Annotated in this window: 58 protein-coding genes and 1 tRNA gene (2 of these 59 only partly in view); 30 read left to right on the top strand and 29 right to left on the bottom strand. The window is 65.7% G+C overall.

Annotation, left to right across the window (positions count from 1 at the left end; genetic code table 11):
* The 7 genes from J7396_RS10670 to J7396_RS10700 all read left to right on the top strand — a co-directional run.
* A protein-coding gene (locus J7396_RS10670) for a hypothetical protein (protein ID WP_008574808.1) crosses the window boundary here: on the top strand, window positions 1-98 show its final stretch. The gene continues 178 nt to the left of window position 1, outside the view; 98 of the gene's 276 nt are visible here — the last part of the coding sequence; its start codon lies beyond the left edge, outside the window; it ends in the stop codon at window positions 96-98.
* Between the two features lie 74 nt (window positions 99-172).
* Complete coding sequence (locus J7396_RS10675) at window positions 173-766, top strand: DUF4142 domain-containing protein (protein WP_011348885.1); 594 nt, start codon at window positions 173-175, stop codon at window positions 764-766.
* A gap of 206 nt (window positions 767-972) precedes the next feature.
* Complete coding sequence (locus tag J7396_RS10680; RefSeq protein WP_029820618.1) at window positions 973-1,860, top strand: TIGR01777 family oxidoreductase; 888 nt, start codon at window positions 973-975, stop codon at window positions 1,858-1,860.
* Between the two features lie 146 nt (window positions 1,861-2,006).
* Window positions 2,007-2,672: a response regulator transcription factor gene (locus J7396_RS10685; RefSeq protein ID WP_209261434.1), complete on the top strand. Its 666-nt coding sequence runs from the start codon at window positions 2,007-2,009 to the stop codon at window positions 2,670-2,672.
* Window positions 2,669-3,853, top strand: a complete 1,185-nt coding sequence (locus J7396_RS10690) for an ATP-binding protein (protein WP_209261435.1) — start codon at window positions 2,669-2,671, stop codon at window positions 3,851-3,853. The genes J7396_RS10685 and J7396_RS10690 overlap by 4 nt, the downstream gene beginning before the upstream one ends.
* A gap of 362 nt (window positions 3,854-4,215) precedes the next feature.
* Window positions 4,216-4,506: a hypothetical protein gene (locus J7396_RS10695; protein WP_209261436.1), complete on the top strand. Its 291-nt coding sequence runs from the start codon at window positions 4,216-4,218 to the stop codon at window positions 4,504-4,506.
* Window positions 4,507-4,570: 64 nt separating this feature from the next.
* Window positions 4,571-5,233: a DUF3313 domain-containing protein gene (locus J7396_RS10700; protein ID WP_209261437.1), complete on the top strand. Its 663-nt coding sequence runs from the start codon at window positions 4,571-4,573 to the stop codon at window positions 5,231-5,233.
* A gap of 278 nt (window positions 5,234-5,511) precedes the next feature.
* On the opposite strand, the gene J7396_RS10705 is transcribed toward J7396_RS10700, so the two are convergent.
* On the bottom strand, window positions 5,512-6,363 hold the full coding sequence (locus J7396_RS10705; protein WP_209261438.1) for a histidine biosynthesis protein HisIE: 852 nt from the start codon (window positions 6,361-6,363) through the stop codon (window positions 5,512-5,514).
* Window positions 6,364-6,606: 243 nt separating this feature from the next.
* Here J7396_RS10705 and J7396_RS10710 point away from each other — a divergent pair, with 243 nt between their 5' ends.
* The 7 genes from J7396_RS10710 to J7396_RS10740 all read left to right on the top strand — a co-directional run bounded on the left by J7396_RS10710 (window position 6,607) and on the right by J7396_RS10740 (window position 13,353).
* Window positions 6,607-8,043 (top strand): Do family serine endopeptidase, encoded by a 1,437-nt coding sequence (locus J7396_RS10710; protein WP_005914355.1) that lies wholly within the window; start codon window positions 6,607-6,609, stop codon window positions 8,041-8,043.
* A 136-nt stretch (window positions 8,044-8,179) separates the two neighbouring features.
* Window positions 8,180-8,542 carry a hypothetical protein gene (locus J7396_RS10715; RefSeq protein ID WP_008574792.1) on the top strand — a complete coding sequence of 121 codons (363 nt, stop codon included), beginning with the start codon at window positions 8,180-8,182 and terminating at the stop codon, window positions 8,540-8,542.
* Window positions 8,543-8,545: 3 nt separating this feature from the next.
* On the top strand, window positions 8,546-9,031 hold the full coding sequence (locus tag J7396_RS10720) for a phage holin family protein (protein ID WP_014091315.1): 486 nt from the start codon (window positions 8,546-8,548) through the stop codon (window positions 9,029-9,031).
* On the top strand, window positions 9,028-9,411 hold the full coding sequence (locus J7396_RS10725; RefSeq protein ID WP_011348892.1) for a hypothetical protein: 384 nt from the start codon (window positions 9,028-9,030) through the stop codon (window positions 9,409-9,411). The genes J7396_RS10720 and J7396_RS10725 overlap by 4 nt, the downstream gene beginning before the upstream one ends.
* A gap of 585 nt (window positions 9,412-9,996) precedes the next feature.
* Complete coding sequence (locus J7396_RS10730; RefSeq protein ID WP_029820624.1) at window positions 9,997-11,103, top strand: AI-2E family transporter; 1,107 nt, start codon at window positions 9,997-9,999, stop codon at window positions 11,101-11,103.
* A 100-nt stretch (window positions 11,104-11,203) separates the two neighbouring features.
* Entirely contained in the window at window positions 11,204-11,941 is a 738-nt protein-coding gene (locus J7396_RS10735; protein ID WP_008574788.1) for an HAD family hydrolase, read from the top strand.
* Between the two features lie 41 nt (window positions 11,942-11,982).
* A complete protein-coding gene (locus J7396_RS10740) occupies window positions 11,983-13,353 on the top strand; it encodes a leucyl aminopeptidase family protein (RefSeq protein ID WP_209261439.1) in 1,371 nt (456 codons plus the stop codon).
* 55 nt (window positions 13,354-13,408) lie between these two features.
* Here J7396_RS10740 and J7396_RS10745 read toward each other — a convergent pair whose 3' ends face one another.
* Together J7396_RS10745 and J7396_RS10750 are read right to left on the bottom strand one after the other, a co-directional pair.
* Window positions 13,409-14,161 carry an anti-sigma factor gene (locus J7396_RS10745; protein WP_209261440.1) on the bottom strand — a complete coding sequence of 251 codons (753 nt, stop codon included), beginning with the start codon at window positions 14,159-14,161 and terminating at the stop codon, window positions 13,409-13,411.
* Window positions 14,158-14,673 (bottom strand): RNA polymerase sigma factor, encoded by a 516-nt coding sequence (locus tag J7396_RS10750; RefSeq protein ID WP_008574784.1) that lies wholly within the window; start codon window positions 14,671-14,673, stop codon window positions 14,158-14,160. Before J7396_RS10750 ends, J7396_RS10745 begins: the two co-directional genes overlap by 4 nt.
* 160 nt (window positions 14,674-14,833) lie before the next feature.
* Here J7396_RS10750 and J7396_RS10755 point away from each other — a divergent pair, with 160 nt between their 5' ends.
* Together J7396_RS10755 and J7396_RS10760 are read left to right on the top strand one after the other, a co-directional pair.
* Entirely contained in the window at window positions 14,834-15,925 is a 1,092-nt protein-coding gene (locus J7396_RS10755; protein WP_011348897.1) for a catalase family peroxidase, read from the top strand.
* Window positions 15,922-16,464 carry a cytochrome b gene (locus J7396_RS10760; protein WP_209261441.1) on the top strand — a complete coding sequence of 181 codons (543 nt, stop codon included), beginning with the start codon at window positions 15,922-15,924 and terminating at the stop codon, window positions 16,462-16,464. Before J7396_RS10755 ends, J7396_RS10760 begins: the two co-directional genes overlap by 4 nt.
* Window positions 16,465-16,688: 224 nt before the next feature.
* Here the strand turns inward: J7396_RS10760 and J7396_RS10765 are convergent, their stop codons facing one another.
* The 3 genes from J7396_RS10765 to J7396_RS10775 form a co-directional block, all read right to left on the bottom strand.
* Window positions 16,689-17,477 (bottom strand): ThuA domain-containing protein, encoded by a 789-nt coding sequence (locus tag J7396_RS10765; RefSeq protein WP_209261442.1) that lies wholly within the window; start codon window positions 17,475-17,477, stop codon window positions 16,689-16,691.
* 227 nt (window positions 17,478-17,704) lie between these two features.
* Complete coding sequence (locus J7396_RS10770; protein ID WP_008574779.1) at window positions 17,705-18,307, bottom strand: response regulator transcription factor; 603 nt, start codon at window positions 18,305-18,307, stop codon at window positions 17,705-17,707.
* Window positions 18,308-18,391: 84 nt separating this feature from the next.
* The gene (locus tag J7396_RS10775) at window positions 18,392-19,567 is read right to left on the bottom strand and encodes a sensor histidine kinase (RefSeq protein WP_014091321.1); all 1,176 of its coding nucleotides are present in this window, start codon (window positions 19,565-19,567) and stop codon (window positions 18,392-18,394) included.
* 470 nt (window positions 19,568-20,037) lie between these two features.
* Between J7396_RS10775 and J7396_RS10780 the strand changes: the two genes are divergently transcribed.
* The 5 genes from J7396_RS10780 to J7396_RS10800 all read left to right on the top strand — a co-directional run bounded on the left by J7396_RS10780 (window position 20,038) and on the right by J7396_RS10800 (window position 26,137).
* Window positions 20,038-21,282 (top strand): efflux RND transporter periplasmic adaptor subunit, encoded by a 1,245-nt coding sequence (locus J7396_RS10780; RefSeq protein ID WP_209261443.1) that lies wholly within the window; start codon window positions 20,038-20,040, stop codon window positions 21,280-21,282.
* 376 nt (window positions 21,283-21,658) lie between these two features.
* Complete coding sequence (locus J7396_RS10785; protein ID WP_014091323.1) at window positions 21,659-22,348, top strand: ABC transporter ATP-binding protein; 690 nt, start codon at window positions 21,659-21,661, stop codon at window positions 22,346-22,348.
* Between the two features lie 12 nt (window positions 22,349-22,360).
* Complete coding sequence (locus tag J7396_RS10790) at window positions 22,361-23,521, top strand: ABC transporter permease (protein ID WP_014091324.1); 1,161 nt, start codon at window positions 22,361-22,363, stop codon at window positions 23,519-23,521.
* 7 nt (window positions 23,522-23,528) lie between these two features.
* A complete protein-coding gene (locus J7396_RS10795) occupies window positions 23,529-24,854 on the top strand; it encodes an ABC transporter permease (RefSeq protein WP_008574770.1) in 1,326 nt (441 codons plus the stop codon).
* A 167-nt stretch (window positions 24,855-25,021) separates the two neighbouring features.
* Window positions 25,022-26,137, top strand: a complete 1,116-nt coding sequence (locus J7396_RS10800) for an alpha/beta fold hydrolase (protein ID WP_209261444.1) — start codon at window positions 25,022-25,024, stop codon at window positions 26,135-26,137.
* A gap of 76 nt (window positions 26,138-26,213) precedes the next feature.
* Here the strand turns inward: J7396_RS10800 and rarD are convergent, their stop codons facing one another.
* Together rarD and yedA are read right to left on the bottom strand one after the other, a co-directional pair.
* Window positions 26,214-27,122, bottom strand: a complete 909-nt coding sequence (rarD, locus tag J7396_RS10805) for an EamA family transporter RarD (RefSeq protein WP_109290482.1) — start codon at window positions 27,120-27,122, stop codon at window positions 26,214-26,216.
* Window positions 27,119-28,063 carry a drug/metabolite exporter YedA gene (gene yedA, locus J7396_RS10810; RefSeq protein WP_209261445.1) on the bottom strand — a complete coding sequence of 315 codons (945 nt, stop codon included), beginning with the start codon at window positions 28,061-28,063 and terminating at the stop codon, window positions 27,119-27,121. The genes rarD and yedA overlap by 4 nt, the downstream gene beginning before the upstream one ends.
* 31 nt (window positions 28,064-28,094) lie before the next feature.
* Between yedA and J7396_RS10815 the strand changes: the two genes are divergently transcribed.
* On the top strand, window positions 28,095-28,568 hold the full coding sequence (locus J7396_RS10815; protein ID WP_046932093.1) for a Rap1a/Tai family immunity protein: 474 nt from the start codon (window positions 28,095-28,097) through the stop codon (window positions 28,566-28,568).
* 336 nt (window positions 28,569-28,904) lie between these two features.
* Here J7396_RS10815 and J7396_RS10820 read toward each other — a convergent pair whose 3' ends face one another.
* The 7 genes from J7396_RS10820 to rocF all read right to left on the bottom strand — a co-directional run bounded on the left by J7396_RS10820 (window position 28,905) and on the right by rocF (window position 35,315).
* Window positions 28,905-30,596 carry a M28 family metallopeptidase gene (locus J7396_RS10820; protein ID WP_209261446.1) on the bottom strand — a complete coding sequence of 564 codons (1,692 nt, stop codon included), beginning with the start codon at window positions 30,594-30,596 and terminating at the stop codon, window positions 28,905-28,907.
* Window positions 30,597-30,957: 361 nt separating this feature from the next.
* Window positions 30,958-31,902 carry an MBL fold metallo-hydrolase gene (locus J7396_RS10825; RefSeq protein ID WP_008576427.1) on the bottom strand — a complete coding sequence of 315 codons (945 nt, stop codon included), beginning with the start codon at window positions 31,900-31,902 and terminating at the stop codon, window positions 30,958-30,960.
* 128 nt (window positions 31,903-32,030) lie between these two features.
* Window positions 32,031-33,320 carry a tryptophan--tRNA ligase gene (locus tag J7396_RS10830; protein ID WP_071117705.1) on the bottom strand — a complete coding sequence of 430 codons (1,290 nt, stop codon included), beginning with the start codon at window positions 33,318-33,320 and terminating at the stop codon, window positions 32,031-32,033.
* Window positions 33,321-33,486: 166 nt separating this feature from the next.
* Complete coding sequence (locus J7396_RS10835; protein WP_003486601.1) at window positions 33,487-33,696, bottom strand: CsbD family protein; 210 nt, start codon at window positions 33,694-33,696, stop codon at window positions 33,487-33,489.
* Between the two features lie 227 nt (window positions 33,697-33,923).
* On the bottom strand, window positions 33,924-34,058 hold the full coding sequence (locus J7396_RS10840) for an entericidin A/B family lipoprotein (protein ID WP_005914328.1): 135 nt from the start codon (window positions 34,056-34,058) through the stop codon (window positions 33,924-33,926).
* Between the two features lie 74 nt (window positions 34,059-34,132).
* On the bottom strand, window positions 34,133-34,285 hold the full coding sequence (locus tag J7396_RS10845) for an entericidin A/B family lipoprotein (RefSeq protein ID WP_011348912.1): 153 nt from the start codon (window positions 34,283-34,285) through the stop codon (window positions 34,133-34,135).
* 106 nt (window positions 34,286-34,391) lie between these two features.
* Entirely contained in the window at window positions 34,392-35,315 is a 924-nt protein-coding gene (gene rocF / locus J7396_RS10850) for an arginase (RefSeq protein WP_008576436.1), read from the bottom strand.
* Window positions 35,316-35,635: 320 nt separating this feature from the next.
* Between rocF and J7396_RS10855 the strand changes: the two genes are divergently transcribed.
* The 5 genes from J7396_RS10855 (at window position 35,636) to tmk (ending at window position 39,215) form a co-directional block, all read left to right on the top strand.
* The gene (locus tag J7396_RS10855) at window positions 35,636-36,088 is read left to right on the top strand and encodes a roadblock/LC7 domain-containing protein (RefSeq protein WP_008576438.1); all 453 of its coding nucleotides are present in this window, start codon (window positions 35,636-35,638) and stop codon (window positions 36,086-36,088) included.
* 63 nt (window positions 36,089-36,151) lie between these two features.
* The gene (locus J7396_RS10860; RefSeq protein WP_003486613.1) at window positions 36,152-36,511 is read left to right on the top strand and encodes a hypothetical protein; all 360 of its coding nucleotides are present in this window, start codon (window positions 36,152-36,154) and stop codon (window positions 36,509-36,511) included.
* Between the two features lie 96 nt (window positions 36,512-36,607).
* Window positions 36,608-37,525: a hypothetical protein gene (locus J7396_RS10865; protein ID WP_008576439.1), complete on the top strand. Its 918-nt coding sequence runs from the start codon at window positions 36,608-36,610 to the stop codon at window positions 37,523-37,525.
* Window positions 37,522-38,064, top strand: a complete 543-nt coding sequence (locus J7396_RS10870) for a GTPase (protein ID WP_003486615.1) — start codon at window positions 37,522-37,524, stop codon at window positions 38,062-38,064. Before J7396_RS10865 ends, J7396_RS10870 begins: the two co-directional genes overlap by 4 nt.
* Before the next feature lie 470 nt (window positions 38,065-38,534).
* On the top strand, window positions 38,535-39,215 hold the full coding sequence (gene tmk / locus J7396_RS10875) for a dTMP kinase (protein ID WP_209261447.1): 681 nt from the start codon (window positions 38,535-38,537) through the stop codon (window positions 39,213-39,215).
* Between the two features lie 302 nt (window positions 39,216-39,517).
* On the opposite strand, the gene J7396_RS10880 is transcribed toward tmk, so the two are convergent.
* The 4 genes from J7396_RS10880 to birA form a co-directional block, all read right to left on the bottom strand.
* Window positions 39,518-39,593, bottom strand: a tRNA-Thr gene (locus J7396_RS10880).
* Window positions 39,594-39,625: 32 nt separating this feature from the next.
* Window positions 39,626-40,537, bottom strand: coding sequence for an SPOR domain-containing protein (locus tag J7396_RS10885; RefSeq protein WP_083347927.1), 912 nt, complete (start codon window positions 40,535-40,537; stop codon window positions 39,626-39,628).
* A 9-nt stretch (window positions 40,538-40,546) separates the two neighbouring features.
* Window positions 40,547-41,275, bottom strand: coding sequence for a type III pantothenate kinase (locus tag J7396_RS10890; RefSeq protein ID WP_014091334.1), 729 nt, complete (start codon window positions 41,273-41,275; stop codon window positions 40,547-40,549).
* A complete protein-coding gene (gene birA, locus J7396_RS10895) occupies window positions 41,272-42,288 on the bottom strand; it encodes a bifunctional biotin--[acetyl-CoA-carboxylase] ligase/biotin operon repressor BirA (RefSeq protein ID WP_031424681.1) in 1,017 nt (338 codons plus the stop codon). The genes J7396_RS10890 and birA overlap by 4 nt, the downstream gene beginning before the upstream one ends.
* Before the next feature lie 304 nt (window positions 42,289-42,592).
* Here birA and J7396_RS10900 point away from each other — a divergent pair, with 304 nt between their 5' ends.
* Both J7396_RS10900 and J7396_RS10905 read left to right on the top strand, forming a co-directional pair.
* On the top strand, window positions 42,593-42,907 hold the full coding sequence (locus tag J7396_RS10900) for a hypothetical protein (RefSeq protein ID WP_008576447.1): 315 nt from the start codon (window positions 42,593-42,595) through the stop codon (window positions 42,905-42,907).
* A gap of 8 nt (window positions 42,908-42,915) precedes the next feature.
* The gene (locus tag J7396_RS10905; RefSeq protein ID WP_029820641.1) at window positions 42,916-43,671 is read left to right on the top strand and encodes a M90 family metallopeptidase; all 756 of its coding nucleotides are present in this window, start codon (window positions 42,916-42,918) and stop codon (window positions 43,669-43,671) included.
* 137 nt (window positions 43,672-43,808) lie between these two features.
* On the opposite strand, the gene J7396_RS10910 is transcribed toward J7396_RS10905, so the two are convergent.
* From J7396_RS10910 to J7396_RS10940, 7 genes are all read right to left on the bottom strand, one after another.
* Window positions 43,809-44,993: a DUF1501 domain-containing protein gene (locus J7396_RS10910; protein ID WP_209261448.1), complete on the bottom strand. Its 1,185-nt coding sequence runs from the start codon at window positions 44,991-44,993 to the stop codon at window positions 43,809-43,811.
* 119 nt (window positions 44,994-45,112) lie between these two features.
* Complete coding sequence (locus J7396_RS10915; RefSeq protein ID WP_209261449.1) at window positions 45,113-46,702, bottom strand: DUF1800 domain-containing protein; 1,590 nt, start codon at window positions 46,700-46,702, stop codon at window positions 45,113-45,115.
* 118 nt (window positions 46,703-46,820) lie between these two features.
* Window positions 46,821-48,191: an ATP-binding protein gene (locus J7396_RS10920; protein WP_031424689.1), complete on the bottom strand. Its 1,371-nt coding sequence runs from the start codon at window positions 48,189-48,191 to the stop codon at window positions 46,821-46,823.
* Window positions 48,192-48,265: 74 nt separating this feature from the next.
* Window positions 48,266-48,949, bottom strand: a complete 684-nt coding sequence (locus J7396_RS10925) for a response regulator transcription factor (RefSeq protein WP_002808458.1) — start codon at window positions 48,947-48,949, stop codon at window positions 48,266-48,268.
* 71 nt (window positions 48,950-49,020) lie between these two features.
* Window positions 49,021-49,386 (bottom strand): hypothetical protein, encoded by a 366-nt coding sequence (locus J7396_RS10930; protein ID WP_029820643.1) that lies wholly within the window; start codon window positions 49,384-49,386, stop codon window positions 49,021-49,023.
* Between the two features lie 275 nt (window positions 49,387-49,661).
* The gene (dusA, locus tag J7396_RS10935; RefSeq protein WP_209261450.1) at window positions 49,662-50,666 is read right to left on the bottom strand and encodes a tRNA dihydrouridine(20/20a) synthase DusA; all 1,005 of its coding nucleotides are present in this window, start codon (window positions 50,664-50,666) and stop codon (window positions 49,662-49,664) included.
* Window positions 50,667-51,126: 460 nt separating this feature from the next.
* The gene (locus tag J7396_RS10940) at window positions 51,127-51,351 is read right to left on the bottom strand and encodes a hypothetical protein (protein ID WP_008576462.1); all 225 of its coding nucleotides are present in this window, start codon (window positions 51,349-51,351) and stop codon (window positions 51,127-51,129) included.
* A 59-nt stretch (window positions 51,352-51,410) separates the two neighbouring features.
* On the opposite strand from J7396_RS10940, the gene J7396_RS22545 reads away from it, so the two are divergent.
* On the top strand, window positions 51,411-51,686 hold the full coding sequence (locus J7396_RS22545) for a hypothetical protein (RefSeq protein ID WP_244669625.1): 276 nt from the start codon (window positions 51,411-51,413) through the stop codon (window positions 51,684-51,686).
* A 234-nt stretch (window positions 51,687-51,920) separates the two neighbouring features.
* On the opposite strand, the gene J7396_RS10950 is transcribed toward J7396_RS22545, so the two are convergent.
* The 3 genes from J7396_RS10950 to dinG form a co-directional block, all read right to left on the bottom strand.
* A complete protein-coding gene (locus tag J7396_RS10950; RefSeq protein ID WP_071118145.1) occupies window positions 51,921-52,520 on the bottom strand; it encodes an ankyrin repeat domain-containing protein in 600 nt (199 codons plus the stop codon).
* Between the two features lie 58 nt (window positions 52,521-52,578).
* A complete protein-coding gene (katB, locus tag J7396_RS10955) occupies window positions 52,579-54,084 on the bottom strand; it encodes a catalase KatB (RefSeq protein WP_029820646.1) in 1,506 nt (501 codons plus the stop codon).
* 557 nt (window positions 54,085-54,641) lie between these two features.
* Window positions 54,642-55,957: the 3' portion of an ATP-dependent DNA helicase DinG gene (gene dinG / locus J7396_RS10960; RefSeq protein WP_209261451.1), read on the bottom strand. Its footprint extends 820 nt past the window's final position; the window shows 1,316 of its 2,136 coding nt (coding positions 821-2,136); its start codon lies beyond the right edge, outside the window; the stop codon is at window positions 54,642-54,644.

Genomic DNA, 55,957 nt, shown 5'->3' on the forward strand with positions numbered 1-55,957 from the left:
CACGTACCTGCCGCAGTGCGCAGGACGCCGTGCGCGCACCCAAGGCGCCCGCCAGACCATTGGGCATGGCGCCCGTTGCCCAGCCGCAGTGGGCCTGACCGACCTCCCCGGAGCCGCCTAGCGGCTCCTTTGCATTCCACCCCCGGCAATTGCCGATCATTCCAGGATCTTCATGAAAGTCACGCTTCTCACCGCTTCGCTGTTGGCCATGCTCTCTCTGACTGCCTGCGACCGCCCCGGCGGCGATGCTTCGCGCACCGCGCCAGCGGTGTCGCCCGAGCCGACGGCTGCGCCCGTCAGCGGAAGCGGCGCGACCGAGCTGGCCAAGGGCGATGGCGCGGTGCTGGGCGTGCTGGCTGCGATCGACGACAACGAGATCGCACTCGCCAAGCAGGCCATCGAACAGGATCTGGGCGGTGCCACCGGCGAGTTCGCGCAGCAGATGCTGCACGACCACGAGGCCAACCTTGAAAAGACCAAGTCGCTTGGCGCAACCGAGAGCCCGCGCGCGCAGGCCATACGTGCCAAGGGCAAGGCGGCAGTGGAAGCGCTGTCCAAGACGCTGACCCTGCCGGACGGCAAGGATGCCTACCGCAATGCATTCATGCGCAACATGGTCATCGACCATGGCGACACCATCAAGATCATCGATTCGGAACTGCTGCCCGCCGCCGAAAGCGCGCCGGTCAAGCAACATCTGGAAGAGACGCGTCGCGTAGTCTCGGCGCATTTCGAACGCGCCCACGCGGTGTCTTCGTCCAAGTAAGCAGCCGATCAGGCGCTTGCCCTGCAAACGCGCCGGCCAGTCCGGCGCGTTTGCGTTAGGTGGACAGCACATGCGGCTGTCCTCGAGGTCGTTGGGCCACGCCGCAGGCTGACCCTGCAGCGCACGACCGCATGCGCGCGCTAGCTTCACCTCGCTTGGCGTGATCCTGGCCTATCGTGCCGCATCGATTCGGCCAGGAGCCCTCCATGCATCTGCTCATCACCGGCGGCACCGGCTTCATTGGCCAGGCCCTGTGCCCGGCATTGCTGCAGGCCGGCCATCAGGTCAGCGTGCTGACCCGCGACCCGCACCGCGCCAAGCGCATCCTGCCCGGCATGACCGCCGTGCATACGCTGGATGGAGTGCAGGCCGATGCGGTCATCAACCTGGCTGGCGAGCCGCTGGCCGCCGGCCGCTGGACCGATGCCCGCAAGCAGCGCTTCCGCCAATCGCGCCTGGGCATCACGCGCCAATTGCATGACTGGATTGCGCAGCAGCCGGCCGCACAACGTCCCTCGGTGCTGATTTCCGGCTCGGCCGTGGGCTACTACGGCGAACGTGGCGATACGGCGTTGACCGAGGCCGAGCCCGCCGGCGATGACTTCTCTGCCGTGCTGTGCCGCGACTGGGAGGCCGAAGCCAACACCATCGCCGCACTCGGCCCGCGGGTGAGCTGGGTGCGCACCGGGATCGTGCTGGATCGCGATGGCGGCGCGCTGGCCCGCATGCTGCCGGCATTTCGATTCGGCGGCGGTGGGCCGTTCGGCGATGGCCGGCACTGGATGAGCTGGATCCATCGCGCCGATATGGTTGCGCTCCTGCTGTGGCTGCTGCAGCACGGCCAACCCGGCGCCTACAACGCCACCGCGCCCAATCCGGTGACCAATGCCGACTTCGCGCGCACGCTGGCGAAGGTGCTGCACCGCCCTGCCCTGCTGGCGCTGCCGGCCGGCGTGCTGCGGCTGGGCTTCGGCGAGATGGCCGACCTGCTGCTGATCAGCCAGCGCGTGCTGCCGCAACGCGCGCTCGATGCCGGCTTCCGCTTCCAGTACCTGCACCTGGACGCTGCGCTGCGCGCCATTCTGCAGCGCTGAGCGGCGGCCAGGGCCTGACCAGACGGGATCGAACGGCATGCATGGCCTGGCCTGCATGCGGTTCGGCCATGCCCTAATATTTGCCCAAACTTCATCACCGACAGTGCTGCGGATCTCGGACTGGCCCTGCGCACGGCAGAACACCTATGCATCTGCTCCTCGTCGAAGACGACACCATGCTGGCCAGCGCCATCTGCGACGGTGTGCGTCAGCAGTCATGGACCATCGATCATGTCGGTCATGCCAATGCCGCCAAGACAGCGCTAGTGGACCACCGCTACAGTGCGGTATTGCTGGATATCGGCCTGCCGGGCGAGTCCGGGCTGAGCGTGATCCGCTTCATGCGCAGCCATTACGATGCCACCCCGGTGATCGCGCTGACCGCGCGTGGCCAGCTCACCGACCGCATCCGCGGCCTGGATGCCGGCGCCGACGATTATCTGGTCAAGCCGTTTCAGTTCGACGAGCTGATGGCACGGCTGCGCGCGGTCACCCGGCGCAGCCAGGGCCGCGTGGTGCCCCTGCTCAGCCACGGCGACGTCTGCATGGATCCTGGCAGCCGCAAGGTCACCAAGGACGGTAAATGGGTGGCGCTGAGCGCACACGAATATCGCCTGCTGCTGGCGTTGATGGAACGTGCCGGACGCGTGGTCACCAAGGATCAGCTGGAAGAAGGCGTCTATGGCGGCCCGTCCGAAGGCGGCAGCAACATGATCGCGGTGTATGTGCACCAGTTGCGGCGCAAGCTGGGCGATGCGCTGATCTCCACCGTCTACGGCCAGGGCTACATGGTCGGAAAGTCCCCGGAATGAAGTCGCTGCAGGCACGCATGCTGGCGGCGCTGGCCGCGATCGTTCTGCTGAGCTGGTCCACCTCTCTATGGATCCTGGTCGCACTGGTCACCCAGGGTCAGCACAGCGTGTTCGAGCAGGAACTCAACCTGCTCGGCGATCGACTGATGGCCACCTTGCCCGACGCGCTCCAGCACCGCTTCGATACGCAGACAGAGCCGCCCGGCGCGGCAGCCACGTCGACCCCGATCGGCAACCCATCCTCGCGCATGAGCGTCAAGCAGACCCTGATCGCCGTGGTGCTCAACACCGTGCAATTGGGCATCCTGGGGCTATTGATGTGGTGGGCCGTGCGGACCTCGCTGGGGCCGCTACGCGCCCTGTCCGGCGCCATCGCGCAACGTACCGGCCTGGATACCGAGCCGGTGCCGCTGGCACAGGCGCCCGACGAAGTCCGCCCGTTGATCGCCTCGTTCAACACCTTGCTGGCGCGGGTGGAACAGGCCGTCCAGGCCGAGCGCGATTTCGTCGCCGATGCCGCGCACGAACTGCGCACCCCGCTCTCGGCACTGCATGCCTACGCCGAGGTCGCATTGCGCGCGTCCACCCTGGAGGCCAAGGACGCCGCGCTGGGCCAACTGCTGGAAACCGCGCGTCGCAGCAACCGGCTGGCCGAACAATTGCTGGATCTGGCGCGACTGGATGCCGGCATCAGTTCAGCCGCCTATCATCAAGTCGAAATGGGCGAGCTGATCTCGCATGTGCTGGACGAATTCAGCGTGCAGGCCGACGCACGCCAGCTGCAGTTGCAGGTTGAGGCATCGCCCTGCCTGCTGCGTTGCGATGTGGATGCAGTGGGAATTCTGATCCGCAACCTGGTCGACAACGCCATCCGCTATGGCCGCCTGCATGGCAAGGTGGAAGTGAGCTGCGGCTATTGTGGGCGCGCTGACGTACTGCACCCGTTCCTGCAGGTCAGCGATGACGGTCCCGGTGTGCCCGAAAGCGCGCAGGCTTCTATTTTCGAGCGGTTCTATCGCGTGCCCGGCAGCGCAGTACAGGGCAGTGGCATCGGATTGTCGCTGGTCGCCGGCATTGCGCGCCTGCACGGAGCAACGATCGAAGCCGGCGACGGCAACGATGGACGCGGCCTCTGCGTGCGCGTGGTGTTTGCCGGCAACCGCCCTGCCGGCGCGGACTGAAGCTGCCTGCACTGCAGCGCGAGAGCACTACGATATGCGGCCAACCAAACGACTGCGCAACCACGGGCTGGCGCGGCGAGTGCGCGGTGCGCGATAGACCAGCAGGGGTACGTGAAATGCGCGACTGCGCACGCACACGCGCAGCGCGATACGGCCCATCTGACGCGTACATCGCGGCTCCCGAGCGCCGTCCACGCCACCTGCTCGCTACATTTTGGTGAACGCTCTGATGCGGACACCATTGCGTGCTGCAAAGAAATGTCGTGCCTTCGCCAAGCGGTGCAGTCGTCGCGTTGACCCAATAAGTTCCCAAAATCGCTTGCCTACAGTGCACTCACCGCACGCATCAAGGATGCCTGGTGATGCCTCATTCGATCCGTTTCACGCAACACTTCCCCACCGCGCCGTCGCTGCCGGTCGGGCAGTGCGCTGCCAACGACCCCGTCGCTGCGCATCCGCTGCCACTGCCTCTCGCGCCGGAATTTCGCTGCGGCTCTACCGGCACGCGCAACCGCGACATCTGGTGCGCGTTGCCGGATATCCGCAGCGCGCGCGCTGCCCACCGCCTGCAGCACCTGGCCAGGCGCGGCGTGTTGTTCACTGCCGCAACGGCCGTTTTGGCCTTGGCCGCTGCCAGCGTTCTACTGCACTGAACATCAGGTCACGCCAGCGCGCTGGAACTGCGCCCACTCGCCTTCTTCCACCAGGTAGTTCTCCATGTCGACTTCTTGCTTCGTTCGATACTGTGCACTCGCCGTCGTCAGCGTCAGCCTGATCGGCTGCGCCAGCACCCGCCCCACGCCCTATCGCCAACTGCCATCTTCGAGCTACCTGCGCCCGCACGATGGCAGCCGCGGCGGCCGCATGCCGTACGCGTATCACGGCCAGGTCGATTGGTCGCGGTATCGCACCGCATTGGTCGAGCCGGTGCGCATTTACCGCGGCGCGGACGCGCAATTCGAAGGGGTACCCGAGCAGGACAAACGCATGCTCGCCGATCTCATGCAGCGCGAGTTCGGCGACGCGATTGGCCAGCGCTGGCAGCCCACCACCGCCATCGGGCCCGACACCTTGCGTGTGCGGCTCACCTTGACCGGCGCCAAACCCAGCAAACGGGTGCTCGGCACCTTCATGAAGGTCGATATCGGTGGCGGCGCCTACAATGCCGTGCAGGCCTTGCGTGGCAAGGAGGGCGCATTCTCCGGCTCGGTCAGCTATGCGGTGGAAATCTTCGACGCGTCAAGCGATCGCTTGCTGGCGGCCTATGTCGAAAAGCAGTACCCCAATGCAATGAACATCAAGGCCAGCCTTGGTGCTTATGACGCGGCCAAGGCAGGGATCGGCCTGGGTGCGCAACAGTTGGTCGATGGCATGCGCTAGGCCCTGCTCCTTTTATTGCATGCGCGATGCCTGTGCGTATCGGAGTGCGCGCACGCGATACGTTCGGGCAATCCTCTCGCGCAGTGCAGGGTTATCAGGGTGTTGGCTGCAGACGGGGAGCGCTGGCCAAAGCCGCTGCAACAAAAACGCCGACGCTGTGGAACAGCGCCGGCGTCTTCACCATTGCCCAGGGTCGGTGACACCTATCGCGTGCGTTGCACGCCTTCCAGGCTACCTGGCGACCCGCACATCGCACCCTGCGCCGCAGCGTGACAACCTCAGCGCGTGACGCGCTTTGCCGCTTTCTTGCCCACTGCCTTGCGCGCGGCGGTGGTCTTTGCCACGGCACGCGTGGCCGGGGTCTTGGTCACCTTGGCGGCTTTCTTCAGCGCGGTCTTGGTCACGGCCTTCTTGAGCGGGGCCTTCTTCACCGCGGCCTGCCTGGTCGCGGTTTGCTTGGCGACCGGCGCCTTCTTTGTTGCAGGCTTGAGCAACGTCTTCGTCGCTGCCGCCGGCTTGGCCCCTACCTTCTTCGCTGCCTTCTTCGCCGCCGTGCGTGCGTTCACCGTTGCGACGGCGGTCTTGCGTGCGGCGCTCTTGGCAGCCGTCTTGGCACTCAATGCGGCCGCTTCGGCCTTGGCATTGGCCTTGGCGGTTTCCAGCTTGCGCCTGGTAGTGGCCTTGGTGTCGGTAATCTTCTTCCTGGCCGCGGCACTGGTGCTGCTCAACTTCTGCTTGGCGGCCTGCGTGGTCGAGGTCAACGTTTGCTTGGCCGCGTCCTTGGTGGCGGTGAGCTTCTGCTTGGCGGCTTCCCTGGTGGCGACCAGCTTGTCCTTGGCAGCGTCCTTGGTGGCCGCCAGCGAGCGCTTGGTCTTGGCCACGCTGCGTTTCACTGCGGTGGCCGCAGTGCCGGCGTTCTTGGCCACGTTCTTTTCGACCTTGACCACCGCCTTGCGCGCTTTGGCCACCTGCGTCTTGACCTCTTCCACCGCCGTGCCTGCGGCCTCCTGCACGCTGGCGACCGCCTCGCTGGCGGTGCTGGCGATGGTCTCGGTCAATTCGGTGGCGGTGCTTTTTACGCTATCGACGGCGTCGGACAGGGTTGCCGTTACGCCATTGCCGTTGCTCATAGACCCTCCTTAAGGGCGTCAGTGCGGGAAACTCAGGCGATGCGCGACCGCACGCAACATGCTGAACAGGCATCGGATCAAGCGGACGCTACGCCCGGCCCGTCGGGCTGTCAACGCAATCAGGGCAAGGGATGTGCGGCACTTTCACCGGCAGTTAAATTGCGCGCAGGCACTCTCGTTCAGCTTGATTTACGCAGTCAGACGCCCTATTCCTCATCCACCGCGTAACCCGGAATCCGTTCCATGCGACCGCTGCCTACCCTGCTGACTCTTTCGCTGGCCGCTGCCTTCGGCGGATTTGCCGCCACCGGCATCAACGCCTGGCTGGACAATCGCGCCGAAGCCACGCCCCCCAGCAATGCCGCCTTTACCCTGCCGACGGCCGCCGCGTTGCCGGCTGCGGTGGCCGGCCAGCCAGTGCCATCGCTGGCGCCGATGCTGCAGCAGGCCATGCCCGCGGTGGTGAGCGTGAACACCAAACAAGTGGTGCGCGTCCGCAACCCGTTCTTCAATGACCCGATCCTGCGCCGGCTGTTTCCGCAGGTGCCGCAGGACCGCATCAACGAATCGCTGGGTTCGGGCGTGATCATCGATGCGCAAAAAGGGTACGTACTGACCAATCACCACGTCATCGAAAACGCCGACGACGTGCAGGTGACGCTCGGCGACGGACGCACGGTCAAGGCCGAGTTCATCGGCTCCGATGCCGATACCGATATTGCGCTGATCCGCATCAAGGCCGACAACCTCACCGATATCAAACTGGCCGACAGCAACGCGCTACGCGTGGGCGATTTCGTGGTGGCCATCGGCAACCCGTTCGGCTTCACCCAGACCGTCACCTCCGGCATCGTCTCGGCGGTGGGACGCAGCGGAATTCGCGGCTTGGGCTATCAGAACTTCATCCAGACCGACGCCTCGATCAACCCCGGCAACTCGGGCGGCGCGCTGGTCAACCTGCAAGGCCAGTTGGTGGGCATCAATACCGCCAGCTTCAATCCACAGGGCAGCATGGCCGGCAATATCGGCCTTGGGCTGGCGATTCCGTCCAACCTGGCGCGCAATGTCGTCGAGCAATTGGTGACCAAGGGCGTGGTGGTGCGCGGCACGCTCGGCCTGGAAACCCAGAACCTCACCCAGCAGATGTTGCAGGGCCTTGGCGTGGATTCGTTGCGCGGTGCCTTGGTGACACGGGTGTTGCCGGGCTCCGCAGCGGCGGCGGCAGGCGTGCAACCGGGCGATGTCGTGGTAGCGGCCAACGACCAGCGCGTGGACAGCGCCGAGGCGCTCCACAATTACGAAGGCCTGCAGGCGGTTGGCAGTGCGGTCACCCTGGACATCCGTCGCGATGGCAAGCCGCTCAAGCTCAAGGCCACGCTGAAAGAGCAGGACCGCGCCGTCACCGGCGACATGCTGGACCCGCGCCTGACCGGCGCGACCTTCGTCGATCTCCCCGAATCGCTGCGTCAGTCAGGCATCACCGGGGTGATGGTGAGCGAGGTCAAACGCGGCGGTCGCGCTGCCGCCAACGGCCTGGTCGCCGGCGATGTGATCGTGGCCAGCAGCGTGGGCGAGTTCGCCGACCTTGCCAGCTGGCGGGCCAATTTCCAGCGTAAACCGCAACAGCTTGTCGTGCGCATCCTGCGTGGCAACGCGCAGTACGACGCGCTGATGCGTTGACGCGATGTGTACCGGGCGTTGCTTCCACTTACCGGGCGTTGCTTCCACTAACGCCTCCTACACCCCCCCGATGCTATTGCTACTGCTCGACCGCACGTGAGTGGCGGCTGCCATCAATGACCGAAGGAGATATCGCATGAGCCCCACCAATACCGATCAGCTGAAGGAAAACCTGAGCGAAGCCGGCACCCACCTGAAGTCGGCAGCGAGCGCCGCTGGCGAAGCGGTCAGGGGCGCCACCAGCGCCGCTGGCGATGAGCTCAAGCTCGGTCGCGCCAACGTCAAGGCCGAGCTGTCTGACACCGCGCTGGCCGGCATGGCCGCTGCCGAGTTCGGCGGTGCCGCTGCCAAGGAGCAGATGGACGTCCTGGTTGCCAAGGGCAACGATCTGCTGGAAAGCGCCACCGATCTGATCCGCGAGCGTCCGCTGGCTGCCTTCGGCGTTGCCTTCGCCGCTGGCTGGGTCATCGCCAAGCTGGCACGCAGCAACGACAACTAAGTCGTGAGCGATCAGGCCTCTCCCGCTGCCGGAACCGACGCGCCAGACGCGCGCGCGCAGACGCCAGGACTGGACGAAAGCGTACGTGCGGTCGGCGCAGCCGGCCGTGCAACGCTGGGCTCGGCCAAGGACACCAGCCGCGCCTTGCGCCGGCTGGTGTCGGCCGATCTGCAACTGGCACGCAGCGCATTCGGGCGTGGCCTGGCCTGGGCCTGCGTGGCCGTGGTGTTCGGCGCCTCGTCGTGGTTGCTGCTGGCCGGTGCCATCATCGCCCTGCTGCAACGTGCCGGGTTGTCGTGGTTCCAGGCGATGTTTTTCACTGCGTTGGCGAGTCTGTTGGTGACCGGCATCGCGGCATGGCGCGTGTTTTTCTACTTCGACCACACCGGCATGAATGCAACGCGCCGTCAGCTCATCAAGCTGGGAATTTTCGATGACCCGAGCAAGGACGATGACGCGGCAACCTCTGCCAGTGGAGCACGCCCATGAAGTTTGGAACCTTGCGTCAACGCGTCGAACGCGCCGAGTTTCTGGTCGAAGGACGCGCGCAAGAAACGCGTCTGCACTGGAGCGAACTCCGCCAGACCTGGCGTGCCGGGTGGTCGCCACTGCGGATCGTAACGGTGGGCTTCGGGCTCGGCTTCGTTACCGGCCGCAACGAACCGCAGGCGGCATTGGGCAGCATCGCCAGCAAGCTTGGCGGTATTCCCAAGCTTCTGCAGATGATCAGTACCATCTCTGCGTTGTTCACTGCACACCGTGCGCAGGAGGCTTCCGAGCAGGCCGAACGTGCGGCAGACAATGCCGAGGAAGTTGCAGCCGACCCGCCGGTGACCGTGGTGCAGGTCCCGGCCGACCGCGCCGCCTGAGCGCGGACGGTATTCACGGCGGCTAGCGCTTTGCCAGGCCGCCGTCGAGAGTAGCGGATTGCCTGTGCAAGGCATCGACATACCAGTGCCGCTTTGAAGAGGTGCGACCGCCGCGTGGTCCTGGTGCTGCATTCTGATCCCGGCGCTGCATGCAGTCCGCGCGTGCTGTGCTGGGTGACTGCTTGAAAGACCTCTGCACGACGGGCCCGCAATGCTGGCATCCGCGTTGTCTATTTCCGCTGGATAACTGCTCGCTGCGAAGGCTGACGGATGAGCGCTGAAATGCGGGAATCGTGCGACGAATGGTCCTTTCCTCGCCAAGAGCTCTGACGCCTGACGGCCAATTCCGCACGGCATGTGTGCTGCCGCAGTCAGCAGCATGCGGCAGGATCCTGCGGTCAATGGCAATCCCACATCGACAACCAACTCGGCGCCCCGCGACCTGCACAAGGGCGCTGCTGCCGAGTTCGCCAGACTAGCGTTGGTTCGCTGACATCCTGCCCACAGGCTCTGTGCGCGCCGTTGACGCATTGCGCCGATAATGGCGCACCGCTGGCAGCACGCCAGTCTGCTGCCAGGGCGCGCATGTCTCTTCCCGTCGACTCACCGGATGCCGTTACCGCGGCAGATTCGCTTCCGCCCGCACCGGCGCCCCGCCCGCGCGCGCCGGCCTCGCTGGTGGTGCTGGCCACGCTCGCCGTTGGTTACACCCTCTGGGCAGCGCAGACGATCATCCTGCCGATCATGCTGGCCGCGTTTTTCGCGCTGATCGGCAACCCCATCCTGCGGGGTCTGCGCAAGCTGTACATCCCGCGGTTTCTCGGCGCCTTGCTCATCCTGTGCCTAGGCCTGGCCGGCACCGTCACGTTGGCCACGCAATTGGCCGGCCCTGCCGCCGAATGGGTGCAACAGGCACCACGGCAGATGCGCCAGATTGCGCGCGATGTGCGCGATCTCACCAAGCCGGTGATGCAAGCCAACCAGGCAGCGGAAAACTTTGCACGCGCGGCCGGTGGCGAAGGCCAGCGCGGCGTGCAGATCGTTCGCACGCAGATGGACGACCCTTACAAGGCGCTGGTCCGCACGCCCAAGCTGGCGGCTTCGGTGCTGGCGGTGGTGCTTCTGACGTTCTTCTTCATGGTGTATGGCGAAAGCCTGCAGCGGCATGCGATCGCCTTGCTACCGAACCGGCAGCAGCAACGGTTCACCACCGAGATCATGCTGGACATCGAGCGCGAGGTCTCGCGCTACGTGCTCACCATCAGCGTGATCAACACCCTGGTCGGGCTGGTATTTGCCGGCATTTTGTCTGTGCTGCAGATTCCGCTGCCCGAAGCGATCCTGTGGGGAACGGTGGTCGCATTGCTGAATTTCGCACCGTATGTCGGCCCGTTGATCGGCGTGATGCTGATGCTGCTGATGGGTTTTGTGGAATTTCGCACCACCTTGTCCTCGCTGCTGCCGGCGATCCTGTACCTGGCCCTGCACACGATCGAAGGCCAGGTGGTGACGCCGATCGTGCTGGGCCGACGCATGGCGATCTCGCCGCTGATGCTGATCCTGGCGCTGATGCTGTTCGGCTGGCTGTGGGGCATGGTCGGCCTGCTGCTGGCGGTGCCGTTGCTGGTCTGCATCAAGATGGTGCTGAGCCGGGTGGACGGGATGCAGCGCTGGGCGCGGTTGCTTGAGTAGCCGCGAATGGGGAATCGGGAGTTGGGAATCGCAAGCGCAGAGGCGGTGCTCTGCCCATTCTCGATTCCCGACTCTCCATTCCCGGCATTACAATCGTGCGATGAGCTTCCACATTCGCGCCATCACCCTCGACCTTGACGATACGTTGTGGCCCTTTGCGCCGATCGGGGCGCGGATCGATCAGGTGCTGTACGACTGGATGCGCGAGCACAGCCCGGTGACTGCCGAGCGCTTTCCGGTGGAGGCGATGCGCCAGTTGCGTGAGCGCAGCTTTGCCGACAACCCGCACCTGCATCACGACCTCAGCGCGCTGCGCCGATTGACGTTGGAAATGGCGTTGCGCGAGAGCGGCGGCGATCTGGCGTTGCTGGAGCCGGCCTACGAGGTGTTCTATGCGGCGCGTAACCAGGTGGAATGCTACCCGGATGCGCTCGACGCGCTGGCGCGCATTGCCGCCCATGTGCCGGTGGCCGCGCTCAGCAACGGCAATGCCGATTTGCAGCGCATCGGGCTGATGCACCACTTTGCGTTTCAACTGGGCTCGCGCGAACACGGCAGCGCAAAACCCGACCCGAGCATCTTCCTGGCCGCCTGTGCCCGGCTCGAGGTGCCGCCTTCGGAAGTGCTGCATGTGGGTGACCACGTGCGCATGGACGTGCTGGGCGCGCTGGATGCCGGCCTGCGCGCCTGCTGGATCAATCGCGAGGGCGCGGTGTGGTCGCATCCCACCCAGCAGCCGGATCTGGAATTCGACAGCATGACCGGGCTGGCCGATTGGCTGGACGCGCAGCAGCCGCATCCAGGCCCGATGAACGCCGGCATCACCCTTCCCGCCTGAGCCACTCTGCGCGGCGCACGGCGCTGCACTCGAGGATTTCCATGTCGCACCTCACCGGTTTCACCGATCCCCATGCCGCAGCCTTGCCGCTGTATGTGCTCGACCGCGAGAACTTTACGCGCTGGTGCGCGGAGCAGCCCACCGGTGTGCTGTCGTGGGCGCAGGCACAGCGTTTCGATGCCGCGCCGGGCAGCGTGCTGTTGTTGCCGGGCGACAACGGGCTGGCCGGCGCGGTCCTGGGGATCGGTGACCGGGCCGATGCCTACGCCTACGCGCATGCGCCGATGGCCCTACCGCCGGCCAGCCGCTGGACGCTGGCCAACCCGCTGAGCGATGCCGAGCAGGCATTGCTGCATCTGGGCTGGGGATTGGGCGCTTATCGCTTTTCACGTTATCGCAAGGTGCCGCGCGCGCCGGCCGAACTGGCTGCAACGCCCTCGGCACATACGCATGCACTGATCGAGGCGTGCCTGCGCGTGCGCGACTGGGTCAACACGCCCACCGAAGACATGGGCCCGCAGCATCTGGAAGAGGCCACACGCACGCTCGGACAGGCGCATGGCGCACAGGTCGATGCGATCGTTGGCGACGCGTTGCTGGCGCAGAACTTCCCCACCATCCATGCCGTGGGGCGCGCCTCGCATCGCGCGCCGCGACTGATTCAGTTGCAGTGGGGTGACACGGCGCATCCGCATCTGGTGCTGGTCGGCAAAGGTGTGTGCTTTGACACCGGCGGGCTGGATTTGAAGCCGGCCGATGGCATGCGCAACATGAAAAAGGACATGGGCGGCGCGGCGCATGCGTTGGCGCTGGCCGGTCTGGTAATGGCGCAGCAGTTGCCGGTGCGGCTGACGCTGCTGATTGCGGCAGTGGAGAACGCGGTGGGCCCGGATGCATTCCGCCCTGGTGAAGTGATCACCACCCGCGCCGGCGTGACGGTGGAAGTGGACAACACCGATGCCGAAGGCCGCCTGGTGCTGTGCGATGCGCTGAGCTATGGCACCGAGCAGCGCCCGGATCTGATCCTGGATTTCGCCACGCTTACCGGCGCGGCACGCATCGCGCTGGGCCCGGACCTGCCGGCGCTCTTTGCCAACGACGATGCGCTGGCGCAGGCCTGGATCAGTGCCGGCGAACAGACCCGCGACCCGGTGTGGCGCATGCCGCTATGGCGCCCATACCTGCGTTATCTCAACAGCCATGTAGCCGACATGGCCAACGCCGGCTCGCGCATGGCCGGCGCCGTCACCGCCGCGCTGTATCTGGAACGCTTCGTGGCACCCGGCCGGCCGTGGGCGCATCTGGACGTCTACGCCTGGAATGACAGCGACCGCCCCGGCCGCCCCGCCGGCGGCGAAGCGCTGGCACTGCGCTCGGCGTTCGCCATGCTGCAACAACGCTACGGCGGCTGAGCGCGGGCAGCGCTGCAATCAGGCTGAGGCCAGCACAACGCTTGCGCTGCGCTGGTCAGCCCTGGCGACGCAACAACGGCGCGATCGTGCGCATGCGTGTCTGCGTCGCCGGGCCGACCAGCGCGAATGCGGTGTCGCCTTCGGCCCAGTACTGCGCCAACAGCCGGCCATCGCGGCGCTCGCCGGTCGGCATCGGGCCGCTGCGTGGACGCAGATACAGGCCAATGCGTGCGCCGTCGGCATCGCTGTAGACCAGCATCGCGGCCGCGCCTTCCGGTGTGGACAGCAATTGCCCACCGCGCAACGTATACCCCTGCGCACGCAGATCCGGCACCACGCCTACGCTGCCGAAATGCGTGCGCAACCACGGTTCCAACTCGGCACGGCGCTGCACGTCCAACCCAACGCCCCGATGCGCGTCGGCATCGGCGAACAGGCGGTAGGCGGCCACTGCATCGGCCATCGGCACGCGTTGGCTGGCGATCCGGCTCGCATGCAGCTGCCAGCCCAGCCCGGTACCCAGGCCAAGTGCCAGCACGCAACTGGCGGCCACGGCAAACGCGGCACGACGGCGCTGTTGCAGGCCACGGCGAATCGCCGCAGGCGTGAAGGCTACGGCGCCAGTCTCCGCCATCAGGCCGGCATGTGCGGCACGCAGCGCTTCGGCATCGCGCTTCCAGCCCGCCACGCGCGCGGCCTGGGCGGGATGTGCCTGCAGCCAGGCTGCCACTGCTGCATGATGCTCCGGCGTCAGGCGGCCATCGACGTAGGCGTGCAGCGCGTGTTCGTCGGGCGGTATGGTGGTCATTTCAGGATCCTCAATGCAGGTGCGTGATTCACCTGGCCTTCGTTCACGGCACGCAGGCGTTCGCGCGCACGCGACAGGCGCGACATCACGGTGCCGATCGGGATGCCGAGGGTATCGGCCACTTCGCGATAACTGAAACCGTCCACGCTGACCAAGAGCAACAACGCGCGTTGTTCGGCCGGCAATGATGCAAGGCTGGCCAGCATGGCACGGCCGTCGTGCACCTGCTCAGCGGACGCGGATTGGCTGGGCTGCTGCGGCGCGAACAGGCCCACGACCCGCTGCCAGCGCGCGGCACGCCGCTGCCCATCCAGAAACTGCCGGTACAGGATGGCGAACAGCCAGGGCTGCAGGGCTTCGGCGGTATGCCGGGTGTGCCACCGCCGCAGCGCGCGCTCCAGTGTGGCTTGCACCAGATCGTCGGCGCTGGCGGGCTCGCCGCTCAACGAGCGTGCGAAGCGGCGCAGCGCCGGCAGCACGGCGCGCAGTTGGTCATCGTCCAGAGCATCCATTGGCGCGCGTGGTGGTGGCATCACACGGTAGACGCACTGGAGCGTGGATTATTCCCGCGATCGGTGCGTGCCGCCGTCGTTGGTGGACGAGGGAATAACGCGGCTCGCATGTCGTCTCACTCGTATCAACCACTCACAGTATCGACCACCGGAGCCAGCCATGACGTTGCCACCTCCCTCGCCCCCGCGCGCGCGCCGCCCCGTGCTGCCGTTGTTGGGGATTGCCGCCATTGCCGGCGGCGTTGCGCTTGCGTTTGCCTGGACGGCCGGCTGGATCGGTGGCGACCGGCTCACTGCCGCGCGCATGACCGACACCATCGAATCCAGCGGGCCGCCGCATCCGGGTTTTCGCCGCGCGCATACCAAGGGGGTGTGCGTGAGCGGGCAATTCCAGTCCAGCGGCAAGGCCACCTGGCTGTCGTCGGCGCGCATCTTCAGCCAGCCCAGCACGCCGGTGCTGGGGCGCATGTCGATCGGCGGCGGCGACCCGCACGGGCCGGACGGGCAGGCGCGCGTACGCAGCATGGCGCTGCTGTTGCGCAGCGACGATGGGCAGGAATGGCGCACGGCGATGAACAGCTTCCCGTTCTTCGTGGTCGCCACGCCGGCCGGCTTTCAGGCGCTCAACGTGGCCTCCAAGCCAGACCCGGCCACCGGCAAGCCGGACCCCGAAAAACTGGCGGCGTTCGGCAAGCAGTATCCGGAAGCGGCCAAGTTCCAGCAGTGGGCCAAGACTGCGCCGTGGTCGGACAGCTGGGCCAATACGCAATACAACGGCGTCAATGCGTTCCGCGCGATTGCCGCCGACGGACGCGAACGCTACATCCGCTGGTCGATGCGCCCGCATACGCCATTCAAGGAACTGAGCGCCGCGCAACGCAAGCAGGCCGATGGCGATTTTCTCGCCACCGACCTGGACGCGCGGCTGGCGCACGGGCCGCTGCGTTGGGACATGGTGCTGACCATCGCCGAGCCCGGCGATGCGGTGGACGACCCGTCGCAACCGTGGCCGGAACGCCGCAAGCAGATCGTGGCCGGCACGCTCTCGATCGAGCGTGCGCAGCCGCAGGCCACCGGCCCGTGTCGCGATCTCAATTACGACCCGTTGATTTTGCCCAAGGGCCTTGCCGCATCGAATGACCCGATTCTGGCAGCGCGCTCGTCGGTGTATTCGCAATCGTTCAACCGCCGCGAGCGCGAGATCGCCAACGGCACGGGCAGCGCCGCCACCGGCCAGGGAGCACGCCAATGAGCCGCCGTACCCACTTCAATCTGCCAGCGCGCGTGCTGCACTGGCTGATGGCCCCGATGATCCTGACCATGTTGTTCGTCGGTGTCGGCATGGTGGCCTCGGTGACGCAGCGGCCGTGGTTGATCGATCTGCATCGCCCGCTGGGCATCGCAATTCTGATCCTGGCGGTGCTGCGCCTGATCAACCGGCTGCGCCATCGCCCGCCGCCGCTGCCGGCCGATCTGCCGGCATGGCAAAAGGCTGCCGCGATTGCCTCGCATTGGCTGCTGTATGCATTGATGCTGGGCATGCCGTTGATCGGCTGGGCGATGCTGTCGGCCGGCGCCTACCCGATCGTGCTGTGGCCAGGTGCGAACCTGCCGGCGATCGCACCGCACGACCCTGCACTGTATGCCTGGCTGCGCAGCGCGCATGGCTGGCTGGCGTATCTGTTATTTGCCACCGTGCTGGGGCATCTGAGCGCGGCGTTGTTTCACGCCTGGGTGCGCCGCGACGGGGTGTTTTCCAGCATGGCGCGTGGAGAGCGGTCTGCGCAGTGATGGGGTCGCGGTTGATGATGGGCTGACACGGCTCGGCAGAGGATCGGCACACAGTGGCAGCACGCAGTTCCTTCTCCCTGGGACATCGTCTGCCCTTCATGGGGGAGAAGGTGCCCCGCAGGGGCGGACGAGGATGCGGGCGCAGCCGATTGAAGTAGGCCCACGCGGCCGGCCTCGCCCGTCGCCTTACCCACCTCTCTCCCGCCGGGGAGAGGGGCTGGTGCCTAACGCTGGCGTTTTGTTTTGGCCGCTGGCGCCGATGATTCGATGCCCTTGCCGGTGGCCGCCCAATAAATTCCACCGTACAAATGCTCCAGATAGCGCGGGTCGTTATAGGCTTCGGCCAGATGGCCCAGCGCAGTGGCGAAGATGCGGCCACCTTCGAAGTGGTGGTACCACGCCACCGGGTGCTGTTGGCCCATGCCCTTGGCGACCTGTCCTGGCCAGATCAAGGTGGGGTCATAACTGCGTTCGTCGACGGTGAGTAGCGTGACCAAGTCGTCGCTGTAGGGCGGATCGTATTCGTACCATTCGTCGCTCCATACCCAGCGTTTGGGCAGGCCGGCGGTGGCCGGGAAATTGGCGTCGGCCACATCCACCATCGCCGTTTGCATGTACGGATGGGTGCGGAACGAGCGGCCGATCATGTGGTCGTACCACTCCCATTCACCGCGCTTGATCGCAAAGGCCTTGTGCACCGCGACCACGCCGCCGCCGTTACGCACGTATTTTTGGAAGTTGGCCCGCTGCGCTGGGTCGAGATCGGTGGCCGGCGTATTGAGCAACACGATGGCCGCGTATTGCGACAGGTCGCCATCGAACGCCTTGGCATTCCACGCCCACACCATCTGGACATAATGCTTGCGCGCCATCGCTTCGAATTGCGGCTTGGCCACGGGGATATAGTCGTGGTGATACTGGTTGGGAATGGCAGCCACCAATATCTTGAATTGCTCGGCGGACGCGTTGAAGGCGCATATCCACAGCAGGCCCGACAGCCACAGAGATTTCATGCATCGCTCGCCGTGTTTTTCGATGCTGTGCAGTGTACCTGGGTGCAAATCGCATGCCTTCGCACGCGTTTGGAATAGCTGCAGATTGGCGGATGAAGCAACCGATGCACCGTCGTCGATGGCGGCTTTGTGGTGCGCTCGCGTCGATTAGGCGCGGCGCACCTGCATGCAATCCCGCACCCCGAAAACGTCAGCTTCCCGCGCACGCAAACCATCGACTGGCTGCACTACAACCAGCCCTTCTGCCGCGCCAGGCGGTAGGCTTCGATGCGATTGGCCACGCCCAGTTTGCCGATGCATTCGGACAGGTAATTGCGCACCGTGCCGTGCGAGAGCTGCAACTGCTGGGCGATCTCGCTGGCGGAGCGGCCTTCGCCGGCCAGCCGCAGCACAGTCCGTTCGCGTTCGCTCAAGGGGTCTGCTTCCACCCACGCATCGAGGGCCAGCTGCGGGTCGATCACCCGCCCGCCGCGGTGCACCTGCCGCAACGCATCGACCAGCTGTTCGGCCGGCGCATCCTTGAGCAGATACCCGGCCACGCCGGCATCCAGGGCACGGCGCAAAAATCCCGGACGCGCGAACGTGGTGACGATCATGACCCGTACCGGCAACGCCTGGCGCTGGATCCGCTGCGCCAGTTCCAGCCCGGTCAGGCCAGGCATCTCGATATCGGTGACCAGCACGTCCGGCTGCAGGCGCTGCAGTTCGCGCCACGCGCTTTCGCCATCGCCGGCGCTGCCGACCACCGCAATATCGTCCTCCAGCCCGAGCAAGGCCACCAGCGCGCCACGCAGCAAGGCTTGGTCTTCCGCCAACAACACCCGGATCATCGGTCGCGCTCGCATGCATGCAACGGTTGCGCACGATAACAGCGCCGACGCATGCCGTGCACTTGGCAGCGCAACCGGGGCGCGTTAGAGCGGCTGCGGCATCACCGGCGGCGTTGCGGGGACAACCGCAGGCCGCGGCAACGGCACACTGGCGCGCAATCGCATGCCGCGCGGCAAGGCCTGCACATCCAGCGCGCCACCCAGGCCGTGCAGGCGTGCGCGCATGCCGTCCAGGCCGTTGCCCGGCACGATCACGCCGCCGCGGCCGTCGTCGGTGATCTCCAGCACCGCCTGATCGCCGTGCGCGCGCAGTTGCACACGCACGCGTCTTGCCTGCGCGTGGCGCTGCACATTGGTGGCCGCCTCGCGCACCACCAGCGCAAGCGCGGTTTCGTGCTCGGGCGGCAAGGCCAGCGGCTCCAGCTGTTGCTCCAGCGCAATGCCGTCCAGGTCCAGCAGCACCCGCGCCGATGCCAGTTCGGCAACCAGGCCGGCAGCACGGATGCCGGTGACCGCGCGCCGTACCTGCGCCAACGCCTCGCGCGAGACCTGCGCCACCGCGTCGATCTCGTTGCGTGCGGCCTGCGGGTCGCGCTCGATCAGGCGCGCAGCCAGATCGGATTTGAGCGCCACCAGCGACAAGGTATGGCCAAGCAGATCGTGCAGGTCGCGGCCGATGCGCTCGCGTTCGGCAGTGGCCGCCAGACGACGAACTTCGTCCTGCGACAAGCGCAGCAACGCGTCCTTGCGTTCGTTGATGCTGTACACCGCGCCCACGGCGGCCATGCCCAGTACCGTCACCGGCATCCACACCAGCGCCTGCATGCTCAACCCGAGCCAGTGCGCCCAGCTCAGGTACAACGCGTTCATCAGCAGCAACATCGCAAAGTGCCGCCACAACCCAGGCCGCGTGGAGGGACGCAAGCTCAGGCAGGCAAAGATGAAGTAGCTGATGCCCGACGAATACACCGGCAACAAGGCAGCACTCATCACCGCCATCGCCCAGGCGTAGCGATACAAGGTGCCGCGTGGCGCCAGCAACATGCGTGCGTACAGCAGCAGGAAAACCGGATACGAAAGCAGCGTGCACAACAGCCAGGTCCTGTCGTAGCCCCGCGCAGAAAACACCGGCACCACGAATACCCAGGCCGACCACAGCAAGTGCACGCTGTCCATCCACGGCGATTGGCCCTGCGCCAGCCGCGCGGCAACCTGCGAACTGGCGGCGGGGCGAAGCCATGCGGGAAACCGGAGGCGCATCAGCAAAGGTCCGTGTGGATGAGCGGATTCTGCCACTGCCGGGCCCGCCTGCGTGCGGCTGCGTGCGGCTGCGTGCGGCTGCGTGCAGGACGATACGGGTGAGCGGCCTCATGCATGCTCCCGGTGCTTGCTGCGATGCGATCGCCCACCGGGGTTGCGATTGGCCTGCGCAAGCGCAAGCCAGATACGTGCAGTCTGCAAATGCGAAGGAAAGCATGCCGTTAGCGGATTGCCGGAGGAGCCGCCAGCATGGCCTGCCGCAGCGCTGGTGCACCAGTTGCCGGTGTCATGGCGTGCAGATGACAGCTGTCACTGGTGAGCGCGCCGTGCTGACTGCATGCTGCGCACCAGCTGGCGGTGGCATCGGCGCATCGACCGTTTGTCGCCGCACCGCAGTTGGTGACTTCCGGCAGCTTGCGGCATCGCCTGTAGACCGTCACATTTCGCGCAGCCTTCCGTCCTGGTCATCGATGAACACTTCCGCCGATCTGCTCAAGCAACTCCGCATCGACCGCCAGCGCCCTGCCACGCCGCCGCCCGCCCGCCGTACCGGCTGGATCCTCGCCGCAGTGATCCTCGTCATTGTGCTGGCCGCCGCCGCGTGGTGGTTCACGCGCCGCCCGGTGGTGCAGGTGCAGACCGCGCCGGTGGTGGCGATCAGCGCCGGCAGCAGCAGCGCATCGGTGCTGGACGCCTCCGGCTATGTGGTGGCACGACGCATGGCCACGGTGTCGGCGCAAGTCACCGGCAAGGTGCGCGAGGTGATGATCGAAGAAGGCATGCGCGTCGAACAGGGCCAGGTGATGGCCACACTCGACCCGCTCGATGCCGATGCGCAGCGCAGCTTGTCGGCCTCGCAGTTGTCGGCCGCACGCAGCCAGGTCGACAACATGCAGGCGCAACTGGCAGTAGCCAACGCCGACGCCACGCGCCTGCAGTCGTTGGTGGGTGCGCAGCTGGTGTCGCGCTCGCAATACGACCAGGCCATTGCGCAGCGCGATGCCTTGCGCGCCCAGCTGCAGAACGCGCAGCGCAATGTGCAGGTCGCCTCCGACCAACTGGCCATTGCCGGTATCCGCTCTGACTTCAACGTGGTGCGCGCGCCGTTTGCCGGCGTGGTGACGGCCAAGGCAGCGCAGCCGGGCGAAATCGTCTCGCCGTTGTCGGCCGGCGGCGGATTCACCCGTACCGGTATCGGCACCATCGTGGACATGGAATCGCTGGAAATCGAGGTGGAAGTGGGCGAGTCCTACATCGGCCGCGTGCAACCCAAGATGCCGGTGGAAGCAGTGCTCAACGCCTACCCGGAATGGAAGATTCCAGGCGAGGTCATCGCCATCATCCCCACCGCCGACCGCGGCAAGGCCACGGTGAAAGTGCGCGTGGCGCTCAAGGTCAAGGACCCGCGCATCGTGCCGGAGATGGGTGTCCGGGTCAGCTTTCTGGAGCAGGCCAAACCGCAGCAAGCAGCCAAGCCGCAGGGCGTGCGCGTCCCGGCCGCCGCACTGGTGGAGCGCGACACGCGCACGGTCGCGTTCGTGGTCGGCGAGCACGACACCGTCAGCGCGCATGCCGTCACCACTGGCATGGTGATGGGCGAAGACAGGCAGGTGCTCTCCGGCCTGGCCGCAGGCGACAGCGTGGTACTCAATCCGCCGCAAACCTTGAACGATGGCGACAAGGTGACCGAAGCAGCGCCGGACGCTGCCGAATAACGCACAACCAACACAGCGCAGGCGGTCACCACTCAGGGGAATACGGAAAGCGCGTTTGATGGAAACGGCAGCGACGTAAGCGCCTGCGTCGCGCTGCGAGGGAACGCCGGTGAAATCCAGTAACGCGGTATCGGCTGTGCTTGCGCATCTGCAGTTGCGATGTTCGTCGATATCTCAGCCGCTGTCGTCGCAGGCACGTTTCAGGCATCGGCAGCGTGCGCCGCACAGGTGTCGCCACAGCAACCGATGCCTTTGCCTGCACTCGCCCCATCGCTTCATCGCATTTCAGCTCATCGTGTTACTGCAGTGCCGCACCACATCCGCAGTCGCTCTGCGCACTGCTGTCACCTCTTCCATCGCACCGCCAGGAGTTGCCATGTCCGCTCTCGTCAGTTTGCGCAACATCACCAAGACCTACCAACGCGGCCCCGAGCAGGTGCAGGTGCTGCACGGCATCGATCTGGACATTGCCAGCGGCGACTTCGTCGCACTGATGGGGCCGTCTGGCTCCGGCAAGACCACCTTGCTGAACCTGATCGGCGGGCTGGACAGCCCCAGCGGCGGCGAGATCGAGATCGAAGGCGAGCGCATCGACCGCATGAGCGGCGGGCAGCTGGCGACCTGGCGCAGTCACCACGTCGGTTTCGTGTTCCAGTTCTACAACCTGATGCCGATGCTCACCGCGCAAAAGAATGTGGAGCTGCCATTGCTGCTCACCTCGCTCAATGCCGCCCAACGCAAGCGCAATGCCGAGATCGCATTGACCCTGGTCGGCCTGCAGGAGCGTCGCAACCACAAGCCCAGCGAATTGTCCGGCGGCCAGCAGCAACGCGTGGCGATCGCGCGCGCGATCGTCTCCGATCCCACCTTCCTGATTTGCGACGAACCCACCGGCGATCTGGACCGCCACAATGCCGAAGAAATCCTGCGCCTGCTGCAGGAACTCAATCGCGAACACGGCAAGACCATCGTGATGGTCACCCACGACCCCAAGGCCGCCGAATACGCCACCCACACCATCCATCTGGACAAGGGCGAGCTGGCCGATGCGCCGCTTGCACTGTAAGGGAGCGCTGCCATGAAGTATCTCTCGCTGGTATGGGCGCAGTTGTTCCGCAGCAAGACCCGCACCTTGCTGACCTTGCTCTCGGTGGTCGCGGCGTTTTTATTGTTCGGCATGCTCGATTCGGTGCGCGTGGCCTTTACCTCCGGCGGCAGCGTCAGCGGCGTGGACCGGCTGGTGGTGGCATCGCGCTTGTCGATCACCCAATCGCTGCCGATCAATCTGGAAAACCAGATCCGCAGCGTGCCGGGCGTGCGCGATGTGACCTCGGCAATGTGGTTCGGCGGCATCTACCGCGACCCGAAGAACTTTTTCCCGAATTTTTCGGTGGCGCCCAATTTCTTCGATGTGTACAGCGAATACCAGTTGCCCAAGGACCAGCTCAAGGCGTTCCAGACCACACGCACCGGCGCGATCGTTGGCGAAAGCCTGGCCAAGGAAAATGGCTGGAAGATCGGCGACACCATTCCGCTGCAGGCCACCATCTTTCCGCGCGGCGGCAGCAACGACTGGCCGCTGCAACTGGTCGGCATCTTCCGCATGAAAGACCGCACCGTGGCCGCCAACCAGGAACGCCAGTTGATGATGAACTGGAAGTACTTCGACGAGTCCAACGACTACATCAAAAGCAGGGTGAGTTGGTACACGGTGACGTTGCGCAACGCCGACCAGGCATCGCGCGTGGCGCAGGCCATCGATGCGTTGTCGGCCAACTCCGACCATGAAACCAAGTCGCAGACCGAATCGGCATTTCAGCAAGCCTTCGTCAAGCAGTTTGCCGATATCGGCTTGATCGTCACCTCGATCATGGCCGCGGTGTTTTTCACCTTGCTGCTGCTGACCGGCAACACCATGGCACAGGCCGTGCGCGAGCGGATTCCGGAGCTGGCCACGCTCAAGACGCTGGGCTTTCAGGACCGCACCGTGCTGAGCCTGGTGATGGTGGAGTCGATGTTGCTGATCGGCCTGGGCGGGCTGATCGGCATGGGGCTGGCGGCGCTGGTGATCCCGGCGGTTGCAGCGCGCAGCGGCGGCCTGATGCCGACCCAGACCGTGCCGCTGCAGACCTGGCTTGTCGCGGTCGGGCTGATGGCCGGCATCGGCATCGTGGTGGGTGTGCTGCCGGCATTACGCGCGCAGCGCTTGAAGATCGTCGATGCACTCGCCGGCCGCTGACAGGAGCATGCACATGCAACGCAAATGGAAAGATCGTGGGGTCAACGCGCTGTCGGTCGTGCTGCTGGCAATCGGGCTGGCGGCCTGGATCGCACTGCCGTGGATGGTGCTGCTGCCGATCGGTGGATTGCTGGCGGTGTGGCTGGTGGCCACACGCAGCGGCAGGCTCTCGCTGGCGGCCGCACGCATCGGCATCGCCACGCTGCCGCAGCGCTGGGGGTCCAGCTCGGTGATCGTGGTCGGCATTGCCGGCGTGGTCGGCGTGCTGGTGGCGATGCTGGCAATGGGCCAGGGCTTTCAGGCCACGCTCAACAGCACCGGCGACGACACCACCGCGATCGTCCTGCGCGGCGGTTCGCAGGCGGAGACCAACTCGGTGATCACCCGCGACCTGGTGCCGCTGATCGGCAGCCTGCCCGGCATTGCGGCCGATGCCAATGGCCGCCCGATGCTGTCGCCGGAATTGTCGCAAGTGGTGAACATCGCCTCCCGCGCCGACGGCACCGACGTCAACGCACAACTGCGTGGCGTGGGCGAACAGGCCTGGGCCGTGCATGACAAGGTCAAGATCGTGCAGGGCCGCCGCTTCAACACCGGCCTGCGCGAAATGGTGGTGGGCAAGGGCGCGTTGAACCAGTTCCGCGGACTGGAGCTGGGCAAGACCCTCACGCTTGGCAGCCAGCAGTGGACGGTGGTGGGCGTGTTCGCCTCCGGCGATGCGCACGATTCGGAGTTGTGGACCGACGCGCAGACGCTGGCCACCACCTACAACCGCAGTGCCTATCAGTCGATCAGCGTGCGCACCAACGGCAAGGCAGGCTTCAGCGCGTTCAAGACCGCCATGGCCGCCGATCCGCGGCTCAAGCTGGATGTGGAAACCACCCGCGCCTACTACGGCAAACAGGGCGGCGGCCTGAACAAGCTGATCAACATCCTGGGCACGGTGATCGGGGCGATCATGGCAGTGGGCGCGGTATTCGGCGCGCTCAACACCATGTATGCGGCGGTGGCCACGCGCGCGCGCGAGATCGCCACCATGCGTGCGATCGGCTTTCGCGGCACGCCGGTGATCATGGCGCTGATGCTGGAAACCATGCTGCTGGCATTGCTGGGCGGGCTGCTGGGCGGCGCGATCGCCTGGGCGGTGTTCAACGGCTACACCGTCTCCACGCTGGGCAGCAACTTCAGCCAGGTGGTCTTCCAGTTCAAGGTCTCGCCGGAGCTGCTCTGGAGCGGGCTGAAGTGGGCGCTGGGCATCGGCCTGGTGGGCGGACTGTTTCCCGCGCTGCGTGCGGCGCGTCTGCCGATTACCACGGCGCTGCGTGAGGTGTAGGCGGGCCTTGGCCCGCCGGGAATCGGGAATGGTGACAGCCGCGGCAAAGCGCACGGCGGCGGCTGAACGTATTGCAGGCTGTCATGGTTCTGTCACCGCAGTGCGGTAGATGCGCCAGCCGGGCAGGCCGTAGCCTGCTCGGCCGTTTGCTCCATCGATCGATCGCCATGACGCGCCTGCTTCTGCTGGTCTGCGCCTGCCTGTGGCTGGCCGGCTGCTCCTCTTCTTCGACCTCGCTCAGCGAGCGCCTGGTTGCGCCCGGTGGTACCTCGCCGCTGCTGGACGAAGAACGCATTGCCGCCACCATCGCCACGGTGCCCAATCGCAGCGGGCATGTGGTGACGCGCGATGGCGTGCCGATCTTCTGGCGCGCGATCGACCCCGGCCAGTACGCCATGCACTATCGCTACACGGGGCAGCGCAGTGACCCGGCGCATGCGCTGGATGTGGATTTCAGTTTCAAGGCACCGACTGCCAAACCGCCGGCGCCGCGCGGCACGGTGGTGCTGCTGCACGGCTGGATGATGGATGGCGACTCGCTGCTGCCCTGGTCGCTGCAGCTTGCGCAGGCCGGCTACCGCGTGGTCACCATCGATCTGCGCAACCATGGTCATTCCGGCGGCGGGCCGTCCGGCTACGGCACGCGCGAGTCCGACGACGTCATCGATGTGCTCGACGCCCTGCAACCACGCGGCGAAATCCGCGGGCCGCTGTATCTGTTCGGCATTTCCTACGGCGCGGCCACCGCGCTGTTTACGGCCGACAAACTCGGCCCGCGCGTAACCGGCGTGGTGGCGATGGAATCCTTCGCCAATGCCGGGCGCGGCATCCGCGACATGGTGCCGCACCTGCTCGCCAGCCAGCCGCACGGGTGGCGTGGGCGGGCGGTGGCGGCGTATGCACGCTGGCGCTATGCCGACCAGAATATCGACGCGGTGATTGCAGCGGCCGACACCCAGCTCAAGCTGGACCTGGACCGTGTCGATGTCGCGCACGCCCTGGCCGACACGCGCAGCTGCGTGCTGCTGTTGCACGGCGATGCCGATCAGCACATTCCGGTGGCGCATGGCCGCGCACTGGCCCTGGCCAGCGCGCGTGCGCATTACCTCGAACTGCCGGGCGAAAACCATTTGAGCCTGCCGCTACGGCTGGACGTGCTCGGCGGGCCGATCGACCAATGGCTGGCACAGGTGCACCAAGACCCCAGCCATTGCCCTGCACCGCAGGCGCTGCCCGCGTCCACGCTGGCAGTGGCCAGCCCGTTGGCGCCGCCGCGCAGTTGAGCACGGCAATCGCGCACGCTGACGCGAAGCAATCGCACTGATGAATGCCACACGCACTGCGTGCAGGGTGGCTGACTTAGCGCGTCAGCACCGGCTGCCGCGACCGCACCACGCTGTCGCCGACAAACAACAGCAAACCCACCCAGATCGCGGCAAAGCCCATCGCGCGCCCCTGATCGAACGGCTCGTGGAAGAACCACACGCCCAGCAGCAACTGCAGGCTCGGCGCGATGTATTGCAGGATGCCCACCAACGACAGCGGAATGCGCCGCACACCGTAGGCGAAACCGATCAACGGCAGCGCCGTCACCACGCCACCGAAGATCAGCATCGCGTCGGTCCGCAGGCTCCAGCCGCTCAGGAACGCGCCGCCGTGGCCCTGCTCGCCCCACGCCGCCAGCAGCAACGCCGGCACGAACAGGTACACGCTTTCCACGCCCAGCCCGGCCACCGGATCCACCGCCACCAATTTGCGCAGCAGCCCGTAAATACCGAAGGACACCGCCAGCCCCAACGCAATCCACGGCGGCGCGCCGGCATCGATGGTCAGCCACAGCACGCCCGCTGCCGCACAGGCCACCGCCACCCACTGGATGCGGCGCAGGCGCTCTTTCAACACCAGCACGCCCAGCAAGACGCTCAGCAGCGGGTTGATGAAGTATCCCAGGCTGGCCTCGATCACATGCCCGGCGTTGATCGCCCAGATGTACAGGCCCCAATTGAACGCGATCGCCACGCTGCTGCCGGCCAGCATGCGCAGCGCGCGGGGCTGCGCCGCGATGCTGCGCCACCAACGCAGGCCCGAGCTCGCCAGCAGCCAGGCCACCACCAGCACCGTGCTCCACACGATGCGGTGGGCGATGATCTGCAGCGACGGCACCGCCTTGAGCAGATGCCAGTACACCGGCACCAGCCCCCACAGCACGAAGGTGGAGGCGGTGATCAACAACCCGCGGCGTGCTTCCTGCGACGACACCGCGCTCATCGCCGCGCCTTGGCAAAGGTGACCACCAGCACGCCGGCCAGGATCACCGCCATCGCACCGATGTCCTGCGCGCTGAAGCGCTCATGGCCGAGCCAGGCACCCAGGCTGACCGCAATCACCGGGTTGACGTAGGCGTAGCTACCGGCGAGCGCAGGCCGCACGTGATGCAGCAGCCACACGTAGGCGGTAAACGCCACGATCGAGCCGAACACGCACAGGTACGCCACCGCCAGCAGTCCTTGCGGGCTCAGCCACACCTGCGGGCGCTCGCCGATCAGCAGGCCGGTACTGACCAGCAGCACGCCGCCGCACACCATCTGCCCGGCAGCGGTCATGAACGGCGAAGGCAGATCGCGCCCGCGCGACCACACCGACCCGAATGCCCAGCCGATCGGTGCGATCAGCAGCAACACCAAGCCAACCGGCGTCGCGGTCAGGCTGCTGCCGGCGTTGAGCCACACCACGCCCACAAAGCCGATCACGATGCCCAGCCATTCGCCGCCGCTGGCATGCTGCCCGCGCAATGCGCCGAACAAGGCCATCCACAACGGCACCGACGCCACCGCCGTGGCGGCCAGCCCGGACGACACGCTGCGCTCGGCCAGCACCACCATGCCGTTGCCGAGCAGCAGCAACGCCGCACCCATCAGCGCCACGTTCTTCCACTGCGCGCGCGTTGGCGCCGCCACACCGCGCCAGCGCAGCACGCTGTAGAGCACGCTACCGGCGACGATGAAACGTGCCCCGGACACCATCGTCAGCGGCTGCGCGCCACCTTCCAGCGCAAAGCGGATCGCCAGATAGGTCGAGCCCCACACCACGTAGACCAGCAACAAGGCGAGAACGACTAACCCGCTGCGCGCAGGCGCGGCAGCATCGTGAGAGGAAGACATCGGAACAGTGCCAGGCAGTGCAGCGGAACCTTCGATTCTAGAGCACATGCCAAAGCCCACGCCGCACCCCGGTCGCGCTATGGTGCACTTCCCACCGCATCCGAGCGTGCAGATGCAGCACCCTCTTCGCTGGCTGGCCCTGGCCGCCTTGTTCGCAACGTCCGCCACGGCATCGGCGCGTGCCCCCGAGCCGTGGGAACTCAGCGGCCGCAAGCTGATCGACGCCGGACTGGACGGATCGCTTGCGCCAGAAATCACCGCGCCGGAGCAACGCGAGTTCAAGGTGCTTGTTTCAGCCAGCCGCGCCGGTGCGTATCTGCTCGGCGTCGCCAGCGCCAGCTATCGCACCGGCTGGTGCATGCCGGCGGGCAGCACCGGCTCGCCCGATCTGCAGGCGGTCATCGCCGATATCGGCGCGCTGCCCGATACACGCCAGGCCCAGGCCGCACCCGACTTGATCGTCCAGGCGCTGGCAAAGCGCTATCCGTGCAGCGGCGGCGACAAAAGCACGCGTGCCGGCGGCGGCAACTCACCCAACGCCGCCAAGCCGTAGGCACGCCTATGCGCAGTCGTTCAATGCCATGGCATTGATCACAATGCCAGCCTGTGTACCGAGCAACGACAAACGTCCCGAGCGGCCGTCTGATGAGCGTGGACGGCGCGCGGGATCCGCACACGCACAAGCAACTGCAGGCCACCGGGCAGCGGCTGCGTTCGCTTGGCGTAGCGCTCAGTCATCCGATGCGCATGGACAGCGTGCAGGACCCCGAATGTATGAGCGCACATGCCGCATCGAATCCAGCTGCGCCCGTCTGGCGATCAGCGCAGTCGTCTTGGTCGCTGCGCTTGGCCTCTCTCGAGGGCACGGCGCCCTCTCGCTCCTGCGCGCTTACTTGCGCACCGCATCGCTCTTGGCACGGATCGCCTTGAATTCCGAGCCATCCTGCCAGCTCGGCCACTGCCGGCCATTGGCCAACGCCACGCCCACGGCGTACACCAGCGTGGTATCGGCGGCATGGCCGCTGGCATCCCATTGCGGGGTCCAGCGATCGCACGGCTGGTGGTAGCAATCGGCGAAATACTTTTCGCGCAGTGCCTTGCCTGCCGCGACGCCGCCGTCGAGCATGTCCAGGCCGGGGCCGGCGGTGATCGCCGGCACACCCATGCGCGCGAACGCGAAATGATCGGCGCGGTAGAAGAAGCCTGCTTCCAGATTCGGATCCGGCAAATAGCTGCGACCACGCGCCTTGGCGGCGGTTTCCAGATCGCCTTCCAGCGACACCCGCCCACGTCCCCACGAGGCGATGTCGCGGGTCGGGCCATTGGGGCTGAACATTTCCATGTTGAGCACGGCCACGGTCTTGTCCAGCGGCGCCAGCGGATGCGCGGCGTAGTAATTGGCGCCGAGCAGGCCCTTTTCTTCGGCAGTCAGCGCAATGAAGTACAACGTGCGCTGCGGCTTGGGGCCGGCTGCGAACACGCGCGCCAGTTCCAGCACGCTGGCCACGCCGGTGGCGTTGTCCACGGCGCCGCGTCGAATCGTATCGCCACCGGCATCGGCCTTGCCGATCCCGAATGCATCCCAGTGTGCGGAGAAGATCACCGTCTCATCCGGATGCCGGCTGCCGGTGAGTTTGGCCACCACGTTATGCGTCACCACACGCTCGCGCTTGAGCTTGAAATTCACCGACAACGCCGCATCGCCCAGTGCCACGGGCGCGAAGTCGCGCTGCTGCGCACGTGCCTTGGCCTGTTCGAAATCCAGGCCGGCCTGCTTGAACAACGACACCGCCAATGCACGCTGCATCCAGCCGCGCACCGGCACGTGCTGCGCGCGGGCATCGGCATCGCTGCGCTCGATGTCGAACAACGGCGACATGCCCGAGCTCTGCACCGTGGCCCAGCCATACGCCGCCGGCGCCGTCTCGTGCACGATCAATACCCCGGCCGCACCGCGCCGCGCCGCCTCTTCGTACTTGTAGGTCCATCGGCCGTAATAGGTCACGGCCTTGCCGTCGAATGCGCCCGGCTGCGGCGATTCGAAATCGGCATCGTTGATCAGCACCACCGCAATCTTGCCGCGCAGGTCCACGCCCTTGTAGTCGTCCCATTGGCGCTCCGGCGCACTGATGCCGTAGCCGACGAAGACCAGTGGCGCGTTCTTCAACGCGACCGCCTGCTGCGGACGCAGGCTTTGCAGGGTCACATCGTTGCCATTGACCAGCGCCTGGGTCTTGCCCCCGACGCGCAGGCTTGCGCGCACCGGGCCATCCACCTGCGCGCGCACCAGCGGCACGGCCTGGGTCCAGCTGCCCTGCTCGCCGCCTGGCTCCAGGCCGGCCGCCTTGAATTGCTCCACCAGGTAATCGACCGTGCGCTGCTCACCGGCGCTGGCCGGCGCGCGCCCTTCGAATTCGTCCGACGCCAGCAAGCGCACGTGACGCGACAATGCCTCGGCATCGATGCCGCCGCCCGGCAGATCGTTGGCGGCCTGCGCCACACCTCCTACAAACAGGCAGGCAGACAACAGCAGGATGCGCATCGGATTCACGGTGAGGCCTTGCAACGGTAGATGACACATAGTTTACAAGCGTGCGACCAACACCGGAGCGCAATGACACGAGAATGCAGTCGATCGCATGCATGGCCAAGCGCGGATGATCTCCGGTGTGGCTGCAGGGCGCTTGCCCGTGCGCCATCAAGATGGTCGGTGTGCACTGCTTTCAACAACACCACCAGCCAACGTTCTGGTGCGGTGTCCTCACCGATTGCGGGACCGTTGGCGGCATGGATGCCGCCATCGAGCCCCCATGGACGGGTTCACGGCGTGTCCCGCCAGCGGTGAGGGCACCGCGTACCCGACTGATCCGGCCTTAGCTGCACCAGAACGACGCGACCACGCACTACAGCGTTGGAGAGGGTGTGTCACCCCTCAACCAGCGCTAACGCATGCGCGCTGCACGATCCAGCCAACAGCCCAGCCCTTGCGCGTTGAGTTCGATGTCCGTTGCCAGCAGTTGCTCCACGGCGGCATCGTCCAACCGACATCCATGTTGGCGTGCGCGTTCCAGATACAATTCGGTCAATGCCGCCACCATGCAGCGATGCCGGTCCGGACGCTGCGCGCAGCCCAGCGCAATGTCGGTCATCGCATGAATCTGCTCGCCCAGCGCCCGCGCCAACGGTTCTGGCGAGGTGACACGGCCGTAATGGGTCAGATACATCGCCTCTGGTGCGGCGTCCATCAGGCGCGCGATCGACTGCAGCATGGCCTCGGGTTCGAATTGCACCGGCGAGGACGTCGGCACGATGAAAGCGCCACGCGCACTGTCCAACTGGCGATACGACAGGCCGAAGGTGTCGCCGGTGAACCAGCTGCGGCTGCGCGCATCCCACACGCACAGATGATGGCGCGCATGTCCAGGCGTCTCGACGGTGCGCAGCGCGCGCTTGCCCAGCATCACGGTATGACCCTCGCCGGCCGCGACCACGCGCTCGGCCGGCACCGGCTCGATAACGCCGTAATGGCGCGCCATGTCCGCCTCGCCATACACCGCGGTGGCGCCGGCAATCAGCCGCGCAGGGTCGATCAGGTGCGGCGCACCGCGCGGATGCACCAGCACCTGCGCATTGGGCAAATGCCGCAACAAGGCTCCTGCACCGCCAGCATGATCCAGATGCACATGGGTCAGGATCAACCACTCCACCTGCGCTGGCGCCAACCCGGCCGCCTGCACCGCGGCCAGCATCTGCGGGACCGACAGCGAGGTACCGCAATCGATCAAGGCGGCCTGCTGCGCTTGGACCACCAGATACGCCGCATCGAATTGCACGCCGCCAAAGCCGGTATCGATGGTGTGGATGTTGAACTCGGCTGTCGCTGTCATTCGCACCCCGCGGCGGCTGTCGAAACTGCAGTGTAGGCCCAAGCCTGGCGTCGCGGTCGCGCATGTCGCCACAGGCAGGACCTACGCAACCGCAACAACCCACCTCGACGCCTGTTGCGCCGCGCAGCTCACGCCTCGCGCAAGGCATCCATCGCGGCAACAATCACGTCGGCATCCACCTGCGCATGCACGCCCGGCAGCTGCAGATCGCTGGCTTGGGTGGCCTGCTTCAACCGTGCGATCACCTGTCCGGCATCGCGTGGCGAAGCGAAGCCATCGCTCTGCAGCAGCAATGCACCCGCGCCATCGTTCAACTTGAAATAGAACTGCCCATCGCTTTCACGATATTGCTTGAACACCGGCAGTGCGACCTTTTCGCTGGACTGCACCGCCGCGGTGGCGGCCTGGCTGGACAGATCGCGCAAGCCCACCGCATCGCGCAACTCGGCCAGCAGGGGAGTGGCATAGCGCGCGCGCAGACGTGCACCACCGGCGCGCAGGATCGCTTCGATCTTGGCTGGCTCTGCCATCAACGCCTCGTAGCGCATACGCAGCGGCGCAATCTCTTGATCGATCCGCTCAAACAACTGCTGCTTGGCATCGCCCCAGCCGATGCCGTCGGCAAACGCCTGCGCAAAGGCGGCAGATTCCTGCGGTGTGGCAAATGCCTGGTACAGCTGAAACAACGCCGACCCCTGCGTCTCCTTGGCTTCGCCCGGGGCGCGCGAATCGGTCAGGATGGAAAACACCAGCTTGCGCAATTCCTCGCGCGGTGCAAACAGTGGAATGGTGTTGCTATAGCTCTTGCTCATCTTGCGGCCATCAAGGCCTGGCAAGGTGGACACCTGCTCGTCGATCACCGCTTCGGGCAAGGTGAAAAAGTCGCGCCCGTAGACATGATTGAAACGCTGCGCGAAATCGCGCGCCATTTCGATGTGCTGGATCTGGTCGCGCCCCACCGGCACCTTGTGCGCATTGAAGATCAGGATATCGGCCGCCATCAGCACCGGATACATGAACAAGCCTGCGGTGACGCCGGCATCCTCGTCCTCGCCATCGGCGCGGTTCTTGTCCACCGCCGCCTTGTAGGCATGCGCGCGATTGAGGATGCCCTTGCCGGCCACGCAGGTCAGCAACCACATCAACTCGGTGGTCTCGGGCACATCGGACTGCCGGTAGAACCACACCTTGTCCGGATCCAGGCCGCAGGCCAGCCAGGTGGCGGCGATTTCCAGTGTCGAACGCTGCGTGCGCGCCGGGTCCTGCGCCTTGATCAGGCTGTGCAGATCGGCCAGGAAATAGAAGCTCTCCGTATCGGCACCTGCACTGGCCTGGATGGCCGGGCGGATTGCACCGACATAATTGCCCAGGTGCGGGGTGCCGGAGGTGGTGATGCCGGTAAGGACACGGGTGGTCATCTACGTCATGCCAGGGTGGGGTAGCCCCCAAGTTTAGCGGTTCCGCACTTTTGCCACCGCCGCAGGCGCCGGGGAGTTGGCTCCACGCTCGAACGCAGAACGGGCCGCACCAGGCGGCCCGTCGTCTGCAAGCTGCTCGCCTCAACGGCGGCAGACCCGCGCACCCTCAGGTGTCGTCGCGCAACGACTTTTCGAACGCGCGCACTTCGGTCTGGGCGCGATCGCGATCCCAGCCATAGCGCTCCTGGAGCTTGCCCTGCAGATATTCGGCATTGCCTTCGGCAACCTTGAAATCGTCGTCGGTAAGATCGCCCCACTTCGCCTGGGCCTTGCCCTTCAACTGGGTCCACTTGCCGGAAATGATGTCACTGTTCATGCGATGACTCCGCTGATGCGGTCGCGATTGACCGTGGTGCCAGCGTGCCCACGCGGGCGTTGGTCCGGGATCAAAAGGTGTCAAACCGCCGATCACCGCACTGAACCGTTGCCTACTCCCGCCGCTGGTCGCACTGCATGTTGCATGCGTCGACGGAGGCCGCCTTGCACGTAAAGCACGCACAAAAAACGGGCCTTGCGGCCCGTTTTTTTGCATGCGGCGTCGGATTACTTACGCGCTGCGTCTTCCACCTTCTCGCCAGCGCCCTGCACGTCCTTGCCGGCGCCCGCGACGGTGTTGCAACCCGCCAGCATTCCCACCGACAACATCGACAGCACCAGCAGCACAATTGCACGCTTCATAACACACTCCTCAGGGGTAAAGCGGCGCGTTGCCGCAGATCGATCAATTCAACAAGGCCACGCGATGTGACGGATCAGCACTTACCGTCGCTGCATTTTTCGGCCGTTTTCTCGACCTTGTCGCCCGCACCCTGCATGTCCTTGCCGGCGCCGGCCACGGTGTTGCAGCCCGTCATCACGCCGGCCGAAAACAGGCCCAGCACCATCAGTGTCAGCAGTCGCTTCATCGCTTGTCCTCGTTCTATCACGGTGCCAGCTCACCCGGCTTGGCGCCAAATCTGACTGCGCGGCCGTGGATTTGATGTGAACGCGTCCCGGTGCGCTCGGTCCGGATCAATCCCGCATCAGCGTCGACTTGCCGAACAGGCTCTCGACCAGATCCACCGCCAGTTCGGCGGTCGCATTGCGGTTGTCCAGCACCGGGTTGAGTTCGACGATATCCAACGAGCCCATGCGCCCGGTGTCGGCAATCATTTCCATCACCAGTTGCGCCTCGCGGTAGTTGGGGCCACCGGGCACCGTGGTGCCCACGCCCGGCGCGATGCTGGGGTCGAGGAAGTCCACATCGAAACTCACGTGCAGGTGGGTATCGGCGCTCATGCCCTGCAACGCCGCTTCCATGGTGCGCTTCATACCGGCTTCGTCGATGTAGCGCATGTCGTACACATCGATGCGGTGCTGCTTGATCAGCCGCTTTTCCTCCGGGTCCACCGAGCGGATGCCGATCTGCCGCACCTGCTCGGGCAACAACGCCGGCGCACTGCCGCCCAGGTGGGTCAGCGACTCGGGCCCCAGCCCGCACAGGCAGGCCACCGGCATGCCGTGCACGTTGCCCGAAGGAGTCACCTCGCTGGTGTTGAAATCCGAATGCGCATCCAGCCACAGCACCCGCAACGGCCTGCCCTGCTCGCGGCAGTACTTGGCCACCGCGGTGATCGAGCCGATACCCAGGCAATGGTCGCCACCGAGCATGATCGGCATGCGCCCGGCACGCAGTTCGGCGTAGCTGGCGTCCATCAGCGCCTGGTTCCACGCCACCACTTCGTCCAGATGCCGGTAGCCGGCCTGCGGCGCCTGCCAGGGATTGCGCGGACCATCCAGATTGCCCAGATCGCGCACCTCCACGCCGCGGCCGACCAGCGCCTCCTGCAAGCCGGCGATGCGTAGCGCCTCCGGCCCCATGCGCGCGCCGCGGTGGCCCGCGCCGATGTCGGTGGGAACGCCAATCAAGGAAACCGGCACGTACTGCGTTGCCATGCATTGCTCCAGTATCGATAAAGCCGTGCAGTCTAGTTGCCCGCCCGCACAGTGACGCGCGGCAGCGCAGCACGCATGTCGCCCGTACTGAACAGTGCGAGCAAACGCAAGGTTTAGATCTGCCTCTTCGCGCCGCTATCGTGACGTACCAAGGCACTTTGTGGCGCACCGGACTTTGCCGATTCTGCCTGTCTGACCGCCCAGTTAAGCACCACGGGCGAGCGTGACAGCCTGCTCGGATCCGGGTGGTATGGTGCGCCGCCCGGCGCGGCACACCACGCACGTACGCGCCCGGGCCATCACGCAACAGGGGGATTTTCATGCCGCACAACGCCGTCAACCAGGTCGTCAAGGCTGCCGTAGGCGAAGTCCCGCGGGCGTTGCATTTCTACGATCTGCAGCGCATCGGTCACGAGTTTGCGCAGACCATCGAACGTGAGCCGGGCATCCGCCTGTTGATGCTTTCCACGGCCGACGGGCGCGCCATCACCGAGCGTTCCAGCCTGGACGTGGACAGTCGCCGGCTTGCCGCGATGGCCAATTCGTTCCTGACCCTGGGCGAGACCCTGGCGCGCGAATCCAGCCTGAAAGAGGCCGATTACGCCACCGTCAGCACGCGTGCCGGGCAGCTGGTGCTGATCCGCATCCGCGCCGACAAGCCGCTGACGCTCACCGCAGTGGGCAGTGGCGACATCAATGCCGCTGCGCTGTTGTTCAATGCGCGCGATTGCGCCGGCCGCCTCGCCACCGTGTTGACCCCGCCGCAAGGCTGAGCACCTGGCACTGTTCGTGCATGCCGCAAGGCACCCATTCCTCATCGTTTCCAAGGACCACACGTGTCAAAACTCAATCTGGAACACCTGCATTCGCTGGCCGGCTTCGTCGGCGCGGCGCTGGTCGATAGCGACAGCGGCATGGCGCTGGGCATGACCGGCGGTGCCGAGCTCAACCTGGAATTGGCGGCGGCCGGCAACACCGAAGTGGTGCGCGCCAAGCGCCGCATCGCCGAACAGCTCGGCCTGAACGACACCATCGAAGACATCCTGATCACGCTTGCACGCCAGTACCACCTGCTGCGCCCGCTGGAAAGCAACAGCACGCTGTTCCTGTACGTGGTGCTGGACCGTGCCAAGGCCAACCTGGCCATGGCCCGTCACGAGCTCAAGGCGTTCGAAAAGACCCTCGATTTCGGTTGATGCCGACAGCGCGGTGCCAGCGCATCGCCTGATCCAGCCTGCCGGTGCAGACCGGCAGGCATCTCGTAATCCAATGCGCCGCTACGGCGCCAGCTCATGACCACACCCATCAACGCCATGCGGGTCGCCACGGCCGGCCTGGACCTGCTGCACACCACACGCCTGAAACTGGCGTGCTCGCTGCTGCTCGCCGACCGCATCGACGTGCAGTTGGGCCAATGGCCGCAGCACGCGGCCGATGTGGTGGTACTGGGCCTGGACAGCGCCGATGGCTTGGCCGCCTGGCAGGCATTGCAGGGTCAACCGGTGCGGGTGCTGGTGGTGTCGCGCACGCCCGTGGCTGGCGCTTGGATCAAGCACGGCGCCACCGTGCGCGAACTCAACGAACACATGCGCCTGCTGTTGTCCTCGCCGCACGCTACCCCGGTCGCGGAGCCGGCATTGCTGCTGCGGCACTGCCGTGGCGAATTCGGTGCCGGCGCAGCGACGCTGCAGCATGCGCAGTTGCAGGTGCGTGTGGACCCGGGCAATGGCTGCGTGCAGTTGCCCGCTGGCGTGGCGCTGGCGCAGGTCATCGCCGCGCTGGACCGCTCGGGCTGGCACGTCGTGCCCGACCTTGCCGCGACCGCGTTGCCCCAACGCATTTCCTTCGAAGCGCTGTTTTTCGCCCTGCCCGAGCATCTGCGCCAGGCGCTGCCGGCAGTGGAACCCGGCCATGCGCTGCAATTGCGCCAGTGGCCGGAGTTGACTGCAGAGACCAGCTCGCCAGCCCAGTTGCTGGCCATCGCCCACCTGCATGCACGCCCCTGGCGCCCACAGGCGCTGGCCAATGCTTGCAAGCTGCCGCTGCAAACGGTGGAATGCCTGTTCGCCGCTGCACTTGCCAGCGGCCTTGCCCAGACTGCGGAGATTCCCGTGCCTGCAACGCAGCGCCGCCCAGATGGCGGCAACACGCGGTTCTTTTCCTGGGTCGCACGTCGGTTCGGCCTTTCCCTCTTCCAGGCGCAGTCATGAGTCTTCCAGCCAACAAGCTGGTGTTCGTCGGCGGCATGGGCGCCGGCAAGACCACCGCAGTGCGCTCCATCTCCGATGTGGAGCCGGTCAGCACCGAAATGCCGCTCAGCCAGGACGCCTACGGCGACAAGACCTACACCACCGTCGCGCTGGACTACAGCTCGATCGAGCTGGAAGACGGCGAGCTGCTGCATGTCTACGGTGTGCCAGGTCAGAAATACCTGGATTTCATGTGGCCACTGGTGTGCGACGGTGCGCTGGGTGTGATCGTGCTGACCAACGCACGCGACCCGCAGATGCTCACAGCCACGCTGGAGTTGTTGCGCGAGTTTTCGCAGATCGCACCCGAGGCCAGCCTGGCGGTGGGCATCACCATGACCGATGAAGTCGAGGATTTCCTGGTGCCGCCCTTTCGCGAGGCCTTGGTGGCCGAAGGCTTCCGCGTACCGGTCATGCGCGTGGATGCGCGCTCGGCCACCCAGATCACCTTCCTGGTGAAGTCGCTGCTGTCCTATCGCTACACCTCGGCGACCAGCTGATCGAAAGCGCGCCTGGCGCCGGCGCTGGGTACGGCCAGCAAGACAAGGAATCTGGTCACGACGGTGCCTGAGCGGGCGTCACGCGGGGGATGCCGCCTCTAGGGTGGCGGCGACGCGTCCGTCTTCCTTGAAGCCAAAAACACGACTCAGTCGCGAGACGCGTGTGCAGTGTGTCTGACTTGTTCAGTATGGCCCGCAGCCAGAAGTCAGGATATCGGGACATTTCCGACATCGCGCAGGACATACCGGCGATAAGCCTTTGGCAATATCCGCCACAACGCACGTCAACTCATTCTGTTTCCTCCCGTCGCGCGCCGCCGGGCACCTCACCGCAACGCTGGCGCTGCATCGTCGCGTATGCCATGTGCTCCTGCGGCTGAGTTTTGCCAGGCGCGTGTCGCGCAGACTGCACGCTCTTCATCGCCCTGCTGCCGGTTAGGTTCATCGCCACGATCAGCTAAAGTAGCGCGATGACAATCGAACTGAAGCCCGGCGGCTTGCTGATCGCCATCGAAGGCATCGACGGCGCCGGCAAGACCACGCTCGCCCGCCGCCTGGCCGCCACCCTGGACGCGGCCGGCGCGCGTGTCGTGCTGAGCAAGGAGCCCACCAACGGCCCATGGGGCACCCAGTTGCGCCAGTCCGCCGCCACCGGCCGCCTGAGTGCAGAGGAAGAAGCCGAGCTGCTCATCCGCGACCGCCACGAACACGTGGACACCTTGATCGCGCCCGCGCTGGCACGCGGCGACATCGTCATCCTGGACCGCTACTTTCCCTCGATGGTGGCCTACCAGGGCGCGGCCGGTCTGCCGCTGGACGAACTCCTGGAGCGCAACGCCTTCGCGCCGCGCCCGGACGTGCTGCTGCTGCTCGACCTGCCCCCACCCACCGGCCTGGCCCGGATCCGCGCCCGTGGCGATGCGCCCAACCACTTCGAAACCCAGGACAACCTGGAACGCTGCCGCACGATTTTTGCCGCGCTGGACTTGCCCGGCAAACACGTGGTGGACGCCAGCGCCGATGCCGACAGCGTGCTGCGCCAGGCCCACGCCATCATCGTGGCTGCATTGGCCGACCGACTGAGCGGCGATGCACACACAGACACCGGCAAGGCCGCGCTGGAACTGCTCTCGGGCGGCCGCCCGGCCTGAGTGCTGCACCTCGCATGGCGCGATCAACATCGCGCGATGCACGTGCCATGGTGCCAACCAATCGAAGTGGCGACCAAACGGAGCCGGCAGCAGCCAGCTGTGTGGATCGCGCGCTCGGAACCGGAGCGCGCGCATACGCCCGCTCACACAACGCTGAGCACGCTACCGTTCGTTGGGACAGATGGCGGCAGAGAAACGCGCCATCGTGCTTGGCAACCGGTTGATGCAAAGCTCCACACCGCATCGCGTGCTCCAACAGCAGCAACGTCGAGCGTGATTGCCACGCATGCGTGGATCGAAGATGGTGCCGACACCCGGATTCGAACTGGGGACCTACCGCTTACAAGGCGGTTGCTCTACCAACTGAGCTATGCCGGCGAAGGCATGCGCGTTGCGCGCCGGTGCGCATTCTAGCGCAGCGCGGCGCAATCTAGCGAACGCTGACGGGCGGCACCGGCAGCCCCTTGCAGGGCGTTGGTAGCCGCACTGGTGCGGACATCGATCCACCACCGCGATTGCCCGTTGCCGCTGGGCACCAGTTGCGCCGGGAATCCTGCGCCGACCAGGCTGGCCTGGCGCCGCTCGGCGCGCTCGCGGCTCTGGTACTGGCCCAGCGCCACGGTGTTGTCCTCGCCCTGCGCGATCACGTAGTAGTCGCCCATCCCGGCCGCGGCAATGCGCTTGACCAGGGCCTGCGCGGCCGCGCGATCGCCCACGTTGGGCAACATCACCCGAAACGTGCTGATGCCGGCGTCCTTGTCCTCGCGCACGTTGGCGCGACTGGCCTGCCCACGCACGCGTGCCAGCGCCGCATCGGCATCGGCGCGTGCCGCAAAAGGTCCCAGGCTGGCGCAGCGCTCTGCGGCAGGCGGGGATGGGGCGGGCGATGGTTGTGCCGCCGCCGCGGCGACGCCTTTGGCCGGTTTCGCAGCAGCGTTCGCCGCTGCCGACGTCTCAGCTGCACCGCGCGGCGCTTGCGCTGCGGCAGTGGTGGCCGATGTCGGCGCTGCAGACGTTGGCGCGGCGGGACCGGCAACTGCCGGCGTGGTCGGCGTGGGTACCGATGCAGGCCCGGATGCTGTCGATGGCGATGGCGCCGGTGCTGTCGACGCACTCTCTGCCGCAGACCCCGATCCCGTACGCGCTGCAGCCGGCAGCCCAGGCCCGCCAGCACCGGTCACTGTCGGCAGCAATTCCAGCCGCGCCACACCGGTCGGCTGCAGCGGCGCCGGCGGTGGTGCCGGTGGCGGCTGCAAGGCCCACCACAACGCCACCCCGGCATTGAGGACGATCAAAACGACGATGAGCGCGCGGACATACATGCGCCGATTCTACGGGGACGCCGCAGCGGTCGCCCACGTCGCCAGACCGTCCAGCACCAGGGCCGCGCGGAACGAGGCATCGGGCAGCAGCGGCAGCAACGGCGGCGCGCCACCGCCATGCACCAGCAGCCGCACCGGAACGCCCAGGCTGCGTTGGGCGTGCTGAAGGCTGCGCTCGATCAGCGCCACCGCCGCGCCATCGCAGCCGGAGGTCAAGGCATCGTCGGTGTCGACGGCCAGCTCGACATAATCGCCGCCGCTGGCCGGCAGTTGCACCGCGCGCGCATGCAGCGCTTCGCGCATGGTGGTCGGCGAGGCGGCGATGCGGCCGCCGCGGTGCAGGCCGTCGGCGCCGAGCACGTCGATGGTCAGTGCGGTGCCCACGCCGGCCACCAGCACCGGGGCATCGCCCCGCGCACCCAGCAACGCCAGAAAGCGGTCCACGCCGAAGCGGCTCGGGTCGGCATAAGCAATCCGGACGCCGGCGCATTCAGCGGTGGTCCGCACGATGCGCACCTGCGTAAAGCGCTCCTGCAGGCAGGCGATCATGCGTTGCGTCAATGCCGGCGCGGCCACGCTTGCGACATACGCAATACGCCCGGACGGCAGCGCCGCCAGCGCCGCCGCGTCCATCGCCTCGGCGCCATGCGCCCACGCCTGCACCTGGCCGGCACGGTTGCCGTGCAGTGGCGCGTACTTGAAGCGCGAATTTCCCAGGTCGAACAACCACTCGCTCATGCAGGTCTCACGCTCACTTCTCCGGAGTGGAACAGGCGCACCGTCTCGCCCAGTTGCACCCGCAACGCGCCGTCGGCCGCCAGGCCGAGCGCGACGCCACGATGGTGGGTGCCGGCTTCCTCGACTTGCACCGTACGCCCGTGCAAGACATCCAGGTCTGCATAACGCCCCAGGAACGGCGCCAGCCCCTGCGCCTCGAACAGGTCCAGTGCCGGCAGCAACCCGGACAGCACCGCTGCCGTCACCTGGTCGCGCGACACCGGGCCGCCGGCCAGGGTATCCAGGTCGATCCAGGGCTGGTCGATGCTGGCCGCTGCGGTCGCCGGCATGTGCACGTTCAAGCCCAGCCCGATCACTGCACGCGCGTTGCCGGCCATCTCGCCGCCGCCTTCGATCAACAGGCCGCCCAGCTTGCGCTGCCGCGCCAGCAGATCGTTGGGCCACTTCAGCCCGACATCGGCAAACCCGCAACCACGCAAAGCTTCGGCCACTGCGACCCCCACGGCCAAGCTCAGGCCTGCGAGTTGGCCCAGCCCGCCATTGAAACGGCGCGACGCCGACAGATAAATGTGCGCGCCCAGCGGCGAGGTCCATTGACGCCCGCGCCGGCCACGGCCGCCGGTCTGACGCTCGGCCAGCAGCACCGCCACGCCCTGTTCGGGCGCCGGCTGCGCCAGCAAGGTGGTGTTGGTGGATTCCAGCGTCCAGGCCACATCCAGCGCCGCCAGCCCAGCTGCCGCACCGGGGGCCATGCCGGCGCGAATACGCGCCGCGTCCAGCAGATCCAAGGGCGTGGCCAGGCGATAGCCGTCACCGGCCCGTCCTTCGATGTCGACGCCGGCCGCACGCAGATTCTGGATGCGCTTCCACACCGCCGCGCGGGTCAGCCCGGCATCGCGCGCCAACGCATCGCCGGACAACCGGCCACCGGCGAGTTTGGCCAGCAACGCACGGTCATCCACGGCTGCGGCGGGCGATGCGGCGTGAGGTGGCAACGGCGCGGGCTGCAGCACCCGGGAGGAATGCCTGCGCGACGCGGCCGGCGCGCCGCCGAGGCAACGCGCGTGATGCAACATCGACAGCCCAGACCAGGCGTGCGGTGGGCTCGGTGACCGACCGCACCGGGCATGCGCCCTGCGGCTGACCGGCGCGCGCGCCCGACCAATCTCCCGCAGCGCCGGCGCCGCACTGCCGGCCGCCGGCGCCTTTCATCTCACAGTGCATTGCGCGCAAAGTCCCCGAATCCATCCGCCAAAGTATGCGCCAAGCCCTCCCGGGCGCCCAGCGCGGCTTGCGTGAGGGAGTGAAAAGCGCGTTATGATCGGCGACTCACGCCGCTTGCCCTGGATGTGGACGATGCGCCGAATCACGGTTTGCCTGCTCCTGTTGTTGGCTCCGCTTGCCGCCCTGGCATCGGACCAGCTGATCGACGGCGATCATGACAGCTGCATCAGCACCAACTCGGCCGCGCGCGGCAGGACACCGGCGCCCGAAGCCGCACCGGCACGCAACAGCCCGCACAAGGCCACGCCGTCCACCGGCGGCGGCGGTGGCAGCGATGGCGATTCGTTATTCCCGCGCATGCGCACGATGCCGCGCTGGCACAGTTTCCTGCCGGGCATGTTCCGCTGATCCAGTGGTTGATGCGCTGGCTGCGCCGGCCGCCTCCAGACATTGCTGATGCGCTGTGGCAGCGGCTGTGCGGCAGTTGCGCCTGGGTCGCCGCGCTCGATCCACTCCGCCAGCAACGCCTGCGCGCATTGACCGCGCAGTTCCTGCAGCAGAAGACCATTTCGCCTGTCGACGGGCTGCAGCTGCAACCGAACGATCAACTCGTGCTGGCCGCGACCTGCTGCCTGCCGCTGCTGGAAATCGGCGCCGCCGGTTGGCGCGGCTGGTCGCAGCTGATCGTGTACCCGGATGCGTTTCGCGTGCAGCGCACCCACATGGATGCGGCCGGGGTGATGCATGCCTGGGACGACACCCTGATCGGCGAAGCCTGGGAGCAAGGTCCGTTGATCGTCAGCTGGGCCGATGTGCAAGCCGACCTGGACGACCCGCAGGCAGGCTTCAACGTGATCGTGCATGAGATGGCGCACAAGCTCGATGCACTGGATGGCGCGCTCGACGGCACACCGCCCCTGCCGCGCGATGCGCAACGCGCCTGGGCGCGCGATTTCCAGCATGCCTACGATCTGTTTTGCCAACGCGTCGATGCGGGTCAAGACACCGAGATCGATCCGTATGCCGCCGAAGCCCCGGAGGAATTCTTCGCAGTGGTCAGCGAATATCATTTCTCCGCACCGCGCGTGCTTTTGCGCACGATGCCGCAGGTCGCCTTGCACCTGGAACGATTTTACGGGCGCTCACCGTTTGCAGATTCAATGCAACGTTGATGTGCCGCGTCGCGGAGCGGCGTGCGGTATCGCACTTGGCAGGAGCAACCTGCAGCCGTCGCCCGAAGCAGACGCCGCGGGATCGACACAAGCCGGCTGTCGATACCACGCACGGTGCGATCGCTCGCCATGCACACTCACACCAATCCAAGATCGCGTGGCTTGGCACCTGGGAATACCCGTTCCAACTGCGTTGGCGACAGCCCCCACAGACGGCCGAGCATTCCGCCGAACAGGCTGCGGTAGTTGTTGAGCACCGGGTAATCGCGGTTTTGCAGCAGCTGCGCCTGTTCGACCGCCACCTGCTCGCCAGCGATGCGGCCGCCGCGCACGCCACCGCCCAGCACCCAGTACGTTGTGCCATGGCCATGATCGGTGCCCTTGCTGCCATTCTCGCGGAAGGTGCGGCCGAATTCGGAGATGACCACCACCACGGTATCGTTCCAGGCCGGGCCCAACGCATCGGCATAGGCAGCCAGCCCTTCGCCGAGATTGCGCAGGTTGTTGGCCAGGCCACCTTCCACACTGCCCTGGTTGGCATGCGTGTCCCAGCCACCGACATCGACGAACCCCAGGCGATAGCGCTCGCGCATCAAGGTCGCCATGCGCCGGGTTTCATCGGCAAACGTGCGTGCACTGGCGGCGCCACGACCGGCTTGCTCCATCTCTTCGCGCAACTGCGCGGTGACCTGCTGACGCAATGCAAGACCATCGCGCGCAGCGGCGGCCAGCGGCGTGCTGTCGTACATCTGCGACAGGATCTGCGCCTGCCGTGCATCCAGCCCGCCTTTGCCGATACTCCGCAACGACACGTTGGGTAAATCGCCACCGCCCTGGAACGTCAGCGGCAACGAATCGGTGAACGCGATGGCCGGCACGCCACTGAGTACGCCAGACAGGCGCGCCATGAACCCGGAGCGGTAATCGCGGTGCTTGCCGGCCTGGCCGGATTCGATATCGTCCTGGGTTTCGAAGTGGCTGCGCGATAGATCGTCGGTGCCGGCAAACGGCACGAAGGCCACTTGCTTGCGTTCCCACAGTGGCAGCAGCGTCTGGCCTACCACCGGGTTGAGACCCCACTGCGCATCCAGCGCCAGGGCACTGTTTGGATTGGCGGCATCTGGCCGCGCAATCGCCAGGCTCGGCCGCGACTGGTAATAAAAATCGCTGCCATGCGGCACCAGCAGATTATTGCTGTCGTAGCCGCCACGCAAAAACACCACCAGCATGCGCGCGCTATCGCGTGGCGCAGCGAACAGACGGCCGGCCCACGGCATGCTTGCAGCGGCGGCAGAGGCAAGCAGAAATTGACGTCGTTGCATGGTGTACTCCCGCGGCATTGAGCGCCTGGCATTCGTTGGATCGCTGGATCGGTTGTTGTTGCATCTGCGAACGTGACGCGTGGGCCTTGAATCGGCAGATCCGACTCGGCGCCATGGCCTTAGCGATAATTGAAGTCTGGCGACGACAGCAAGAACCCATTCCATTCGGCAGGCGAGCGCGCCTGCTCCAGCGCCTGCCGTGTGGCGGCCGACAGTGATGGCGCCAACCAGCGGTACGACGGGCGCGTATCGATCTGCACCGGCGCAGGAATCGGCGTCTGGTCGTCGCCCTCCAGACGAAACAACTGCTTCGGTGCGCCGCCGATCGAACGCGCCACCTCGAACCTGCGTGCCAGCTGCCCGGAACTGGTCCAGGCCTGCGACTGCAGCGGCCAACCATCGGGCGTGATGCGACCAAACAACGGTTCACCCAGCTGCTGCACCCAACTGGCCATTGGCGCGGCATTGATCACCGGTTGACCCTCGTACGCCACCCGCATCGCCGACACCACGAACCGGTTCGGGTCCTTGAACTTGCGCGGTTGCGCCTGCGCAAACTCCGGCGACGCCAGCATGGTCTGCATGACCTTGGCGATATCGCCATCGCTGTGCTGGAAGGTATTGGCCATGCGCGTCACCAGCGCCGCAGGCGGGGCATCGCTGACGAAGTACTCGGCCAGACGCTGCGAAATGAAATGCGCACAGGCCGGCTGGCGCACCAACACCTGCACGGCGTGTTCGATCTCATCCAGCCCACCGCCGGCAATGCGCTGGCCAAGCAGTATCTTGTCGCCGGGTTGGTGACGCGCCGGATTGAATTCGAACAGACCCTTGCGCACGACCTGCGCCTGCCCTGGCGCTGCAAGCGGCAACGGCGGCGCGCCATTGGCCTTGATCGGCACCAGGCCCGCGCCGGTGAGGATCAGCGCCAGTTGCTGCACATCCTGCTGGCCGTAGCCGCCGTGCACGCCCAGCGTATGCAGTTCCATCAACTCGCGTGCGTAGTTTTCGTTGACCTTGCCCTTGGCGTTCTTGGCGTTGTCCAGGTATTCCAGCATCGCCGGGCTTTCCAGCGTGGCCATCACCAGGTCGGCGAACTTGCCGGTGGCATTGGGGCGGATCGCGTTTTCCATGTAGTCGGCCGCCATCCACTTCACCCGGGCCTTGTCGGCATACACGCTGAAATGATTGAGCCAGAACCACACCAGTTGCTCGCGCAGCTGATCCGGCGCGTACACCGCGCGCAACAGTTGCGCCTGCCGCGCCTGCACCAGCATCTGACCACCGCGCGCCTGCCACTCCTTGCGCAAGGCAACCTTCTCATCGCCATCGGGCATGGATTGCAGGCGGACCTTGTCGGCTTCGTACTGGGTCAGCAACGCCACCAGCGGGGTATGCAATGCGTCGAAGCGCTGCAGCTGCGCGCCGACCGGCGCGGGCAACGCAGCGTCGTCGCTGGGCTGCAACAACAACGTACCAAAGCGCTTGGGGCCCAGCCGTGTCAGCAGCGTCGCGCTGCTGGCATCAACCCCATAGGTGGCACGCTGCAGCCAGCGCATCTGCGATGGTGTCAGCGGCGTTTCGGCAGCCGTGCAGGTGAGCGCGTACAGGCTGCCGATCAACAGCGGCAGCACACGCCACCCTAGCGTGCGCCGCACGTGCGCGACGCGCGCATCCACGCCTACGGCCTGGCCAACTTGCTCGAACATGCAGCCCCTCCATCGCAACGGCTTGCCCGCCCAGTATGGGTAAGCCAACGCGTGAGGCGTTAAACGGTTGTCGGAACGCCAGCGCACATTGGCCACGGGTTCATCGGCCCTGCGGCGGTCACAATCCAGGCGGCAGGGTCACATCGAAGCGGGCACCGCCCAGTTCCTGCGAGCGCACCACCTGCAGCTCGCCGCGATAGCCCTTGATCAGGTCCTGCACGATCGACATGCCGATGCCATGCCCTTGCACACGCTCGTCGCCACGCACACCGCGCTGCAGAATCTTGGCCACGTCTTCCGGCGCGATGCCGGGGCCATCGTCTTCCACCGACAGAATCAGCCCGGCACGACGGCTACCGGTGGTGGGTCCCGGTTTTGCGGTCAGCAGCACCCGGCTGCGCGCCCACTTGAAGCCGTTTTCCAGCAAATTTCCAAGCAGTTCCTGCAAATCGCCCGGCTCGCCGTGAAAGCGTGCTTCGGGCGAAATATCGAATTCGCACAACACGCCTTTGACCGCATACACCTTCTCGAGGCCACGCACGATTTCTTCGGCGGTCGGTTCGATGGGCAATGGTGCCGCGAACAATTTGTGCCCGCTGGACGCCGCACGCGCCAGCTGGTACGACACCAGGTCGTTCATGCGGCGCAGCTGCACATCCATCTCTTCGTGCAGGTCGCGCTCGGACGCACCGCTATCGAGTTGTGTGCGCAAGACGGCGATGGGCGTCTTGAGGCTATGCGCAAGATCGGCCAGCGTGTTGCGCTGACGTTCCAGGTTGTCGCGTTCGCTTTCGATGAAGGCATTGATGCTGTCGGTCAGCGGCTCCAGTTCGCGTGGATGCTGCTCGCTCATGCGCTGGATCTCGCCGCGCTGCACCTTGGTCAACTCGTTGATGACCCGCCGCAGCGGACGCAGGCTCCATTGCAGAATGAAGGCTTGCAATACCAGCAACACCACACCGGCGCTGCCAAGGTAGAACCACACTGCACCACGGAACACGCGCAGCTGCGCACCCATCGAGCGCGCGTCCTCCATCACGTAGATGGTGTACGGAATCTCGCCGCCGTGCTCGCGTTCGACATAGCTCACGCCCAGCCCGTAGCGATACAGCTGGCCCAGGCTGCCGTCGATCTGGGTCATTTCCAGCGGGCCGATGAATTCTTCCTGGCGCGGCTCCAGCATGCGGCCATGCGGAATGTTCGGGCCTTCGGCCGACATCGAGGTCCAGCTTTCGTCCGGGCGTACAACTTCAACGTAGAGCCCGCCGCCAGGCACATCGAAGCGCGGATCGGGCGGTTGCCCGCCGATGTACAGCGACCCGTCGCGTACGAAATCGATATTGGCCGCATACGCGGAGGCGTAGTTCTTGAGCCGCTCACGCAGGTTCTTCTCAGCGGTGTCGGCAAACGCCACGTCCAGCGCGTAACCCGCCAGTGCCAGGAACGCCACCAGGCTGAGGCTGGCGGCCAGCAGCTGGCGGGCCTGCAATGAGCGCGGCCGCCAGCGTCTATACCACTTGGAGCGGCCCGGCACTTGGTCTTCCTGCTCGCTGACGCGCTGACTCAGCCTTCGGTACGCGGAATGGCGAAGCGATAACCACGGCCACGCACGGTTTCGATCGGCTTGAGTTCGCCATCGGGGTCGAGCTTCTTGCGCAGGCGACCGATGAATACTTCCAGCACGTTCGAATCACGGTCGAAGTCCTGCTGGTAGATGTGCTCGGTGAGATCGGCCTTGGAGACCAGTTCGCCGGCATGCATCATCAGGTACTCGAGCACCTTGTACTCGTAGCTGGTCAGATCGACGTTGGCGCCGTTGACGCTTACCGTCTGTGCCGCCAGGTCCAGCGCGACCGGGCCACATTCCAGCGTGGGCTTGCTCCAGCCAGCAGCACGCCGCAGCAGCGCGTTGACGCGCGCCAGCAACTCTTCGACATGGAACGGCTTGACCAGATAATCGTCGGCACCCTGCTTGAGGCCTTCGACCTTGTCCTGCCAGCTCGAGCGCGCGGTCAGGATCAGCACCGGAAACTTCTTGCCTTCATCGCGCAGGGCCTTGATCAGCTCCATCCCTGACATCTTGGGCAAGCCAAGATCGATGATGCCGACGTCGAATGGCACTTCGCGGCCCATGTAGAGACCTTCTTCGCCGTCCTGTGCAGCGTCGACCGCAAAGCCTTCGCGCTTCAGACGCGCCGCAAGGGTTTCGCGCAGCGGAGCTTCGTCTTCGACCAAAAGGATACGCATGCACTCTCCCTAGTTACGTTGTCGGCCAGCGGCCGGGGAATTTATAAGACTGAACGCAGAACTATCTACGTTCAGTGGTTATCGTCGCGTGGTGGCGCGTCGGGCGGCGGCAAGTTACGCGCAGGCGCAGCCTGCGTCTGCTCCGGCTCATACACGGTGTGCACGCGCCCATCTTTCATGTACTTGACCCGATTGAGATTGCCGCCATCGAACGGCACACGCTCGGCACCCAGTATCTGTCCACCGGTAGACCGCTGCACATGCCGAATGGTGTCCGACAGCGTGCGGCTATTGCCGCGTGCCGAGGGCGGCATCGCCTCGCGTCCGCTCTGCACCATCGGATAGCCCTGGCCCCAGGCCGACGGCGCGGCCATGGCAACCCAGAGGGCAACCAGAGCGACTTGGCGAGCGCGGCAGTGCATTTGGGTCACAAACAAATCCTAGCGGGTTGTTCAGAAACATTCAAAATTCGTGAAATCGACCACGCATACCTGAGGGTCGAGCATCGGAATCGAGCCAAATTCTTGATTTTTCGGGGTGAATCCGATCTGAACTTTTTAGCTTCACGTTAACGGCATTCAGTGAAATGAATGCCGAACAGAGTGGCCGACACGGCGAGCACGCGGTGTTGCGGACGCGCCTGCTGCAACAGCCACCCGAAACGCTCGGAGATCCAGGCAGCCCGTTCAGGAATGCAAGCGGTGGGCCAAAGTCAGGCAACCACGCGCCAGGACCGCGTATCGGTGCGCTCCAGGGCCTGCTCGACCAGTTCCCAACCGGCGCCCGGGCGATGGGCGCCCTCGCTCAGGACCTGCCGGAACGCCCTGCCTCCAGGCTGACCATGAAACAGACCGAGGACGTGCCGGGTCATGTGTTTCAAGGCCAGACCCTGTGCCAGTTGGGATTCCACGTACGGCTGATAGGCGCGCAGCAAGGACTCGCGCGATTGCTCGGGCCGCTGGTTCAAGGCTGCATCCAGACAATGCAGGACGTACGGGTCATGGTAGGCGGCGCGGCCGAGCATGACGCCGTCGGTGTGCTGCAGATGCGCCATGGCCGTGTCCACGGCCACGATGCCACCGTTGAGCACGACCGGCAGACCGGGCCGCTCCTGCTTGAGCCGGTAAGCCCAGTCGTACCGCAGCGGCGGCACTTCGCGGTTTTCCTTCGGCGACAAGCCCTTGAGCCAGGCGTTCCGGGCATGCACCACCACCATGGCCGCGCCGGCCGCGACCACCTGGTCGACAAAGCGGGCAAACAGCGCGTAGTCGTCATCGTCGTCCACGCCCAGGCGGCACTTGACGGTGATCGGCACGTGGGTGGCCGCGCACATGGCCGCGACGCACTCGGCCACCAGCGCCGGCTCGCGCATCAGGCAGGCGCCGAAACGCCCGGCCTGCACACGGTCGGAGGGGCAACCGCAGTTGAGATTGATCTCATCAAAGCGCCACTCCTGCGCAATCGCCGCTGCCTGCGCGAGCAAGGCGGGATCGCTGCCGCCCAGCTGCAGCGCCAGCGGATGTTCCACCGCATCGAAGCCGATCAAGCGGGCGCGATCGCCGTGGATCACCGCGTTGGCGTGCACCATCTCGGTGTACAGGCGCGCGGACGGCGCCAACAGGCGGTGGAAGACCCGGCAATGGCGGTCGGTCCAATCCATCATCGGAGCGACGGACAGGCGCAGGGAGGCGGCGTAGCGATCGGCGGAAGCGGTCATCGACGAAGTGGCCGCAGCGAGCAGCCATTAGAATGCGAAGCAGGATCAACAGCTTACACGGGCGTCGATGAATCTGCGGCGGTGCGGAGTGGGCGGCTGGAGCGGCTGCTTTGGGACTTAGCTCCAGGATCGCCTACTCGTTGCGCCACGGGATCGCCCCCTATCAGCTGGCCGGCGACGAGCATGACGCGCGATTGCGGGTGGCGCTGGTGACGCGCTTGGGCGGCCAGCACCACGGGTGCGTTTTACTGTCGGAAACGGCAACAGCGCCGAAGATCGCGTTGACGCTGTTTTAGTTTCCCTCGCTCGCCAAATGCGGGCGGTAACGGAGGCAGCGCTGCAGGATGCGCGGTGCCTGTCTGCGTTCGCCTCTGCGGCGAACGCCTTGCATCGTCAGTGACGAGCGGAGCTTTCCAGGTCCGGTGCCGCGGTGACCGCTGCGCCCGGACGAACCCGGAACTTACGGGTTACGGACACCGACACGCTCTTCGGCGCTCAGCGGCTTGCCCAGTGCATGGTAGGAGGCAACCAGCGTGATCAGGGCAGTGCCCATGACCGTGTAGAAGCTCCACGACTTGGCCAGCACATGCACCTGGCCGAACACCAGCGCAACCACGGCAGCGGCAGTGCACAGCACCATGGCCAGCAGCGACATCAGGAAGGGAATGGAGGGATCGAGCTTCATGGTCCGGGGGTTCCAAGGTGCGATGCGATAGCTGCAGCATCGGCGTTCCCGGCGCTTTCTTGAACTGTTTTCTGCGATTTTTTCCAGGCGATTTAAAGCAAGTCAGCAAGTACTCAGTTTTCTGTCAAAGCCTTGGCGCACAAGGGTTTGCGCGTCAGAAAAATCCTGACGCAATGGCGAAGATTTCACCGCCACTGTCAGAGATCCAGCGCGGCCGTGGCGGAAAACCGACGGCGCTGCAAGGCGCAGTTTGGGGGTACCAGACAGCGGTTCTGAGTGCTGCAATGGATGCGGCGATCCCGATCGACGCCGTCGACATGGCAGGTGCAGCATGAGCTGGAGGATATGCAGCGACCGGGGGGCGCGGCGTGCACCCACAAGCGTGGCGTCTTCGCGAGAGCCGGGGCGTTGCGACAAGAGCGCGTGTGACTACCCACCTGACGCACGCACAGCCGTTGGCTACCAGCAGCCGCCCATTGCTTCTAGTGAGTGAAGCGCAGCCACGGACGCGCATCGCGGCCGATGCGGCACGCTGTCAGGGGCACGCCTGGCAGGCAAGACTGGCGCGCTCAGCGCGCCGGCACGGTGGCAAATTCGCCGCGTTGTAGCTTGGTCACATCGTTGCCCTGCCCGTCCTTGAGGCTGAGATCCGCGCCCTTGGCGGCGAGGTCCTTGAGCACGTCGGTGCGCTGGAACAACGCCGCATACATCGCAGCGGTCTGGCCGGCGTTGTTGCGCTGGTCCGGCGCGCAATCGGCCTGCATCAGGCGCTTGGCGATGCCCAGCTCGCCCTTGAAGATGGCGCCCATCAGTGCGGTGTTGCCGCGCTTGTCCTGCGCACAGGGATCGGCGCCGGCGCTCAGCAATTGCTCCACCGCCGGCCGCTGGCCGTGGTATGCGGCCAGGATCAGGGCCGTATAGCCCTTCTCGTCACGGGTATTGAGGTCGTAATGCGAACGGATGAATTCGGCCAGCATCTCCTGGCGGCCCTCACGCGCGGCGTCGAAGAAATACTCGCGCAGTTGCAGCTTGATCTGCTCAGGCGTGGCAGTGGCAGTGGCAGTTGCGCTGGCAGCGGATGCAGATGCAGATGCAGATGCAGATGCAGGCGACGCAGCGTTGGCAATCGCAGACACGCTGCCAAGCATCAGAAACAACAGGGTGCGCATAGGGATCTCCCGAAATCAAGACGACACCGCGGCGCAGGCCGCGATGTCGTCGGGCGGATCAGTCCTGCAGGCTGGAGGCCAGCTGCTTGACCCGCGCCAAATCGCCCTTGGCCACGCGGGTGACGCCAGTACCGTACTCGGGGTCGGCCTTATACAGGAACGACAGCATCAGGTGCTTGCTTTCGGTGTCGGTGGTGGCCAGCGACTCACCGAAGCTCTGCACCAGATCGGCACGGTCCTTCTTGCTGTAGGAGCGATACAACTCGCCGGCCTGCTTGAAGTTCTGCTCGCGGGTGATCTTGGCCTGCTGGGTGGTGCCCGACAGCGGCAGCTCGCTGTAGCGCGCAGCGGTGTCCTGCGGACGCGGCTCCAGGCGGCTCGGCTCGTAGTTCACCCCACTGGTGGTCTGGCCGATGTTGCCCTGGCCGTCCTGGTTGCCGTTGTTGACGGCTACACGTGGGCGATTGACCGGCAGGCTCAGCCCATTGGCACCGATGCGATACAGCTGGGTGTCGGCGTAGGAAAAGATACGGCCCTGCAATAGGCGGTCTTCCGAAGGTTCGATACCCGGCACCAGATTGGCCGGCGCCATGGCCACCTGCTCGGTTTCCTGGAAGAAATTATCGACGTTCTTGTTCAACACCATCTGGCCGACCTTCTGCTCCGGCACGTCCGGCCAGATCTTGGTGGCGTCAAGCGGGTCGAAATCGAACTTGGCCAGGTCTTCCGGCTTGAGCACCTGCACGTACAAATCCCATTTCGGGTAATCGCCCTTCTTGATCGCAGCGACCAGATCGTTGGTCAGGTGGCTGTAGTCCTTGGCCTGCACCGCGGCGACCTGCTTGGGATCGAGGTTCTTGATGCCCTGCAGCGTCTTCCAGTGGAACTTGACGTAGTGCACTTCACCCTGCGCGTTGACCAGCTTGTAGGCGTGTACGCCATTGCCGTCCATGAAGCGATAGCCGGCCGGCGTGCCCTCGTTGGAGTACAGCAGGGTCAGCGTGCGCGTGGCTTCTGGCACGTGCGAGAAGAAATCGAAGCGACGCGAATCGTCATCCAGATTGGTGCGCGGGTCCGGCTTGAACGCGTGCACCATGTCGGGGAACTTGATCGCATCGCGAATGAAGAAGGTGGGGAAGTTGTTGCCGACCAGATCCCAATTGCCTTCGCTGGTATAGAACTTGGTAGCGAAACCATGCGGGTCGCGCAGCGTCTCAGGCGAATGGTTGCCATGGACTACCGAAGAAAAGCGCACGAACACCGGAGTTTTTTCGCCGGCGCTGAAGACCTTGGCCTTGGTCAGGCTGGAGAGATCGGCAGTGGCGGTGAACTCGCCTTTGACGCCAGTGCCGCGCGCATGCACCACGCGCTCGGGAATGCGTTCGCGATCGAAACGCTGCAGCTTCTGGATCAGCTGCACGTCCTGCAGCAGCGTCGGGCCGGTGGCACCGGCTGTCTGCGAATTCTGGTTATCGCCGACCTTGGCCCCATTGTCGCGGGTCAGAACGGATTGGGCGAAGACCGGCGGAGCGATCAACGTCGGGGCTAGCAGGGCTAGCACCATGAGGTGTCCAGGGCGCATGGCGTCAGCTCGTTTGAGGAGGCTGAATCATCGCTAGCAGGCCGGAGTGTGAGAAGTCGTTAGTTATGATCGCTTCGATAGGGGAAGATGATGATGACTGCGTTGCGTGATATGCATCGCCAAACTCGCGAGCGGTACATAGCAAATAACCGCATTATCGAACGCTACGTGCGTCATTGCGTTTTTTTGCGCGACCTGAGTTTCAATCGCGCGCAGCCAATGTTGCGTTGCAGGATCGTGCGCAGTGTGGATGACGCGAGTGGCCCATTGCGCATCGCGCGATGCAGGACTGGGCCACGTATGCAGCGCCGATTATGCAGAGCCGCGGCACGAGATCCTCCAACGCTGCAGCTACACCATCGCGCGTATGCCGATGCGGTACGACTGGCCATGCTCCCTGTGTGGCTGCACAGCGCGGCGCTGGCTTGCATCGCGCAACACCCGAACCGGCGCGCTACATCCGTATCGGCTGCGCCATCACCGTCGCACGCGAGATTGCACATTGCGATGATGATGGCACTGGCATCGCCAGGCGATCTTCAACGCCCGATCACCCGCTTGAACGGCGGCAAGGCATCGATGATGCGTTTACCGTAGCGACGGGTGAGCAGGCGCGAGTCGAGGATGATCACGCGGCCATGGTCGCTGGAGCTGCGGATCAGGCGGCCGGCGAATTGGGTGAGCGTGCGCAACGCATGCGGGATGGCGATCAGATTGAAGGCGTTGTGCCCGCGGCTTTCCAACCATTCGCTCAAAGTGGAGGTTTGCGGATCGGTGGGCACGGCGAACGGCACCTGGGTGATGACCACGGTGGTGCAGGCTTCACCGGGCAGGTCCAGGCCTTCGCCGAAGGAATTGAGGCCGAACAATACCGAGCCTTGGCCGGCACCGATGCGGCGCAAATGTTCGGTGATCAGTTGCGACTTGTTGCCTTCGCCCTGCACCAGCACGCGATTGCGCTGCGCCAACGGCATCAGGTCGGCCACCTTTTCCATCTTCCAGCGCGAAGTGAACAACACGATGCTGCCCTTGGCGTTCCAATCTAGTTCGCGCACCAGATACTTGGCCACTTCCTTGGGATGGCCTTCGCGGTCGTCGGGAGTGACCGGAAAATTGGGGACGATCAATTCGGCCTGGTTGGGCAGGTCGAACGGCGAGGCCAGCGATGCCATTTCGGCGTGATCGGGCAAGCCATTGTCGATGGCGAAGGATTGGAAATCGCCGCCACCGGTCAGCGTGGCCGAGGTCATCACCACCGAATCCACCTCGTTCCAGATCATCGTGCGCAGCACCTGCGCGGCCGACACCGGCGAGCAATGGCAGATCAGGTCGCCATCGCGCGAGAGGGTGATCCAGCGCGCCATCGGCGGCTGACCTTCCTTGTCTTCGCGGCGCCAGCCACTCCACAGATTGTGTTGCTGCTCGGCCATCTCCAGCGCCAGGCCGAGACTGCGCTGCAGACGTTCGCGCGCGGAATCGTCCTGTTTTCCCTTGGCAATGGCGCTGTGTGCGGCATGCACCCAGTTGAACAGTGCGCGGGTTTCTTCGCCAAGCTCTTCGATGGCCGGGCCCCACTGCGGCGGCAACTTGCCATTGGCCGCGCGCCACAGCGGATCGCGCTCGCCGGGCTCGGGCTTCCACACGCGTTCGACCTCGGCGTGGAAGGCCTTGAGCAGTTTGGACACGCGCGCAGCCACCTCGATGGCTTCGTTGGGCAGCAAGTTGCCCAGCTTGTCCTTGTCCACTGCGCGATAAGCGGCCGCGATGAGGATCTGCAGGCGCCCGGTGCGCCTGGCCATCTCGTCCAGCGGCAGGTTGGCCGCGCCCTGGTCGATCGCCACGCCGGCGATGTGGT

It is taken from the genome of Xanthomonas sp. A1809, assembly GCF_017746015.1.
Lineage (GTDB): Bacteria > Pseudomonadota > Gammaproteobacteria > Xanthomonadales > Xanthomonadaceae > Xanthomonas > Xanthomonas euvesicatoria.

Coding starts and splice junctions, on each gene's coding strand:
- J7396_RS10675 (WP_011348885.1), top strand. CDS start 173: ATGAAAGTCACGCTTCTCACCGCTTCGCTGTTGGCCATGCTCTCTCTG.
- J7396_RS10680 (WP_029820618.1), top strand. CDS start 973: ATGCATCTGCTCATCACCGGCGGCACCGGCTTCATTGGCCAGGCCCTG.
- J7396_RS10685 (WP_209261434.1), top strand. CDS start 2,007: ATGCATCTGCTCCTCGTCGAAGACGACACCATGCTGGCCAGCGCCATC.
- J7396_RS10690 (WP_209261435.1), top strand. CDS start 2,669: ATGAAGTCGCTGCAGGCACGCATGCTGGCGGCGCTGGCCGCGATCGTT.
- J7396_RS10695 (WP_209261436.1), top strand. CDS start 4,216: ATGCCTCATTCGATCCGTTTCACGCAACACTTCCCCACCGCGCCGTCG.
- J7396_RS10700 (WP_209261437.1), top strand. CDS start 4,571: ATGTCGACTTCTTGCTTCGTTCGATACTGTGCACTCGCCGTCGTCAGC.
- J7396_RS10705 (WP_209261438.1), bottom strand. CDS start 6,363: ATGAGCAACGGCAATGGCGTAACGGCAACCCTGTCCGACGCCGTCGAT.
- J7396_RS10710 (WP_005914355.1), top strand. CDS start 6,607: ATGCGACCGCTGCCTACCCTGCTGACTCTTTCGCTGGCCGCTGCCTTC.
- J7396_RS10715 (WP_008574792.1), top strand. CDS start 8,180: ATGAGCCCCACCAATACCGATCAGCTGAAGGAAAACCTGAGCGAAGCC.
- J7396_RS10725 (WP_011348892.1), top strand. CDS start 9,028: ATGAAGTTTGGAACCTTGCGTCAACGCGTCGAACGCGCCGAGTTTCTG.
- J7396_RS10730 (WP_029820624.1), top strand. CDS start 9,997: ATGTCTCTTCCCGTCGACTCACCGGATGCCGTTACCGCGGCAGATTCG.
- J7396_RS10735 (WP_008574788.1), top strand. CDS start 11,204: ATGAGCTTCCACATTCGCGCCATCACCCTCGACCTTGACGATACGTTG.
- J7396_RS10740 (WP_209261439.1), top strand. CDS start 11,983: ATGTCGCACCTCACCGGTTTCACCGATCCCCATGCCGCAGCCTTGCCG.
- J7396_RS10745 (WP_209261440.1), bottom strand. CDS start 14,161: ATGACCACCATACCGCCCGACGAACACGCGCTGCACGCCTACGTCGAT.
- J7396_RS10750 (WP_008574784.1), bottom strand. CDS start 14,673: ATGGATGCTCTGGACGATGACCAACTGCGCGCCGTGCTGCCGGCGCTG.
- J7396_RS10755 (WP_011348897.1), top strand. CDS start 14,834: ATGACGTTGCCACCTCCCTCGCCCCCGCGCGCGCGCCGCCCCGTGCTG.
- J7396_RS10760 (WP_209261441.1), top strand. CDS start 15,922: ATGAGCCGCCGTACCCACTTCAATCTGCCAGCGCGCGTGCTGCACTGG.
- J7396_RS10765 (WP_209261442.1), bottom strand. CDS start 17,477: ATGAAATCTCTGTGGCTGTCGGGCCTGCTGTGGATATGCGCCTTCAAC.
- J7396_RS10770 (WP_008574779.1), bottom strand. CDS start 18,307: ATGATCCGGGTGTTGTTGGCGGAAGACCAAGCCTTGCTGCGTGGCGCG.
- J7396_RS10775 (WP_014091321.1), bottom strand. CDS start 19,567: ATGCGCCTCCGGTTTCCCGCATGGCTTCGCCCCGCCGCCAGTTCGCAG.
- J7396_RS10780 (WP_209261443.1), top strand. CDS start 20,038: ATGAACACTTCCGCCGATCTGCTCAAGCAACTCCGCATCGACCGCCAG.
- J7396_RS10785 (WP_014091323.1), top strand. CDS start 21,659: ATGTCCGCTCTCGTCAGTTTGCGCAACATCACCAAGACCTACCAACGC.
- J7396_RS10790 (WP_014091324.1), top strand. CDS start 22,361: ATGAAGTATCTCTCGCTGGTATGGGCGCAGTTGTTCCGCAGCAAGACC.
- J7396_RS10795 (WP_008574770.1), top strand. CDS start 23,529: ATGCACATGCAACGCAAATGGAAAGATCGTGGGGTCAACGCGCTGTCG.
- J7396_RS10800 (WP_209261444.1), top strand. CDS start 25,022: ATGACGCGCCTGCTTCTGCTGGTCTGCGCCTGCCTGTGGCTGGCCGGC.
- rarD (WP_109290482.1), bottom strand. CDS start 27,122: ATGAGCGCGGTGTCGTCGCAGGAAGCACGCCGCGGGTTGTTGATCACC.
- yedA (WP_209261445.1), bottom strand. CDS start 28,063: ATGTGCTCTAGAATCGAAGGTTCCGCTGCACTGCCTGGCACTGTTCCG.
- J7396_RS10815 (WP_046932093.1), top strand. CDS start 28,095: ATGGTGCACTTCCCACCGCATCCGAGCGTGCAGATGCAGCACCCTCTT.
- J7396_RS10820 (WP_209261446.1), bottom strand. CDS start 30,596: ATGTGTCATCTACCGTTGCAAGGCCTCACCGTGAATCCGATGCGCATC.
- J7396_RS10825 (WP_008576427.1), bottom strand. CDS start 31,902: ATGACAGCGACAGCCGAGTTCAACATCCACACCATCGATACCGGCTTT.
- J7396_RS10830 (WP_071117705.1), bottom strand. CDS start 33,320: ATGACCACCCGTGTCCTTACCGGCATCACCACCTCCGGCACCCCGCAC.
- J7396_RS10835 (WP_003486601.1), bottom strand. CDS start 33,696: ATGAACAGTGACATCATTTCCGGCAAGTGGACCCAGTTGAAGGGCAAG.
- J7396_RS10840 (WP_005914328.1), bottom strand. CDS start 34,058: ATGAAGCGTGCAATTGTGCTGCTGGTGCTGTCGATGTTGTCGGTGGGA.
- J7396_RS10845 (WP_011348912.1), bottom strand. CDS start 34,285: ATGAAGCGACTGCTGACACTGATGGTGCTGGGCCTGTTTTCGGCCGGC.
- rocF (WP_008576436.1), bottom strand. CDS start 35,315: ATGGCAACGCAGTACGTGCCGGTTTCCTTGATTGGCGTTCCCACCGAC.
- J7396_RS10855 (WP_008576438.1), top strand. CDS start 35,636: ATGCCGCACAACGCCGTCAACCAGGTCGTCAAGGCTGCCGTAGGCGAA.
- J7396_RS10865 (WP_008576439.1), top strand. CDS start 36,608: ATGACCACACCCATCAACGCCATGCGGGTCGCCACGGCCGGCCTGGAC.
- J7396_RS10870 (WP_003486615.1), top strand. CDS start 37,522: ATGAGTCTTCCAGCCAACAAGCTGGTGTTCGTCGGCGGCATGGGCGCC.
- tmk (WP_209261447.1), top strand. CDS start 38,535: ATGACAATCGAACTGAAGCCCGGCGGCTTGCTGATCGCCATCGAAGGC.
- J7396_RS10885 (WP_083347927.1), bottom strand. CDS start 40,537: ATGTATGTCCGCGCGCTCATCGTCGTTTTGATCGTCCTCAATGCCGGG.
- J7396_RS10890 (WP_014091334.1), bottom strand. CDS start 41,275: ATGAGCGAGTGGTTGTTCGACCTGGGAAATTCGCGCTTCAAGTACGCG.
- J7396_RS10900 (WP_008576447.1), top strand. CDS start 42,593: ATGATCGGCGACTCACGCCGCTTGCCCTGGATGTGGACGATGCGCCGA.
- J7396_RS10910 (WP_209261448.1), bottom strand. CDS start 44,993: ATGCAACGACGTCAATTTCTGCTTGCCTCTGCCGCCGCTGCAAGCATG.
- J7396_RS10915 (WP_209261449.1), bottom strand. CDS start 46,702: ATGTTCGAGCAAGTTGGCCAGGCCGTAGGCGTGGATGCGCGCGTCGCG.
- J7396_RS10925 (WP_002808458.1), bottom strand. CDS start 48,949: ATGCGTATCCTTTTGGTCGAAGACGAAGCTCCGCTGCGCGAAACCCTT.
- dusA (WP_209261450.1), bottom strand. CDS start 50,666: ATGACCGCTTCCGCCGATCGCTACGCCGCCTCCCTGCGCCTGTCCGTC.
- J7396_RS10940 (WP_008576462.1), bottom strand. CDS start 51,351: ATGAAGCTCGATCCCTCCATTCCCTTCCTGATGTCGCTGCTGGCCATG.
- J7396_RS10950 (WP_071118145.1), bottom strand. CDS start 52,520: ATGCGCACCCTGTTGTTTCTGATGCTTGGCAGCGTGTCTGCGATTGCC.
- katB (WP_029820646.1), bottom strand. CDS start 54,084: ATGGTGCTAGCCCTGCTAGCCCCGACGTTGATCGCTCCGCCGGTCTTC.